General features: G+C 61.8%; 52 protein-coding genes and 2 pseudogenes (2 of these 54 cut by a window edge). 34 read left to right on the forward strand and 20 right to left on the reverse strand.

Features of this window, described 5'->3' with window-relative positions; translation table 11 throughout:
• Nucleotides 1-307, reverse strand: partial view of a TetR/AcrR family transcriptional regulator gene (locus R4P65_RS05045; protein WP_230815414.1) — the 5' portion only. Its footprint begins 311 nt before the window's first position; only the first 307 of its 618 coding nucleotides appear in the window; the start codon lies at nucleotides 305-307; the stop codon falls past the left edge of the window.
• 100 nt (nucleotides 308-407) lie between these two features.
• On the opposite strand from R4P65_RS05045, the gene R4P65_RS05050 reads away from it, so the two are divergent.
• The 13 genes from R4P65_RS05050 to R4P65_RS05110 all read left to right on the forward strand — a co-directional run bounded on the left by R4P65_RS05050 (nucleotide 408) and on the right by R4P65_RS05110 (nucleotide 19351).
• The gene (locus R4P65_RS05050; protein WP_317825677.1) at nucleotides 408-1322 is read left to right on the forward strand and encodes an SDR family NAD(P)-dependent oxidoreductase; all 915 of its coding nucleotides are present in this window, start codon (nucleotides 408-410) and stop codon (nucleotides 1320-1322) included.
• 49 nt (nucleotides 1323-1371) lie between these two features.
• Entirely contained in the window at nucleotides 1372-2973 is a 1602-nt protein-coding gene (locus R4P65_RS05055) for a PucR family transcriptional regulator (RefSeq protein WP_317825678.1), read from the forward strand.
• 145 nt (nucleotides 2974-3118) lie between these two features.
• Nucleotides 3119-4717: an ABC transporter substrate-binding protein gene (locus tag R4P65_RS05060; RefSeq protein WP_317825679.1), complete on the forward strand. Its 1599-nt coding sequence runs from the start codon at nucleotides 3119-3121 to the stop codon at nucleotides 4715-4717.
• 215 nt (nucleotides 4718-4932) lie between these two features.
• On the forward strand, nucleotides 4933-6531 hold the full coding sequence (locus R4P65_RS05065; RefSeq protein ID WP_317825680.1) for an ABC transporter substrate-binding protein: 1599 nt from the start codon (nucleotides 4933-4935) through the stop codon (nucleotides 6529-6531).
• A gap of 227 nt (nucleotides 6532-6758) precedes the next feature.
• A complete protein-coding gene (locus R4P65_RS05070) occupies nucleotides 6759-8360 on the forward strand; it encodes an ABC transporter substrate-binding protein (RefSeq protein ID WP_317825681.1) in 1602 nt (533 codons plus the stop codon).
• Nucleotides 8361-8425: 65 nt separating this feature from the next.
• Nucleotides 8426-9439, forward strand: coding sequence for an ABC transporter permease (locus R4P65_RS05075; protein WP_230815408.1), 1014 nt, complete (start codon nucleotides 8426-8428; stop codon nucleotides 9437-9439).
• A 1-nt stretch (nucleotide 9440) separates the two neighbouring features.
• On the forward strand, nucleotides 9441-11321 hold the full coding sequence (locus R4P65_RS05080) for a dipeptide/oligopeptide/nickel ABC transporter permease/ATP-binding protein (protein ID WP_317825682.1): 1881 nt from the start codon (nucleotides 9441-9443) through the stop codon (nucleotides 11319-11321).
• Complete coding sequence (locus R4P65_RS05085; protein WP_003940215.1) at nucleotides 11318-12109, forward strand: ABC transporter ATP-binding protein; 792 nt, start codon at nucleotides 11318-11320, stop codon at nucleotides 12107-12109. The genes R4P65_RS05080 and R4P65_RS05085 overlap by 4 nt, the downstream gene beginning before the upstream one ends.
• Nucleotides 12106-15465 carry a serine hydrolase gene (locus tag R4P65_RS05090; protein WP_317825683.1) on the forward strand — a complete coding sequence of 1120 codons (3360 nt, stop codon included), beginning with the start codon at nucleotides 12106-12108 and terminating at the stop codon, nucleotides 15463-15465. The genes R4P65_RS05085 and R4P65_RS05090 overlap by 4 nt, the downstream gene beginning before the upstream one ends.
• A complete protein-coding gene (locus R4P65_RS05095) occupies nucleotides 15462-16625 on the forward strand; it encodes a M20/M25/M40 family metallo-hydrolase (RefSeq protein ID WP_317825684.1) in 1164 nt (387 codons plus the stop codon). The genes R4P65_RS05090 and R4P65_RS05095 overlap by 4 nt, the downstream gene beginning before the upstream one ends.
• Complete coding sequence (locus R4P65_RS05100; protein ID WP_317825685.1) at nucleotides 16603-17424, forward strand: GNAT family N-acetyltransferase; 822 nt, start codon at nucleotides 16603-16605, stop codon at nucleotides 17422-17424. Before R4P65_RS05095 ends, R4P65_RS05100 begins: the two co-directional genes overlap by 23 nt.
• Complete coding sequence (gene menC / locus R4P65_RS05105) at nucleotides 17414-18547, forward strand: o-succinylbenzoate synthase (protein ID WP_214883164.1); 1134 nt, start codon at nucleotides 17414-17416, stop codon at nucleotides 18545-18547. Before R4P65_RS05100 ends, menC begins: the two co-directional genes overlap by 11 nt.
• Before the next feature lie 123 nt (nucleotides 18548-18670).
• Nucleotides 18671-19351, forward strand: a complete 681-nt coding sequence (locus R4P65_RS05110; RefSeq protein ID WP_230815402.1) for a 3'-5' exonuclease — start codon at nucleotides 18671-18673, stop codon at nucleotides 19349-19351.
• A 31-nt stretch (nucleotides 19352-19382) separates the two neighbouring features.
• Here the strand turns inward: R4P65_RS05110 and R4P65_RS05115 are convergent, their stop codons facing one another.
• Nucleotides 19383-20810 carry an amidase gene (locus tag R4P65_RS05115; RefSeq protein WP_317825686.1) on the reverse strand — a complete coding sequence of 476 codons (1428 nt, stop codon included), beginning with the start codon at nucleotides 20808-20810 and terminating at the stop codon, nucleotides 19383-19385.
• Between the two features lie 115 nt (nucleotides 20811-20925).
• On the reverse strand, nucleotides 20926-21792 hold the full coding sequence (locus R4P65_RS05120) for a response regulator transcription factor (protein WP_317825687.1): 867 nt from the start codon (nucleotides 21790-21792) through the stop codon (nucleotides 20926-20928).
• Between the two features lie 142 nt (nucleotides 21793-21934).
• Between R4P65_RS05120 and R4P65_RS05125 the strand changes: the two genes are divergently transcribed.
• Entirely contained in the window at nucleotides 21935-23539 is a 1605-nt protein-coding gene (locus tag R4P65_RS05125) for an acyl--CoA ligase family protein (RefSeq protein ID WP_317825688.1), read from the forward strand.
• Between the two features lie 15 nt (nucleotides 23540-23554).
• Here the strand turns inward: R4P65_RS05125 and R4P65_RS05130 are convergent, their stop codons facing one another.
• On the reverse strand, nucleotides 23555-24922 hold the full coding sequence (locus tag R4P65_RS05130; RefSeq protein ID WP_317825689.1) for a cytochrome P450: 1368 nt from the start codon (nucleotides 24920-24922) through the stop codon (nucleotides 23555-23557).
• A 90-nt stretch (nucleotides 24923-25012) separates the two neighbouring features.
• Here R4P65_RS05130 and R4P65_RS05135 point away from each other — a divergent pair, with 90 nt between their 5' ends.
• The 6 genes from R4P65_RS05135 to R4P65_RS05160 all read left to right on the forward strand — a co-directional run bounded on the left by R4P65_RS05135 (nucleotide 25013) and on the right by R4P65_RS05160 (nucleotide 30149).
• Nucleotides 25013-25633 (forward strand): TetR/AcrR family transcriptional regulator, encoded by a 621-nt coding sequence (locus R4P65_RS05135; protein ID WP_317825690.1) that lies wholly within the window; start codon nucleotides 25013-25015, stop codon nucleotides 25631-25633.
• Nucleotides 25634-25705: 72 nt separating this feature from the next.
• Nucleotides 25706-26398 (forward strand): TetR family transcriptional regulator, encoded by a 693-nt coding sequence (locus R4P65_RS05140; RefSeq protein WP_317825691.1) that lies wholly within the window; start codon nucleotides 25706-25708, stop codon nucleotides 26396-26398.
• Between the two features lie 159 nt (nucleotides 26399-26557).
• Nucleotides 26558-27715: an acyl-CoA dehydrogenase gene (locus R4P65_RS05145; RefSeq protein WP_003939784.1), complete on the forward strand. Its 1158-nt coding sequence runs from the start codon at nucleotides 26558-26560 to the stop codon at nucleotides 27713-27715.
• A 92-nt stretch (nucleotides 27716-27807) separates the two neighbouring features.
• Nucleotides 27808-28656: a 3-hydroxybutyryl-CoA dehydrogenase gene (locus tag R4P65_RS05150; RefSeq protein ID WP_317825692.1), complete on the forward strand. Its 849-nt coding sequence runs from the start codon at nucleotides 27808-27810 to the stop codon at nucleotides 28654-28656.
• Between the two features lie 164 nt (nucleotides 28657-28820).
• Nucleotides 28821-29732 carry an oxygenase MpaB family protein gene (locus R4P65_RS05155; protein WP_317825693.1) on the forward strand — a complete coding sequence of 304 codons (912 nt, stop codon included), beginning with the start codon at nucleotides 28821-28823 and terminating at the stop codon, nucleotides 29730-29732.
• Between the two features lie 24 nt (nucleotides 29733-29756).
• Nucleotides 29757-30149 (forward strand): RNA-binding S4 domain-containing protein, encoded by a 393-nt coding sequence (locus tag R4P65_RS05160; protein WP_317825694.1) that lies wholly within the window; start codon nucleotides 29757-29759, stop codon nucleotides 30147-30149.
• Nucleotides 30150-30167: 18 nt separating this feature from the next.
• On the opposite strand, the gene R4P65_RS05165 is transcribed toward R4P65_RS05160, so the two are convergent.
• Nucleotides 30168-30800 carry a GyrI-like domain-containing protein gene (locus tag R4P65_RS05165; protein ID WP_317825695.1) on the reverse strand — a complete coding sequence of 211 codons (633 nt, stop codon included), beginning with the start codon at nucleotides 30798-30800 and terminating at the stop codon, nucleotides 30168-30170.
• 120 nt (nucleotides 30801-30920) lie between these two features.
• Between R4P65_RS05165 and R4P65_RS05170 the strand changes: the two genes are divergently transcribed.
• Complete coding sequence (locus R4P65_RS05170) at nucleotides 30921-32105, forward strand: metallophosphoesterase (protein WP_317825696.1); 1185 nt, start codon at nucleotides 30921-30923, stop codon at nucleotides 32103-32105.
• 171 nt (nucleotides 32106-32276) lie between these two features.
• Here R4P65_RS05170 and R4P65_RS05175 read toward each other — a convergent pair whose 3' ends face one another.
• The 4 genes from R4P65_RS05175 to htpG form a co-directional block, all read right to left on the reverse strand.
• On the reverse strand, nucleotides 32277-33194 hold the full coding sequence (locus R4P65_RS05175; protein WP_317551968.1) for a diacylglycerol kinase: 918 nt from the start codon (nucleotides 33192-33194) through the stop codon (nucleotides 32277-32279).
• A complete protein-coding gene (locus tag R4P65_RS05180) occupies nucleotides 33191-34771 on the reverse strand; it encodes an FAD-binding oxidoreductase (protein WP_317826127.1) in 1581 nt (526 codons plus the stop codon). The genes R4P65_RS05175 and R4P65_RS05180 overlap by 4 nt, the downstream gene beginning before the upstream one ends.
• 91 nt (nucleotides 34772-34862) lie before the next feature.
• Complete coding sequence (locus tag R4P65_RS05185) at nucleotides 34863-35402, reverse strand: DinB family protein (protein WP_317825697.1); 540 nt, start codon at nucleotides 35400-35402, stop codon at nucleotides 34863-34865.
• Nucleotides 35403-35558: 156 nt separating this feature from the next.
• A complete protein-coding gene (gene htpG, locus R4P65_RS05190; protein WP_317825698.1) occupies nucleotides 35559-37487 on the reverse strand; it encodes a molecular chaperone HtpG in 1929 nt (642 codons plus the stop codon).
• Between htpG and R4P65_RS33100 the strand changes: the two are divergent.
• Nucleotides 37445-37726 (forward strand): annotated as a pseudogene (locus tag R4P65_RS33100) (ATP-binding protein); the annotation flags it as partial. The gene htpG and the pseudogene R4P65_RS33100 sit on opposite strands and share 43 nt — an antisense overlap.
• Before the next feature lie 48 nt (nucleotides 37727-37774).
• Here R4P65_RS33100 and R4P65_RS33105 read toward each other — a convergent pair.
• A pseudogene (locus R4P65_RS33105) lies at nucleotides 37775-37915 on the reverse strand (IS3 family transposase); the annotation flags it as partial.
• 175 nt (nucleotides 37916-38090) lie between these two features.
• Between R4P65_RS33105 and R4P65_RS05200 the strand changes: the two are divergent.
• The 7 genes from R4P65_RS05200 (at nucleotide 38091) to dacB (ending at nucleotide 46633) form a co-directional block, all read left to right on the forward strand.
• Complete coding sequence (locus tag R4P65_RS05200; RefSeq protein ID WP_317825699.1) at nucleotides 38091-39254, forward strand: UDP-N-acetylglucosamine--N-acetylmuramyl-(pentapeptide) pyrophosphoryl-undecaprenol N-acetylglucosamine transferase; 1164 nt, start codon at nucleotides 38091-38093, stop codon at nucleotides 39252-39254.
• Nucleotides 39251-40252: a GDP-mannose 4,6-dehydratase gene (locus R4P65_RS05205; RefSeq protein ID WP_230815389.1), complete on the forward strand. Its 1002-nt coding sequence runs from the start codon at nucleotides 39251-39253 to the stop codon at nucleotides 40250-40252. The genes R4P65_RS05200 and R4P65_RS05205 overlap by 4 nt, the downstream gene beginning before the upstream one ends.
• Before the next feature lie 57 nt (nucleotides 40253-40309).
• On the forward strand, nucleotides 40310-40975 hold the full coding sequence (locus R4P65_RS05210; protein ID WP_317825701.1) for a response regulator transcription factor: 666 nt from the start codon (nucleotides 40310-40312) through the stop codon (nucleotides 40973-40975).
• Nucleotides 40972-42312, forward strand: coding sequence for a HAMP domain-containing sensor histidine kinase (locus R4P65_RS05215; RefSeq protein WP_317825702.1), 1341 nt, complete (start codon nucleotides 40972-40974; stop codon nucleotides 42310-42312). The genes R4P65_RS05210 and R4P65_RS05215 overlap by 4 nt, the downstream gene beginning before the upstream one ends.
• Nucleotides 42313-42357: 45 nt before the next feature.
• Nucleotides 42358-44280 (forward strand): glycoside hydrolase, encoded by a 1923-nt coding sequence (locus tag R4P65_RS05220; RefSeq protein ID WP_317825703.1) that lies wholly within the window; start codon nucleotides 42358-42360, stop codon nucleotides 44278-44280.
• Entirely contained in the window at nucleotides 44277-45269 is a 993-nt protein-coding gene (locus R4P65_RS05225; RefSeq protein WP_317825704.1) for a phosphatase PAP2 family protein, read from the forward strand. The genes R4P65_RS05220 and R4P65_RS05225 overlap by 4 nt, the downstream gene beginning before the upstream one ends.
• 161 nt (nucleotides 45270-45430) lie before the next feature.
• The gene (dacB, locus tag R4P65_RS05230) at nucleotides 45431-46633 is read left to right on the forward strand and encodes a D-alanyl-D-alanine carboxypeptidase/D-alanyl-D-alanine-endopeptidase (RefSeq protein ID WP_317825705.1); all 1203 of its coding nucleotides are present in this window, start codon (nucleotides 45431-45433) and stop codon (nucleotides 46631-46633) included.
• 92 nt (nucleotides 46634-46725) lie between these two features.
• Here dacB and bla read toward each other — a convergent pair whose 3' ends face one another.
• The gene (gene bla, locus R4P65_RS05235; RefSeq protein WP_317825706.1) at nucleotides 46726-47631 is read right to left on the reverse strand and encodes a class A beta-lactamase; all 906 of its coding nucleotides are present in this window, start codon (nucleotides 47629-47631) and stop codon (nucleotides 46726-46728) included.
• Nucleotides 47632-47885: 254 nt separating this feature from the next.
• Here bla and R4P65_RS33110 point away from each other — a divergent pair, with 254 nt between their 5' ends.
• Complete coding sequence (locus tag R4P65_RS33110) at nucleotides 47886-48362, forward strand: helix-turn-helix domain-containing protein (RefSeq protein ID WP_411742512.1); 477 nt, start codon at nucleotides 47886-47888, stop codon at nucleotides 48360-48362.
• A gap of 6 nt (nucleotides 48363-48368) precedes the next feature.
• Here the strand turns inward: R4P65_RS33110 and R4P65_RS05240 are convergent, their stop codons facing one another.
• Genes R4P65_RS05240 through R4P65_RS05250 form a run of 3 tightly spaced genes read right to left on the reverse strand, consistent with a single transcriptional unit; the run spans nucleotide 48369 to nucleotide 51156 of the window.
• Nucleotides 48369-49484 (reverse strand): acyl-CoA dehydrogenase family protein, encoded by a 1116-nt coding sequence (locus R4P65_RS05240; protein ID WP_317825707.1) that lies wholly within the window; start codon nucleotides 49482-49484, stop codon nucleotides 48369-48371.
• Between the two features lie 9 nt (nucleotides 49485-49493).
• Nucleotides 49494-50666: an acyl-CoA dehydrogenase family protein gene (locus R4P65_RS05245; protein ID WP_317825708.1), complete on the reverse strand. Its 1173-nt coding sequence runs from the start codon at nucleotides 50664-50666 to the stop codon at nucleotides 49494-49496.
• A 28-nt stretch (nucleotides 50667-50694) separates the two neighbouring features.
• On the reverse strand, nucleotides 50695-51156 hold the full coding sequence (locus R4P65_RS05250; RefSeq protein WP_047271233.1) for a MaoC family dehydratase: 462 nt from the start codon (nucleotides 51154-51156) through the stop codon (nucleotides 50695-50697).
• Nucleotides 51157-51252: 96 nt separating this feature from the next.
• Between R4P65_RS05250 and R4P65_RS05255 the strand changes: the two genes are divergently transcribed.
• Complete coding sequence (locus tag R4P65_RS05255) at nucleotides 51253-51906, forward strand: TetR/AcrR family transcriptional regulator (RefSeq protein WP_317825709.1); 654 nt, start codon at nucleotides 51253-51255, stop codon at nucleotides 51904-51906.
• Between the two features lie 6 nt (nucleotides 51907-51912).
• On the opposite strand, the gene R4P65_RS05260 is transcribed toward R4P65_RS05255, so the two are convergent.
• The gene (locus R4P65_RS05260) at nucleotides 51913-52359 is read right to left on the reverse strand and encodes a MarR family winged helix-turn-helix transcriptional regulator (RefSeq protein ID WP_317825710.1); all 447 of its coding nucleotides are present in this window, start codon (nucleotides 52357-52359) and stop codon (nucleotides 51913-51915) included.
• Nucleotides 52360-52371: 12 nt separating this feature from the next.
• Complete coding sequence (locus R4P65_RS05265; RefSeq protein ID WP_317825711.1) at nucleotides 52372-52776, reverse strand: EVE domain-containing protein; 405 nt, start codon at nucleotides 52774-52776, stop codon at nucleotides 52372-52374.
• A 145-nt stretch (nucleotides 52777-52921) separates the two neighbouring features.
• Between R4P65_RS05265 and R4P65_RS05270 the strand changes: the two genes are divergently transcribed.
• A complete protein-coding gene (locus tag R4P65_RS05270; protein ID WP_264613330.1) occupies nucleotides 52922-53599 on the forward strand; it encodes a TetR/AcrR family transcriptional regulator in 678 nt (225 codons plus the stop codon).
• On the forward strand, nucleotides 53596-54516 hold the full coding sequence (locus tag R4P65_RS05275) for a TIGR01777 family oxidoreductase (protein ID WP_317825712.1): 921 nt from the start codon (nucleotides 53596-53598) through the stop codon (nucleotides 54514-54516). The genes R4P65_RS05270 and R4P65_RS05275 overlap by 4 nt, the downstream gene beginning before the upstream one ends.
• Here the strand turns inward: R4P65_RS05275 and R4P65_RS05280 are convergent.
• On the reverse strand, nucleotides 54474-55442 hold the full coding sequence (locus tag R4P65_RS05280; protein WP_230815372.1) for an NAD(P)/FAD-dependent oxidoreductase: 969 nt from the start codon (nucleotides 55440-55442) through the stop codon (nucleotides 54474-54476). The two genes, R4P65_RS05275 and R4P65_RS05280, sit on opposite strands and share 43 nt — an antisense overlap.
• A gap of 94 nt (nucleotides 55443-55536) precedes the next feature.
• On the opposite strand from R4P65_RS05280, the gene R4P65_RS05285 reads away from it, so the two are divergent.
• Nucleotides 55537-56046, forward strand: a complete 510-nt coding sequence (locus R4P65_RS05285) for a MarR family winged helix-turn-helix transcriptional regulator (RefSeq protein WP_230815369.1) — start codon at nucleotides 55537-55539, stop codon at nucleotides 56044-56046.
• Between the two features lie 6 nt (nucleotides 56047-56052).
• On the opposite strand, the gene R4P65_RS05290 is transcribed toward R4P65_RS05285, so the two are convergent.
• The 3 genes in view from R4P65_RS05290 to R4P65_RS05300 are tightly spaced (at most 59 nt apart) and all read right to left on the reverse strand, a layout consistent with a single transcriptional unit that may run on beyond the window.
• On the reverse strand, nucleotides 56053-56526 hold the full coding sequence (locus tag R4P65_RS05290) for a MerR family transcriptional regulator (RefSeq protein ID WP_317825713.1): 474 nt from the start codon (nucleotides 56524-56526) through the stop codon (nucleotides 56053-56055).
• Nucleotides 56527-56536: 10 nt separating this feature from the next.
• Nucleotides 56537-57397: an SDR family NAD(P)-dependent oxidoreductase gene (locus R4P65_RS05295; protein ID WP_317825714.1), complete on the reverse strand. Its 861-nt coding sequence runs from the start codon at nucleotides 57395-57397 to the stop codon at nucleotides 56537-56539.
• A gap of 59 nt (nucleotides 57398-57456) precedes the next feature.
• Nucleotides 57457-57671 carry the final stretch of an enoyl-CoA hydratase gene (locus tag R4P65_RS05300; RefSeq protein WP_317825715.1) on the reverse strand. It continues 568 nt past the right edge of the window, so the window shows 215 of its 783 coding nt (coding positions 569-783); the start codon falls outside the window, past its right edge — the gene reads right to left on this strand; its stop codon occupies nucleotides 57457-57459.

Consider the following 57671-nt stretch of genomic DNA (forward strand, 5'->3'; position numbering starts at 1 on the left):
GGTGATATCCGAGATGTGTCATGAGATTGACCAAGTGGGCGTGCGACATCGCTTCGAGACGCGCAAGGCCGCTGTCTGCGCCGTCCATCCGAGCCTCGACCTCGGCGCGGAGCAGGCTCATCCCGCGCTCGTAGATTGCCAGGTAGATGTCGAACTTCGAACGAAAGTGGTAGTAGACAAGACCTTTGGTGGCGCCGATTCGATCGGCCAGTAAATCTACAGTCGTGGCCGCGTAACCGTCTTCGGCAAAGGCGTCGGCGGCGCTGGTGATGATCGCGGATCGCACGTCCGGAAGATCACTACTCATTCGACTTCCACTCCCGTTCACACTGCCTGCCAGCCCTTGACTGTTTCCACGCTATCGCATAGTAATACTGAGTAGTATCCCAGATCAGAGAGGTTTTCCAATGTCGTTGGATTTTTCCGGCAAGGTAGCGATCATCACGGGCGCAGGCGGCGGACTCGGCCGTTCGCATGCACTGGCCCTCGCCGCTCGCGGTGCCCGCGTCGTCGTCAATGACATGGGTGGCTCGGTCAACGGCAGTGGCGGCGCCGACACCGCAGCAGCCAAGGTAGTGGCGGAAATCGTCGAGCTGGGCGGCGAAGCCATCGCGGACCACTGCGACATCACCGATGCCGACGCCGTTGCCGCCATGGTTGCGACAGCAGTCGCCAAGTGGGGCCGCGTGGACATCTTGATCAACAACGCCGGAATCCTGCGTGACAAGTCCTTCGTCAAGGCCGAGCTCGACGACTTCCGCAAAGTCATCGACGTGCATCTGATGGGTTCCGTCATCTGTTCCAAGGCGGTCTGGCCGCACATGGTCGAACAGAACTACGGACGCATCCTCATGACTACGTCGGCATCGGGAATCTACGGTAACTTCGGCCAGGCGAACTACGGCGCCGCGAAGTCCGGCGTCGTCGGCCTGATGAACGTTCTGTCCATCGAGGGCGAGCGCAAGGGCATCCGCGTCAACTCGCTGGCCCCGACCGCCGCGACCCGCATGACCGAGGATCTCCTCGACGAGAAGACTCTCGCTCTGCTTGCACCCGAATCGATTTCACCCGGCGCGCTGTTCATGGTCTCCGACGATGCGCCCACCAAGACCATCCTCAGCGCGGGTGCCGGCGTCTTCGCGATCGCTCGTATGGAGGAGTCGCAGGGTGTGCACATCCCCGAAAGCGCACTCTCCCCCGAGGTCGTTGCCGAGCGGTGGGCCGAGATCAGTGACATGACGAATTCCGTTCAGGTACCCGCGGCATTCGATCAGACCCGCCGGTTCGTCGAGAAGGCTGTAGCGGAGCAGCCGACCAACTGAGCGGGGCAACCCGCCAACTGATCGACCATGCTCCCCCTAAGGTGTGGTGGTGACCACACCCACGGGAGTATCGATCGTCGACATCGTCGACAGACTGGGAATGACGTTCCTCAGCGGTGGCGACACCGTCGACGGCGCCCGCACTGTCAGTCGCGTGACCCTGCATGAAGGGTCCGAAGCTACGCAGGACAGTGCGGGCGCCGTCGTACTCGGTGCAGGTCTCGCTGGTTCGGCCGATATCGCAACGGCGGTAAGAGAATACGGCTCGGCGGGCGCGGTAGCACTGATCGTCAAGGAACCCCTGGACTTCGACGGACTCGTCAAGCAGGCGGTGGCCGACACCGACGTCGCGCTCCTCGGAATGGTCAAGGATGCGAGCTGGCTCCAAAGCGCGTCGTTGATCAACGAGATCCTCGAATCCGGCAACAACAGGGACCGCACGACGGCCGCCGACGCCGACCTGTTCGATCTCGCCAACTCGATCGCTCAGGTGATGAACGGCCCCGTCACCATCGAGAACCAGTCGAGTCGGATCCTCGCGTTCTCGGCGGATCAAGCCTTCGGCGACGAAGCCCGCAAGCAGAGCGTCCTCGGACATCAAGTGCCGCAGCACTATTCCGACCGACTCAGGTCCATGGGGTACTTCAACAAGATCTACGGCTCGGCTCTTCCGGTCTTTCTACCGGGTATCGGGCCGGGCATCAGACCCCGAGTCGGCATGCGAATACATGCGGCATCTCAGATCCTCGGTTCGATCTGGGTGATCTTGGATGAAGAGCCGAACGAATTGCAGGTCAAAACGCTCGTCGAGGCTGCGGGTGTGGCCGCCATGAGTTTGCTTCGCGCCAAACTGGCCGCGGATTCGGCACGACGACTGAGGCTGGGTGAGGTGATCACACTACTCAGTGGCGGTACTTCGGCCAAGGAAGCGGCCGAGCGACTGGGCTACGGTCGTTCGAAGGCAACCGTGCTGGCGGCCGGCTTCCGTGGCGGCGCCGGCGCGTCGTTGGAGGCTGAAGCCGACGTCGATCAACTGGCCCTGACACTCAATACCTATCTCCACCAGGTATTTCCGCTGTCGGTGGCGGCAGCGATCGGCGGCACCGTCTACGCCGTCATCCCCCACACCCGGCACCAGACCGACGACGACTACGTGCGCCGGATCGCGTCGGAGTTCGCAGACCGTTCCCGTTCGGAGAAGTCGGTGGTCATCGGAATCGGCGCGACGGTGACCGACGTGATGACACTGGAGAAGTCACGCGACGAAGCCGACAGAGCGCTTCGCGTTCTGAGGTCGACGTGGAATTCCTCGGGCCGGACCGTCGCGCGTGCCGACGACGTGCAGATCAATTCCCTGCTTCTACGCCTCTCCGACGCCCTGGCCGACGAGAACGAGACGGCGTCAGGTCCGCTCGCCGTGCTACGCGAATACGACCGTACGCACGACATCAACCTCGTCGACACTCTCCGCGCCTGGCTCGACACGTTCGGCGACATTCCGGCGGCCGCCTCCTTGGTTCACATCCACGTCAACACGTTCCGGTACCGCCTCAAGAAGCTCGCCGGCATCGCTGGGATCGATCTCGACGACCCCGAGACCCGATTCAGCCTGATGCTCCAGCTTCGTCTCTTCTATCCGGCGGTGTCGTAACGATCTACCAAATCTCACGGAACCTTCGTAAATTCGGACGATGCTCTCCTTCTTTCGTTGGGTGAAGATTCATGCAATCGTCTTTTGCTCCCCACTCGATAGACCGCGCGTCGCTCGGGTCGGGACTACATCTTCCGGAGGCACCATGAAACAACGGTCCTACGCACTACTGGCTGCAGCAACCGGCACCGTTCTTGCCCTGACCGCGTGCTCGTCGGGCGACTCGTCGGGTTCGGGCGGTGGGGAGCCCCTCACCGACGGCACCTTCAAATTGGCTCTCGTAGCAGACCCGGGTGCACTGAATCCGCTGATGACCGCCGCCTCGCCGGCACACCAACTGGCACGTTTGAGCTACGACTATCTGCTCCATCCAGATCCCGATACCGGTGTCACCAAACCGTGGCTCGCCGAAAAATGGGAAGAGACAACCACTTCCGCATCCTTCACCATTCGCGACGGCGTCACCTGTACCGACGGTTCCGCCCTGACTGCTCAGACTGTCGCAGACAACGTCAACTTCATCACCAACGCCGCAAACAAATCCGCTCTCCGCGGTGTGTACGCACCGGCAACTGCGAGCGCCACCGCCGACTCGGCGACGCGGACCGTCATCGTCGCGACTCCGGAACCCTCGCCGTTCTTGCTTCTCAACCTGGCGCGAATACCGATCATGTGCGAGGCCGGATTGAAGGATCCGACGGCGGCAAACAAGACGACCTTCGGGTCGGGCATGTTCCAGATGACCGAAGCCGTGGCGAACGATCATTACTCGTACGTCCGGCGCGACGGGTACAACTGGGGGCCGGACGGCACTACCTCCGATACAGCCGGAGTACCCAAGAATGTCGTCGCATCCATCATCACGAACAACAGCACAGCGGCAAACCAGGTGTTGTCCGGTGATCTGAATGCCGCAGCGGTTTCCGGCCCCGATCAGGACCGCATGAACGCCGCGAACTTGGATACCGTCAAACAGCCTGCTCCAGCGGGCGAGATGTTCTTCAACCACAGTCCTGGCAATCCGACGAGCGATCCTGCCGTACGCAAGGCTCTGGTCCAGGCTCTCAATCTCGACGACCTCGCCGAGATCTTCACGGCCGGTCGCGGAACCCGATCGACCACGATGGTGTCCATCGAACCGCGGGCCTGCATCTACGACTCTGTCGCCGGAAACCTACCGGACTTCGATACCAGTGCGGCCGCAGCAACTCTCGAGTCTGCGGGCTGGAAGGTCGGCGCGGATGGTAAGCGCAGCAAGGACGGCACACCCCTCCGAATTCGGATGGTCTACGAGACGTTCGGTGACGCGACCGATGCTGCCGCCGACGTCGCGGTCAACGCGTGGAACGACCTGGGCGCCACCGTTGAACTCACCAGTGGAGACTCGAACAAGATTCTCGATGTAGCACTCAGCGGCAAGGACAACACGGCGTGGGATGTCGCGTGGGAGCCGATCAACGTCGCGCTGCCCAGCATGTTGGTCCCCTTCCTCTCCGGTCCGGTGCCCGCTGTGGGAATGAATTTTGCGTCGATCTCCAACCCGGCCTACGACGCAGCCGTCGTCAAAGCCTCCGGACTGACCGGCGAGGACGCTTGTGCCGCTTGGGCAGACGCTGAGTCCGAGATCATCAAAGCAAACTCGGCGGTACCTTTTGCCGACAAGATCACGACTCTCTACTTCAACAATGCAGGTCTTGCATTCGGCCGCAATTTCATCGGTTCGGCCCTTCGCCTGTACCAGTAGTGGTTCGACGTCCTGCCCGTTCGACAACTGTGCATTGACGCTCAGAGTCGACCGGGTAGGGCGACCGTAATTCACTACGAAGAGTCTCCGAACTTTCGTGAATCGCCACGATACGACTGAGGGGTCGTCGCGTTAGTGTCGTCCAATCGTCATTCGTTCCTTGCCCGCCGCATCTGTTTTCGACTTGGGCCAAGGATTCTGCCACCGGAGGCTCCATGAAAAAACGTACTTGCGTCGTGCTGGCAGTCGCCGGCTGCGCGACCCTCCTCTTGTCCGCTTGTTCTTCAGGCGGGTCGCCCGGAGGTAACAACGGCCAACCCGTCACGGACGGAACATTCCGGCTGGCACTGTTCGGTGATCCAGGAGCGCTGAATCCATTGATGACCACGTCCACCTACGCCCACAGTCTTGCGCGTCTCAGCTACGACTACCTGATTCACGTCGATCCCGAAACCGGGGACGCCGGGCCTTGGCTGGCCGAAAAGTGGTCAGAGACAACCACTTCAGTCGACTTCACAATTCGTGACGGTGTCACGTGCTCTGACGGATCCGCGCTGACGGCCCGCACCGTCGCAGACAGCATCAACTTCGTCACCGACGAGACCAACGGGTCCGCTCTCCGCGGGGTCTACGTGCCTGCAACAGCAACTGCCACTGATGATCTCGCGGCCCGGACGGTGACAGTCACTACCCCGGAACCGTCCCCGTTTCTGCTCCTCAACCTGGCCCGCCTGCCGATCATGTGTGAGGCGGGATTAACGGATGCGGCAGCGGCGAACAAAACCACCATCGGGTCCGGCATGTTCCAGATGACCGAGTCCGTCGCCAACGATCACTACACCTTCGCCCGGCGCGAGGGCTACAACTGGGGACCGGACGACACGACCTCGACCACGGCCGGTCTACCGGAAGCCGTCGTCGCGTCGATCGTCCCGAACATGAGCACCGCCGCAAACCAACTTCTTGCCGGCGATCTGAACGCGGCACAGGTGTCCGGCGCGGATCAGGACCGATTGAACTCTGCTCCGCTGGATACGATCAGGCAACCCTTTCCGTCCGGCGACATGTTCTTCAACCACATGCCGGGCAATCCGACAAGCGATCCGGCGGTTCGGAAGGCTCTCGTCCAGTCGCTGAATCTCGACGATCTCGCCGAGATCTACACCTCAGGACGTGGCACACGTTCGAGCACGATGGTGTCCGTCGAACCACGCGCATGTGTCTACGATTCGGTCACGGGCAACGTACCCGACTTCGATTCCAACGCAGCGGCAGCAACTCTCGAGTCTGCGGGCTGGAAGGTCGGCGCGGATGGTAAGCGCAGCAAGGACGGCGCGCCGTTGCGGATCCGACTGCTCTACGAGGCACTCGGTGACTCGTCCGACGCCTCGGCGGATCTCGCGCTCTCCGCATGGTCGAACCTGGGCGCAACCGTCGAACTGATCAGCGGCGACGCCAACAAGATTCTCGATGTCGCGCTGAGTGGCAAGGACAACTCCGCGTGGGACGTGGCGTGGGAAACAATCAACGTTGCAGTGCCGAGCATGCTCGTGCCCTTCTTCTCCGGCCCCGTTCCGGCCGACGGACTGAACTTCGCGTCCATCTCCAACCCGAACTACGACGCAGCGGTAGCCAAGGCGTCAGCAGTGACCGGCGACGCTGCGTGCTCCGCGTGGGCGGAGGCCGAGTCGGAGATCGTCAAGGCCAATTCGGCGATTCCGTTCGCCGACCAGATCACCACGCTGTACTTCTCCAATTCGGGGCTCGCCTTCGGACGCAACTATGTCGGCTCCGCTCTTCGGTTGTACGAGTAACCGTGCTGCAGCGACCGGGGAAATCGTTCTGTCTCGCCGGTCGCTGTCCGCATACGGACAGGTATTCACTGATCGCGCCGATTTTCGTGGGAGCGGACGAAAATCGACCCGATTTTCGTGAGGATCAACAGAGATGCGCGTCACGTCATGCGCCAAGATTTAGCAGTCAACACTCAATCGCGCCCTCACGTTTTTCGCTCGGGCCCCAGCTCCATCCCGGAGGCACCATGAAACACCGCTCCTATCCAACACTCGCGGCAGCCGCAGGGCTCACGCTCGTGTTGTCTGCTTGCGGCTCGGGAGGCACGTCCTCGGGCGCCAGTGGCGGTGAACCGGCCACGGACGGGACTTTCCGTTTCGCCTTGCAGGCTGATCCGGGCGCACTCAACCCGATCATGTCGGCCTCTCAGGCAACCGCCGAGTTGTCTCGATTGGCCTACGACTACCTGATCTACCAGGATTCCGATACCAGCGAAGTCGGACCGTGGTTGGCGGAGAAGTGGGAGGAGACTCCGACCTCTGCGTCCTTCACCATCCGCGAAGGTGTGACCTGCACCGACGGATCGACGCTGACTTCCCAGACCGTCGCGGACAACATCAACTTCGTGGCCAATCCGGACAACGGTTCACAGTTGCGCGGGTCCTCCGTTCCGACCGGTGCCACAGCAACCGCCGATCCGGCAGCGCGCACCGTCACCGTCACCACTCCGGCGCCGAGCCCGTTCCTGCTTCTCAACGTCGGTCGACTGCCGATCCTGTGCGAGGCCGGGCTGAAAGATCCGACAGCATCGAACAAGAAGTCTCTCGGCACCGGCATGTTCGAAGTCACCGAAGTCGCCGCCAACGACCACTACACGTTCGAGCGTCGTGAGGGTTACAACTGGGGCCCCGACGGCACCGCTTCCGATACCCCCGGCGTCCCCAAGACGGTCATCGCCGCCATGGCACCGAACGTGAGCACCGCCGCAAATCAGCTTCTCTCGGGTGAACTCAATGCAGCTCCGATCGGAGGGCCAGACAAGGACCGCGTCGCGGCAGCCAATCTGGACTCGGTTGGCCGGCCGGTGCCTGCAGGCCAGATGTACTTCAACCAGATCGCCAGCAACCCCACCAGTGATCCGGCAGTGCGCAAGGCGCTGATCCAAGCGGTCAATCTCGACGACCTCACTCAGGTCATCACCGCAGGAAACGGGGTCCGGGCCACCAGTCTCGTCGCCGTCGAACCGCGCGCCTGTGTCTACGACTCTGTCGCAGGCAACGTTCCGGACTTCGACCTCACAGCTGCAAAGGCAACACTGGACGGCGCTGGTTGGACTGCCGGCGCTGACGGCAAGCGAAGCAAGGATGGCAAGCCGCTCAATCTCCGCCTCGTGTACGACGGCACCGACGATCCGCGCAACGCGGCGGCCGAACTTGCTCAGTCGGCATGGTCCGAACTCGGCGCAAACGTCGAGGTGACCGGGGGTGACTCGAACAAGATCATCGACGTCATTCTGAGCGGCAAGGACAACTCTGCCTGGGACATCGCCTGGGTCCAGGTCAACTCCTCGCTGCCCAGCACCTTCACCGCGTACTTTGCCGGGCCGGTTCCCGCAGCAGGCAAGAATTTCGGATCGGTCAGCAACCCCGCCTACGAAGCAGCAGCCACCAAGGCTTCCGGTCTGACCGGTAGCGACGCTTGTGACGCTTGGGCCGACGCCGAGTCGGAGCTCACCAAGACGATCGCGGCCGTGCCCTTCGCCGATTCCGTCATGAATGTGTACTTCAACAAGGCCGGACTCTCATTCGGTAAGACGCTCACCGGTTCTGCGTTGCGTCTCTACCAGTAAGTCGTTTTCCCGCTCAGCATCTCTTCCCGCCCTGCATCTGTTCCCGCCCTCCGGAAAGACAGCCCATGAGTCAAACTATTGAAGCCGCGAAACCAGAAGCGGCGCCTCAGGCTCGAGCAAAGTGGCTCGAGTCCGACAGCTGGCCTGCATATCTTCTGCGTCGTTTCGGCACCTTCGTGATTTCACTCTGGGCGCTGGTGACTGCGGCGTTCCTGATGCTCCAACTGATTCCGGGAGACCCGGTTCGGTTGGCACTGGGAATGAACGCACCGGTCGAACTGGTCGAGACGACGAGGTCTCAGCTCGGTTACGACCTTCCCTTGTGGCAGCAGTACTTCCGATTCATCGGCGGTTTGCTGAGCGGGAATCCCGGTGACTCGATCACCTTGAGGACTCCGGTCTTCGAGGTGATCGCGTCCCGCCTACCGGCAACACTCGAACTGGCTGTACTCACAGTCGTCACGGTGTTGGTACTGGGCATTCCGATCGGCCTCATCTTCGCTGCACTGACCCGCAACGGTAGACGACGCGGAGTCGAGATCGGTTACACCGCAACGTCGGGAACCATCGCCGTGATCCCCGAGTTCATGTTCGGCACGGCATTGGTCTACCTCTTTGCCGTCACGTTCCCTGTTCTTCCCGTCGCCGGCCGCGGCGGACCGGAAAGCTACATCCTTCCGGTCGCGGCCATGTCGATCGGTGCCATCGCCTCGATGTCGCGCATCGTCCGTGCAGAGGCGCTCGGCGTGTTGGACATGGATTACATCCGCACGGCGCGCGCCAAGCGAATGACTGTGGCACGAATCTACTTCCGTCATGCAATGCCCAACCTCTTGACATCGACGCTGACGCTTGCCGGACTCCTCTTGGGTGCACTGATCGCCGGCACCGTGCTCATCGAGAGCATCTTCGCCTGGCCCGGCATGGGCATGGCGCTGGTCAAGTCCATCACCGAGAAGGACTACCCGCTCGCCCAGACACTGGTCGTGATCTACGGCGCCATCGTCCTTCTCATCAATTTCATCGTCGACGTGGTGCTCGCTCTCATCGACCCACGATCCACAATTCGGGAGAACTGAGTTGAGCACCTCACCTACGGCCCCCACTGCGGCCCCCAAGACGCCTCCGCGACGACACTGGATTGTCGGAACGTTCCGCACCCCACTGGGAATCCTGGCCCTCACCTTCCTGACCGCTCTGATCGCCCTCGTCATCTTCGGACCGATGATCTGGGGTGACGCCGCCGTCGCGGCCAACCCGAAGGCACTGTCTCAAGGACCGAGTTCCGAGCACATCTTCGGTACCGACGCGGGCGGGCGTGACGTCTTCGCGCGCACGATGACGGCCGCGAGGCTGTCGGTAGTCATGGCGCTCGGAGCCGTAGCACTCGGTGTGACACTTGGCCTGATCCTCGGTACGCTCCCGACGCTCGCTCCCCGGTGGGTCGGACGAATGGTCGTGGCATTCCTCAACTTCGCCATCGCGTTCCCCGGTCTCCTTCTGGCCATCTTCCTGTTGGTCGTTCTCGGACAGGGTGCTGGCAGCGCAGTGATCGCCATCGGTCTCGCCCTGGCCTCCCCGTTCGCGAGGTTGACGTACGCGCTGGCTTCGTCGGTCAACGGACGCGACTTCATCGACGCAGCACGCATCCTCGGAGTCACCAAGCCCGGGTTGTTGTTCCGCCACATTCTCCCCAACATCCGTGAACCACTCATCGTCAACGCCAGCATCGCCGTCGGCAGCGGTCTTGTGGTCTTTGCCGGACTCTCGTTCCTCGGCTTGGGCATTCAGCCACCCGCGTTCGACTGGGGCCGGATGCTCAACGAAGGTCTGTCGAAGATCTTCGTCAACCCGGCAACCGCACTTGCGCCCGGCGTCGCCGTCGTGCTCGCCGGCTTGACCTTCACGTTGCTCGGCGAGGCTATTGCCCGCGGCGCGGGAGTTCGCAGCCCGATCAGCAGTCGTCTGCCGAAGTGGAAGCCGATCAATGCACGTACAGCTCAGACGGATTCGACGCCCAGCGACGAAGACGCGGTACTGACCGTTCGCAACATGTCCGTCGCAGTTCCTGCCGGCGGCGACTGGCGCCGGCCGGTCGACAACATCAGCTTCACCGTTCACCGCGGCGAAACCGTCGGCATCGTCGGCGAATCGGGTTCCGGAAAGTCGCTGAGTTGCATGGCGATCGCGCAGCTCACCGATTACCCCACCGTGGTCGATGCCGGCCTCATCGAATTCGACGGCACCGTGTTGATGAAGGACGGCAATCGACCGGACAACGCGGCCTCACGCAAGGTTGCCCGTCAACTCGGCACACGCATGGCGATGGTGTTCCAGGATCCGATGTCGTCCATGAATCCGTCTCTCAAGGTCGGATACCAGGTCGCCGAGATCGGTTGGCTCCACGAAGGTATGAGCAAAGCCGACGCGAAGAAGGCGGCAGTCGAGCGACTGAACGCCGTCAAGATCCCCGACGCTCCCAGGCGTGCGAAGCAGTACCCCCACGAGTTCTCCGGTGGTATGCGTCAGCGCGCGATGATCGCCATGGGTCTGATGGGCAAGCCCGCTCTGATCATCGCTGACGAACCCACCACTGCGCTCGACGTGACCGTTCAGCGTGAGGTCCTCGGACTGCTGCACGAGGTTCGCGAAGAGACCGGCGCCGCAATCCTTCTCATCTCGCACGACATGGCCGTCATCACCGGCATGTGCACCCGCGTCCTGGTCATGTTCGCCGGAGAGATCGTCGAAGACATCGCAGTCGACGACCTGGTCGCCGGACGCGCACGACACCCCTACACCCGCGCGCTGATCGCCGCGGTCCCCACCATGACCACCGATCGTGACAAGCCGCTCGCCACCGTCGACGAAGCCTGGCAGGTGGAAAGTCTCGACGCCGAGGAGAGCACCGCCGACATCGAGTTGGAAGAACTGTTGGCTGTTGCAGAGGAGATCCGATGAGCAGGCTCGAATTCCGTGACGTCAACGTCCACCTCGGTAGCGGTTCGAAAAAATTCCACGCCGTCAAGAACATCAATCTCGACATCCCCTCCGGATCGGTGGTCGGTCTCGTCGGTGAATCGGGCTCCGGAAAGTCGACACTCGCGCGAGCAACTGTCGGCCTGGCCGAGCCCAGTTCCGGCCAGATCCTTCTCGACGGCGTGGACGTCGCTCACGCCCGCGGCGCGACGGCTCGTCTGCGCCACCGGATCCAGATGGTCTTCCAAGATCCGTACTCGTGCCTCGACCCGCGAATGACCATCGGCCAGTCACTCGCGGAAGCGCTGCGGTCCACCGAGCGTCGTGACAAAGCTCGCCGCAGCCGCGGTGACCGCGCGGCCGAGGTGGCTCGGCTCCTCACCACCGTCCAACTGCCGGTGGAGAAGGCGCACGAATACCCGTCGTCGTTGTCGGGTGGTCAGCGCCAACGTGTTGCTCTCGCGCGGGCATTGGCTGCTGCACCAGCGGTCCTGCTTGCCGACGAAATCACCTCTGCCCTCGACGTATCCGTACAGGGCGCCGTCCTGAATCTCTTGGTGGATCTGCAGAAGCAGCTGGGTCTGACGGTTCTGTTCGTCAGTCACAACCTGGCGGTGATCCGCTACGTCTGCGATCACGTCGCAGTCATGCTCGGCGGCGAGATCGTCGAACACGGACCGGTTCTCGACGTGATCGATTCGCCCAAGGAGCCGTACACGGCAAAGCTGTTGTCCGCGATCCCGACCTTCGGGGAGCCGATGTTCCAATGACAACGCCGACCACTCTCGACTCCCCCGCTGCCGTAGCCCGTGCCGAAGAACGTCGTTCGGCGAGAATCCAGGATTACGCGTCCGTGGTTACACCGACCAGCATCACCGTATCGGCGTCGGGACGCATTGCATACGTACGTACCGAAGCGAATCCGGCCGCGGATACCAACGAGCACTCGATCTGGTTGGCTTCCCCGCAACTACAGCTCACCGCGGGACCTGCCGACACCTCGCCGGCTTGGCATCCCGTATCCACGCTGTTGGTCTTCGTTCGGCCCGATTCCTCGGGCACACAGCAACTGTGGAAGGTCGATGCCACCGGCGGACCCGCCGTTCAGATGACCACCGCGGAACAACTCCCGCTCGGTGCTGGGGCACCGGTGTTCTCTCCCGACGGTGCTCGAATCGCCTTCAGTGCCCCGGTCGACCGCACTGCCGCCGGATCGTCACACCTCTTGGTGGCGAAACGCCTCAACTACAAGGTCGACGGATCCGGTGTCCGGGGCAGCGTTCGGGCGCACTTGTTCGAGTTCGATCTGGCCGCCGGCTCGCTTCGGCAACTGACGGACGGCGATTGGGACGCTTCGCATCCCGCGTACAGTCCCGACGGCACCGAACTTGCTTTCACCGCGACGATGGACGGCGACGCCGATCTGACGCGTGCGAGTTCCGCCTGGACCGTATCGCTGACGGATCTCGCTTCCGCTCCGCGGATGCTGGGGCACGCACGCGGCATCGTCGGACCACTTGCGTGGACACCTGCGGGCGACGCCGTCGTAGCAGTCGGTTGGCAAACGCCGATCATTCACAACAACGAACTTCTTGTCCTGCACCGCGACCAGCGAGTGGAAGATCGCAGTCTGACATCCGAACTCGACCGAAACGTCATGCCTGGCGGGACCGGTTATCCCGGTGGCGCACCGCGTTTCACCGCCGACGGCGCCATCGTCTTCTGCATCCGCAACCACGGCTCCACCGAACTGCACAAGGTCGATTTCGGATCAGGCTCCGTCTCACCACTTCTCACCGGAGAACAGACAGTGGTCTCCGGTCTTGCCCTGACGTCCGGGAAGGCCGTCGTCGCGCTGGCAACGGCGACGTCCTTCGGTGAGGTCGCCGTCATCGACCTCGAGACTCGCGCAGTCGAAACCGTCACCGAATTGAACACGGAACTGACAACCGCCGTCGCGTTTCCAGTCGCCTCCGAGCGTTGGTTCGACATCAGCGACGGCACCCGTGTTCAGGGTTGGATCCTGCGTGACCCGAACGTCACGGGCGCCGGTCCGCTGGTTCTGGACGTCCACGGCGGACCACACAATGCCTGGACCGGTACGCCCACCCCGATGCACGCGTACCACGCGGAACTGGTTGCGCTCGGATACACGGTCTTGATGATCAATCCGCGAGGAAGCGACGGCTACGGCAACGAGTTCTTCGACGGTGTGCGTGACGGTTGGGGTGAGGCGGATCGCGCCGACCTGCTCGAACCGGTCGAAACCCTTGTCGCCGAAGGGATGGCCGATCCGAAGCAACTGGTGCTCACGGGCTACAGCTACGGCGGTTTCATGACGTGCGCCCTGACGTCCGTCACCGATCGGTTTGCCGTCGCAGTCGCCGGCGGCCTTGTCTGCGACATTGCGAACACGGCGGGCCCGTCGGACGAGGGCATCTTGCTGCAGACGGTCGAATTCGACCCGCAGTCATCTCGGGTGCAGGAACTTTCGCCGCTGGGGCGAGTCTCCCAGGTGACGACACCGACCCTGATACTTCACGGCGGTAGCGACGTCCGCTGCCCGGTCAACCAGGCAGAACAGTGGTTCGGTGGACTGCGTTTGGCCGGCACCCCGACCGAACTGGTGGTCTTCCCGGACGCGTCGCATGCCTTTGTATTGACGGGTCGGCCCTCCCACCGTCTGGATTACAGCACTCGCCTCGTCGACTGGATCGAACGTCATCTCTCGCCTACGCCGACACTGACCACGGTCGATCCCGACTACTGGCAGTACCGACTCGACACCCTGAGCGCGAAGTACGGGGTTCCCGGTGCCTCGCTGGGAATTCTGACCACTACCCGCAGCGGTTTCGACCGCACCGTGGTCACGTCCGGTGTCGTCAGTACCCGCACCGGTGTCGCGGCCACTCCCGACACGTTGTTCCAGATGGGTTCGATCAGCAAAGTCTGGACGGCCACCCTGATCATGCAACTCGTCGAAGAAGGGCTGCTGGACCTCGACTCGCCTGTCCGGAACATACTGCCGGACTTCGCAGTTGCCGACACGATAGCCACCGAAACGGTCACGACACGCCACCTGTTGACTCATACCAGTGGCATCGACGGTGACGTCTTCATCGACGGCGGACGCGGCGACGACTGCGTCGAGCGATACGTCGCAGCCCTGTCATCGACGGTGCAACTCTTCGCCCCCGGCACCGATTGGTCCTACTGCAACACCGGCTTCGTCATCGCCGGACGAATCATCGAGGTTCTCCGAGGTAAGAGTTGGGACGCAGTTCTGCGCGAGCGGATCATCGAGCCGCTCGGCCTGACCAAAACCACGACTCTGCCCGAGGAGACGGCACTGCACCGCGCCGCGGTCGGACACGTCGGCGGCGCCGACAATCTCGAGCAGACACCACAATTCCTCATCCCTCGTTCGATGGGCCCCGCTGGCCTCATCAACAGCACAGCCGAAGATCTACTCCTGTTCGCGCAAGATTCGATGCGCGAGAATCCGGTGCTGCTTCAGCGTTCCACTCACCTGGCGATGCTCGAGGAACGCCGCCAGATCAGTGACGTGTCGTCTGCAGACGTGATGGGAACTACGTGGCTGCTGCACAATTGGGGCGGGGTACTGGCGCACGGCCACAACGGCGGAACTCTCGGCCAGCAGTCGTTCTTGCGGGTGGTCCCGTCGTGCGGCATAGCGGTAGTCCTGATGGCCAACGGCGGAGCGATGGACGCTCTCTCGGGCGATCTTCTGGCTGAAGTGTTCGGTTCCATCAGCGGCGTCGCCGTGACACCGGCATTCTCACCTGGTGACCCCCACACCCGCAACACGTCCTCGCCCGAGGAACTCGATGCGCTGTGCGGTCTGTACCGCGATGCTGCCGCCGATTTCGTCCTGGAACGGACCGGCAGTTCCCTGACCGCCCGCCGCACCGATCACATCGATCCTTCGCTCAACGCCGAAACGGCAGAGTCCGTCTCTCTCAGCTTGATCGAAGTTCACCCTGGAGTATTCGCGACCCAACTACCTCAAGCAGCGGGTTGGATCCGGATCACTTTCTCCGACAACGGGAGTACACAATTGTTACACGTCGGAAGCCGCGCATATCCGCGAGTGAACAACCGATGACCGTTCTCCGCGATATGGCCGAGCGCCAACTTCCTCAAATCCTCGAGGACGCCATCGCTCTCATCGAAGTCGAGTCGCCGTCCCACGATCTCGAAGCTGTTGCCCGTAGCGCGAAATGGACATCAGACCTTGTCCACGAACGACTCGGCGTTACACCGGAGTCGATAGTGAGCGAAGGCCGAACCCATCTGCTGACCCGTTTCGGCAGCTCACCGACGCGGCTGATGCTGCTCGGTCACCACGACACCGTGTGGCCGATCGGCACCCTGACGCGCCTGCCCGCAGCCGTCACCGACGGAGCACTTCGAGGTCCGGGTGGCCTCGACATGAAACTTGGTGTCGTTCAGGCAATCCACGCCCTCGCCATCGTCCGAGAGTTGCACGGAGATGATGCACTCGACGGAATCACACTCCTCGTGACCGGTGACGAGGAAATCGGTTCACCCACGTCGCGGTCCCTCATCGAGGAACTTGCTGCGGGCGCGGTGCTCGTCCTCGAGGCCGGCGGCGACGGCGGTGAACTCAAGACCGTCCGCAAGGGAGTGTCGCTGTATCGGATCCATGTTGCCGGCCGCGCTGCGCATGCCGGGTTGGAACCGGAAAAGGGCATCAACTCGGCAGTCGAACTGGCTCGTCTCGTGATCGCGATCAACGACTTGTCCTCTCCCGCGCAGGCAACCACCGTCACGCCGACCGTCATTTCGGCCGGAACCACCACCAACACGGTTCCGGCAGAAGCATTTGTCGACGTGGACGTGCGCGCAACCAGCGCAGCCGAGCAGGAGCGGGTCGATTCGAATATCCGAGCCCTGCAGGCAATCCACCCCGAAGCCGTAGTAACGGTCTCGGGTGGTGTCAACCGGCCTCCCCTCGAAGCAGCGATGTCCGCACCGTTGCTTGCCTTGGCGGAACGTGTTGCGCTCGAGCATGATCTGACTCCTCCCGTCGGCCTCGCCGTCGGCGGAGCCTCGGACGGAAACTTCACTGCCGGCATCGGCATCCCCACCCTCGACGGCCTCGGTGGCGTCGGCGGCGGTGCACACGCCGAGACCGAGCATGCGCTCGTGTCCGCTATCGCCCCGCGAACGGCGTTGGTTGCGGGCCTTATTCGTTCGATCACGTCTGAAGGGGGCCCTCGTGTCGAAAAGCAAAGCGGTTGAGTTTCGAGAACTGGTCGACAATCGCGAAATAGCCGATCTATCCGCCGTTTTCGATGAGATCTGGGCCACCAGTCCCGGACCGGCTCATTTCGGCACGGCGATGTTGGTTGCGCTTCATCACGGTGGTCACTACGTGGTGGGAGCCTTTTCCGAAGGCGAAATGATCGGTGGTTGTGTCGGATTCTTCGTCGAGCCTCTCGGCGAGGTTCTACACTCACACATCGCCGGAGTACTACCGGGACACGCAGGCAAGGGAATCGGCCGCGCCCTCAAGCATCATCAGCGAGACTGGTGCATCGAGCGCGGTGTCAGGACGATCCGGTGGACCTTCGATCCACTGGTCGCACGAAATGCATATTTCAACATTCAGCGTCTCGGTGCCGCACCGACCGAATACAATCCGGATTTCTACGGGTCGATGGCAGACGGCATCAACGCAGGCGACGCCAGCGATCGAATGCTCGTAAGTTGGGATCTCGATGTCGATGAATCTCCGAGTTCTGCTGTGGCCGTGAATGATACATTCAAGGTGCTTCGACCCACCGAAGACGGTACGCCTCGAATGCTCCCGATCCCACCCGACTGCATCGATATCGCAGTCGGAATACCCAGAGACATAGAGCATCTGAGAACAGTCGACCGCGCCTCTGCCTTTGCCTGGCGACACGCGCTTCGCGAGTACCTCGAACCACTGATCGCCTCGAAAGAATGGCAATCGACCGGCTTCGACCCCAGCGGCTATTACATGTTCACGAAAATCTGCGAGACAACCGGAGAAGAGCAAGTCCATGCACATTGAGTCCGTCGAATTGCGCGAACTGCGCATCCCTCTCGTCTCCCCCTTCACCACGTCATTCAGCACCCAGCTCGAGCGCAACACCCTCGTCTTGAAGGTGAGCGGCACCACCGACGGCCCCAACGGTCCGGTGGAGACTGTCGGCTGGGGCGAGTGCGGCTCGCTGAGCGATCCGTACTACAACTCCGAATACACAGCTGGTGCGCGGGCGATGCTTCGCGAGTATCTCGTTCCGACGCTACGTAAGTCGCAGTCGGATCAACCGCTCACCGCCGAGACTGTCGGCAGCGTACTTCACCACATCGTGGGTCACCAGATGTCGAAGTCGGCTATCGAAATGGCAATTCTCGATGCTGAACTGCGCGCTCGCGGACAGTCGTTCGCTCGGTACCTCGGTGCCACTCGCACGCGGGTTCCGTCCGGTGTATCCGTCGGTATTCAGGACAGCATTCCGCAGTTGCTCGAGACCGTTGGCAATTACCTGTCGCAGGGTTACGTGCGAATCAAGCTGAAGATCAAGCCGGGCTGGGACATCGAACCTGTCGCAGCAGTGCGCAAGGAGTTCGGCTACGACGTCCCCTTGCAGGTCGACGCGAATGCCGCGTACACACTTGTCGACGCGCAGCTGCTGCGTCGCCTGGACGAATTTGCACTGCTCCTCATCGAACAGCCGCTGGCCGAGGACGATTTGGTGCAGCACGCCAAGCTTGCCCAGTCCCTCTCGACTCCGATCTGCCTCGACGAGTCGGTCGAGTCGGCCAAGGATGCGGCGGACGCCATCACGCTCGGCGCCGCTTCGGTCATCAACATCAAGCCGAGCCGTGTCGGTGGATACCTGGAAGCCAAGCGAATCCACGATCTTGCCTCGGCGCACGGTATTGCTGTGTGGTGCGGCGGAATGCTCGAGACCGGAATCGGCCGCGCCGCCAACGCAGCTCTCGCGGCGTTGGACGGTTTCACGCTTCCGGGTGACATCTCGGCGTCCGATCGCTTCTACAAGGAAGACATCACCGAACCGTTTGTCATCGAGGACGGCCACATCGCCGTGCCCCAGGGACCGGGCTTCGGTGTGACTCCGCGTGAGGACGTCATGGAGCGCTTCACCGTCGGAACCGAAATTCTGTAGTTTTCCACTGCGTCAGCTGCAGTCACCTCCGCCTTCACCCGGCGGAGGTGACTGTTTGTCGTTTGTGTCGGTAGGGCGGTGCATAGTGATTCGGACATGATGTACCGCACCGAAAGGCCCCCGATGAGTAGCTGGTCCGATCGCCCGATCTGCGCGTTCGACCTCGAAACCACGGGACGAGATCCGTCGACCGCTCGTATCGTCAGTGCTTGCGTCGCGGTGATCGACGGTTCGAGTGTCGAAACACGCACGTGGCTACTCGATCCCGGCGTCGACATCCCCGCCGGCGCCTCGGCCATTCACGGCATCAGCACCGAGTTCGCGGCGCAACACGGCCAGAACTACTCCGAGGGCTACGAAGAGATCCGTGAGGCTCTGCACAATTCCTGGGCGCGCGATCACGCTGTCGTGGCGTTCAACGCGTCCTATGATCTGACGGTCATGCATGCCGAGGGTCTGCGCATCGGCAAGCCCGCCTTCGTTCCGGGGTTGGTCATCGATCCGTACGTGATCGATCGCGCCATGGACACCTTCCGCAAGGGAAAACGAACGCTCGCGGCCGTGTGCGAGCACTACGGGATTTCCCTCGAGTCGGCCCACGAGGCTGAGGCCGATGCCAAAGCAGCGGCAGCGTTGGCCCGCGAGCTGGCCGTGCGGTTCCCTGACATCTTGGGGCTCGATCTCATGGTCGATCAGGCCGATTGGCACGCCGAGCGCCAGCGTGATTTCGCCCAGTATCTTCTCAGCCAGGGGAGAGACGTGGCAGATGTGAACGGCCAGTGGCCGATTCGCATCATCGCCTGACGCCCTCCCCGGCTCGAACAACCGAGAGCGACTACACCGGGACCGGCGGCCACACCGGCGCAATGGACCACGGACGGGCCGTTTCGAGCTGCGAGGCCACCTGTATCAGCAAATCTTCACGGCCGAACGCGCCGACCAACTGCACGCCGACGGGCACACCGGCCGAGTCGTGCCCCATCGGCAAGGAAATCGCAGGCTGACCGGAACTGTTGAACGGACTGGTCAAACCGCTGTATCCGGCCGAGTGTTCCCAGATCGACATGGGATTTGCCGTATCGAGCAGACCGAGCGGAGCTGCCGGCCGAGCCATCGTCGGTGTCAGCAACAGGTCGTGATCGACAAAGAACGCACCGATCACCTGGGCTGCCCGCTCGAGTTCCTGCAACGCTGTGACGACGTTCGTCGCAGTTTCGGACTTCGCGCGGTCGTAGATCATCCGGGCCATCGGCTCGAGGTCGTCGTCGCGGATTGCGCGGTTCAGGACCTCGAGTCGTTCGTCGACCTCGATCGTCATCGGAACACCCATCAACACGGAGAGGCCGGCAGTAAGCGCATGGAGCGGAAAGTTCGGGGTACCCTCGGTGACATCGTGACCGAGTTCTTCGAGCAAGCCGGCGACACTGGTTGTGACGGCCGCACACTCCGGATCAACCGGAGTGCCGTCCGGCAGCACGTTGCTCAGACCAATCCGCAACCGCCCGGGATCCGCACCCACTTCCTCGACGTACGGCCGCTTCGGCGCCAGGATCACGTAAGGATCGCCCACAGTCGGTCCGGCGGAGAGATCGAGAAGCAGCGCAGTGTCGCGGACACTTCGGGTGAGCGCGTGATGAACACTCATCGGCGACGAGAAGAGCGTGCGCGCCGGTGCCGTCGGAGTGCGTCCGCGGCTTGGCTTGAGGCCTACCAAGCCGCAGGCAGACGCGGGAATACGGATCGATCCACCACCGTCGCTGGCATGTCCGCCTGGCACGATCCCGACGGCAACAGCTACAGCGGTGCCACCCGAAGATCCACCGGGCGAACGATCAAGTGCATACGGGTTGCGGGTGGGCCCGAACAGCGCAGGTTCGGTACTCGCGTTCTTGCCGAACTCCGGGGTGTTCGTCTTGCCGATGACAACCAGACCAGCCTGACGGTAGCGCTCGACGAGCGTCGAATCTTTTTCTGCCACAGCGTCGGCGAACAATCGAGATCCATTGGTGCTCGGCAATCCTGCGACGTCCATGCCGAGGTCTTTGATCACGAACGGGACGCCATGCAGTGGACCTTCCGGCAGGCCGCCTGATACCTCGTTCCGCGCTTCCTCGCGCCGCTCACTGATCACTGCGTTGACTGCAGGGTTGCGCTCGTCGAGCCTCTCCAGGCTGAACTCGAGGACTTCCTTGGCGGAGACGCCGCCGCTCTTGATTGCTTCGGCCAGACCGGTCATGTCGTTGTTGTCGAACAAATCCTGCATCGATGCCCTCATCACTCGTGTAGAACTCTGCCGGTAGTGAGGTCCGTCATATCAACCGGGACGGCGACGCAGTTCCGAAATTCCGCTTGGCGGGACCGATCAGAGAATCAAGCCCTCACAGAATCAAACCCTGCCGCCGCGCTTCCACGACCGCTTCGTGACGACTGCGGACGTCGAGTTTTCCCATCAGATTCCGCATGTACGTCTTTATCGTTTCGACGCTCAGGGACAACCTCTCGGCGATCTCGGCATTCCGTAGTCCGAGAGCGACGTACCCCATCACCTCCCGCTCGCGTGGCGACAGGCCAACGACGTTCGCTGCTGCAGTGTTCGCGGAGGGAATAGGTGAGGCCAATGCCCGAAGCTTTGCCTCGACGGCGTGGACCTGCGCGCTGAGAGTCGTGTCCTCGAGGTTCGCCGCGATCTCGCCGAGTGCCAGTACGCTCTCGGTCAATCCCTCGGATATCTGGGCGTCGCGGTTCGAACCATGTTCCACGGCAGCGGTATCGAGCATCGCCACGCGCCGATCCACTTCGTCGCGGATCTCGAATTCGCGGGCCAACGCGTACGACGATCGCATCATCGTCTCGGCGATCACGTCGCCGATCGGCAGGTTGGCACGCAGTCCTCCGTATATCGCTCCGCGAGTAACCCCGCGTACGACGATCGGGACTGCCATCAAGGATTCGATCGCTTCGGCGCCCACTTCGTAGTCGTAGTCGTGAGTGATGTGCGACGAGTTCGCGTAGTCCTGGACCGCGCCCGGTCGTTGTTCTGCGATCGCCCGGCCACCGAGTCCGCATTCGGCGTCGATCTGCAGGTTTCGCAGGATGTTGCTGCGAGTGCCGACGTGGCCGGTGATGGTGAGCGACCGGTCGCTGACACAACCGCCGAACAGAACCGGCAACTCGGTCCGTGGATGTAGTCGACGCAGCTCGGCGCGCAACGCGTCGTCGTCGCTCGGCCTCAATACCCTGCTCACACGCACCTCCCGGCATCCCACATACCCAATTCAGAGGGTAGCGGCACCTGTGGCTGAGCAATAGCGTGCATCCAGACCATTTGTAGCGCCGATCACAATTACTGTGATCCGGCCGTCCCACGTCGCCCCTCCGGAGGAACCCGTGTCTGTACCGACAGCACTCGCAGCCAACAACACCCCGCTAAGTCCGCTGCGCTTTCTCGAACGCAGCGCTGCGGTGTTCCCCGATCGCACCGCCGTCGTTCACGGCGACCGGACCTACTCGTACCGAGAGTTCGGAGACGAGGTCGCATCGCTGGCCCGCGTACTTCGTGAACGCATTCAGCCCGGTGACCGCGTTGCATATCTGGCTCCGAACGTTCCCGAGATGCTGTTCGCGCATTTTGCCGTCCCACTCGCCGGCGGAGTCCTGATCGCCCTGAACTCACGCCTCGCTGGTCCCGAACTCGAGTACATTCTCGATCACTCGGGAACCACGATCCTGTTCGTCGACTCCGAATTCGTCGGTTCGGTCACCTCGTCCAAGACAAACGTGGCGAGCCTGCGCGAGATCATCGAGATCCCGGACTCCACCGTCCCGTATCCGGACGTTCCCGCCGGAATCGTCACCGGGCAATACGCCGATCTGATTGCCGAAGGCGAAGCACTCGCCGACCAGCAACTGCACTGGGGCGTCGACGACGAGCAGCAGTGCATCGCGATCAACTACACTTCGGGCACCACCGGAAAGCCCAAGGGCGTCATGTACTCCCACCGCGGGGCATACCTGAACTCGCTCGGCGAGACCTTCCACAACGGGTTCGACGGATCGACGAAGTACCTGTGGACACTTCCGATGTTCCACTGCAACGGGTGGTGCACACCGTGGGCCGTCACTCAGGCTGCGGGCACACACATCTGCCTGCGTGCGGTCCGCGCCGACGCGATCTGGGACGCCATCGACAATCTGGGCGTGACGCATCTGTGCGGCGCCCCCACCGTCTGCTCGACCATCGCCGATGCCGAGCAGGCCCACAAGGTCGACGCCCTGCGCATCACCACCGCCGGCGCTCCCCCGTCGCCGACGATCATCGGAAAGCTCGAAGACATCGGCGTCACCGTCGTCCACGTGTACGGGCTCACCGAGGTCTACGGGCCGTACACGATCTGCGAGTACCAGGAAGCCTGGGACGACAAGCCTCAGTCCGAGCGCGCCGCACTTCTCTCCCGCCAGGGAGTCGGCATGGTGCAGGCTGAGAATGCTCGCGTTGTCGATGCCGAGATGAACGACGTTCCCGCTGATGGCCGGACGATGGGTGAGATCGTGCTCCGCGGCAACAACGTGATGCTGGGGTACTACCGCGACGAGGCCGCGACTGCCGAAGCGTTTGCCGGTGGCTGGTTCCATTCCGGGGATCTCGGCGTCATGCATTCCGACGGCTACATCCAGCTCAAGGACCGCGCGAAGGACATCATCATCTCGGGCGGCGAGAACATCTCCACCGTCGAGGTGGAGCAGGCGATCATGAGCCACCCCGCCGTGATCGACGTGGCAGTCGTCGGCGTTCCGGACGAGAAGTGGGGCGAGCGTCCGAAAGCATTCGTGGTGCTGGGCAAAGGGTTACAGGCTTCCGCAGAAGACATCGTGGAGCACACCCGCACCTTGCTGGCCGGGTACAAGATTCCCCGCGACATCGTCTTCCCCCTCGACCTTCCTCGCACCCCGACCGGCAAGGTCCTCAAGTTCGAACTGCGGGCGTCGAAGTAGCTCGGCCGTAGAAGCTCAGCGCACCGGAGTGGAACGCCGACGCAGATCGACAGGTTGACCGTCGGAGGGGAACGGTAAGGACGTGAAGTCGAGCGGGGCGACGTAATCGGCGTCGACGTTCCAGTCGAAGCGCAGGAGGAGGTGATGCATGATTGCTTTGATCTCGGCGCCGGCGAAGTGCATTCCGAGACATTTGTGCACTCCACCGCCGAACGGCTCCCACGCGTATCGATGAACCTTGTCTTCGCGTCGATTCTCGGCGAAGCGCTCGGGATCGAAACGCTCGGGATCAGGCCAGTACTGCGACATGTGGTGTGTGAAATGAGGGGCGACGGCGGCATACGTTCCAGCCGGTACGAAGCGACCCCGCACTTGGGTGTCGCGGACCGCTCGCCGCGCCATGACCGGTACGGGAGAGACGAGTCGGAGGCATTCCTTCATCACCAGATCAAGACTGCTCAGCCCGTCGAGATCTGCATAACTCGGCATCGAGGTCCCCAGAGCAAGCGATTCTGTCCGGCACTTGTCCTGCCACGTTGGGTGCTGACCCAGGTATTGCATCATCGTGGAAAGGGTGATGGTCGAGGTATCGTGTGCGGCCATCAGGAGGAAGATCATGTGGTCGATCACTTCGTCGTCACTGAAGCGTTGTCCCGCTTCGGATTCGATGTGACAGAGCACGGAGAACAGGTCATCGGTTTCGAGATCTCGACGCGCCGGCAGGTAACGGCGGAAGAAGTCTTCCAGGACCCGGCGGCCGTCGAGCCCTCGCTTCCATCGCGTCCCCGGCACGCGGTAGCGAACCAGAGACGTTGCTGCCTGGACACAATCGACGAAAGCCTTCTTCACCGAAGATATTTCGCTCTCGGTGCTTCCTTCCGCCCCGCCCATGAAAATGTCGGTGGCGAGATCGAGGGTCAGTGTCTTCAGCGCCGTATAGGCACGGAATCCGTCAGCGGGAGACCATGCGTCGAGCGCCGAGTCGATTGCCGGGTTGAGAACGTCGACAGACTTCTCGAGTCGTGATCGAGTGAACGCCTGCTGCATGATTCGACGGTGTCGTAGATGTTCTTCGGAATCGAGCAGCATCAACCCACCGTGAAAGAAGGGGCCGATCAGCACCGACCAGCCGTCGCTGTTGACGAAAGCCCGATCTTTGTTCTGCAGCACCTCCTGACACGCGTCAGGCCCGAGTACAGCGATCCATCGCCGACCGACCATGGAGAACCAGGACACCTCGCCGAATCGATCCCAGTTCTCCTGCATCAGAGCGAGTGGATCGCGAATGTATGCCAGCGCATGCCCGACCAGGGGCAGCCCGGAACGACCCGAAATCGGGTGCAGCGGCGAGTTCATCGGGGGACGAGCCAGGATCTTGGGCACTGCGACCTCTACTCTCGCTCAATCTGACAGTGGCTCCTGTCAGATTGACAGTAGTCTGCGTCACACTGATGCCTCTGTCAATATCGACCTATGACTCCTCCTACCTCGCGTCGATATGCCGGCCTGAGCGGCGATCAGCGCTCGGCACTGCGGCGCGAGAGCTTGCTCGAGGCAGGGATGGAAATATTCGCGGCCGCAGGCAATCGCGGCGCCACGATGACCGCTATCTGCGCTCAGGCAAAGTTGACGGAACGATACTTTTACGAAAGTTTCTCCAGCAGAGACGAATTGCTGGAAAAGATCCTGGACAGGATTGCCGACGAAGTCCGCGACGCCGGCCTGGCCGCACTGCGAGCGAGCGACGGGACGCTCGAGCAGCGCGTACGAGATGCCATCGCGTCGTTTGTCACCATCCTCACCGACGATCCCCGCAAGGGCCGTGTAGCAATGATCGAATCCGCTGCATACGAACCCCTTCGTACACACCGACGTGCAGTACTGCACGGCTTCGCTCAGATGGTCGCGGACGAAGCCACACGAATGTACGGCGACCGAGCGTGGCCACCTCGTCAAGGTCAGATCAACGGACTGCTCTTTGTAGGCGGCCTCGCCGAGCTGGTCACCGCTTGGTTGAACGAGGAGATCGCTATCTCCCCCAAGGAGATCGTCGAGGCGGCAACCTACCAATTCACATCCACCGCACACCGTTGAGACAGGACTGCCCGGCACCTCGATCCTGCCCGTCACACCGGGATGGTCCCCACAGGCGCAATACTTGTCCCCATGAGTGAACGCGCAGACTTGCCCGGAACTGACCCCGCACACTTTCGGGTGCACGTCGCGTCTCAAGCGATTCGATTGTTCTCGGAGAACGGGTACGAAGCCACCACAGTCGAGCAGATCGCCGCTGCCGCCGGCGTCTCGCGTCGGACGTTCTTCCGACAGTTCCGATCCAAGGAAGACGTGATCTTCGCCGATCACGAATCCCTCCTCGAACACGTAGCCGAGTTCCTGGCGTCCGAATCCGCCGACCCCTGGGCGTCCGTGTGCGAGGCAGCCGGACTCGTCTTCGATTTCTTCCGACGCAACCGTGACCTGTCGATGCGGCGATACCGCGTCGTACAGCATGTCCCGGCTCTACGCGACCGCGAGCTGGTCACCGGATTCCGCTACGAGCGCCTCTTCGTCGACTACTTGCGCAGCGCTGTTCCCCGCGAACCCGTCCTCGAGGTTGTCGGTTTTGCCGCAGCTGTCACCGCGTGCCACAACTACCTCTTGCGAAGCATGATCAAGGGCGACGAGGACGCCACAGCCGAAGCGCTGAGCCAGGCGCTTCTCGACGTTCGGCGGACGTACGGCGTGGCCCCCGGGTCCAAGACCAGCACGCCAGAATCGAAGTCTGTGCTGGTAGTAGCGTTCACCCCGGGCACTCCCGCCGAGGAGATCAGCAGAAAGATCCACGAACAACTCGGCTGACACTCTTCGTGCACCGAAACTTCACACGCCCATCCCTTGACCTGGCACTCAGTGCCGTGTTTGACTGGGGTCATTGGCACCGGTCTGTCCGCGAATCTCGCTGGTAACGCCGGAGCCACACCGACCGCCTTCAAGCCACCTTCACCAAGGAGCGTTCCCATGGCAGGAAACCCGGATTTCAATCTCTTCGCACTGAACGAAGAGCACGACGAACTGCGGGCCGCTATCCGCGGACTCTCCGAGAAGGAAATCGCGCCGTACGCCAAGGACGTCGACGAGAACGCACGGTTCCCCGAGGAAGCTCTCACCGCCCTCAACGCGTCGGGCTTCAACGCCATCCACGTCCCCGAGGCTTACGACGGCCAGGGCGCCGATTCCGTCGCCACCTGCATCGTCATCGAGGAAGTTGCCCGCGTCTGCGGTTCCTCCTCGCTGATCCCCGCCGTGAACAAGCTCGGCACCATGGGCCTGATCCTCAAGGGTTCCGAAGAGCTCAAGTCCAAGGTTCTCCCGGACCTCGTCAACGGCGGAATGGCGTCGTACGCACTGTCCGAGCGTGAAGCCGGATCCGACGCTGCCTCGATGCGTACCCGCGCAAAGGCTGACGGCGACGACTGGATCCTCAACGGCTCCAAGTGCTGGATCACCAACGGCGGCAAGTCCACCTGGTACACCGTCATGGCTGTCACCGATCCCGACAAGGGTGCCAACGGCATCTCCTCCTTCATGGTCCACAAGGACGACGAGGGCTTTGTCGTCGGACCGAAGGAAAAGAAGCTCGGTATCAAGGGCTCCCCCACCGCCGAGCTGTACTTCGAGAACTGCCGCATCCCCGGCGACCGCATCATCGGCGAACCTGGCACCGGCTTCAAGACGGCTCTCGAGACCCTCGACCACACGCGTCCCACCATCGGCGCACAGGCCGTCGGCCTGGCCCAGGGCGCACTCGACGCCGCACTGGCATACACCAAGGACCGTAAGCAGTTCGGCAAGTCCATCAGCGACTTCCAGGCTGTTCAGTTCATGCTCGCCGACATGGCGATGAAGGTCGAAGCCGCACGTCTGATGGTCTACACCTCCGCTGCCCGCGCCGAGCGCGGCGAGAAGAACCTCGGCTTCATCTCCGCTGCCGCCAAGTGCTTCGCTTCGGACGTTGCCATGGAGGTCACCACCGACGCCGTGCAACTGTTCGGTGGCGCCGGCTACACCACCGACTTCCCGGTCGAGCGCATGATGCGCGACGCCAAGATCACGCAGATCTACGAAGGCACCAATCAGATTCAGCGCGTCGTGATGTCGCGTGCGCTACTGAAGTAGGGCCTCCGGCCCCGTGCGCGGTTAAGCAGTCCATAGACTCCTTAACCGCGCACGGGGGCTTGCCCCCTGTCTGAAGAATCTTGAGGAGAATCGTGGAACTTGTAGGCGTAATCGGCGGCGGCACCATGGGTGCCGGTATTGCCGAAGTTTGTGCAAAAGCCGGTAGCTCGGTACTGGTGCTCGAAACCAAAGAAGAATTTGCGGCCGCCGCTCGCGAGCGGATCGCCAAGTCGATCAACCGCGGCGTAGCCAAGGGCAAGATCACCCAGGAAGACGCCGACGCCGCCATCGCACGCGTTCGCGTCACCCTGGACATCGAAGAGTTCGCCGATCGCGATCTGGTGATCGAGGCGGCTCCCGAGATCGAAGCTCTCAAGTACGAGATCTTCGGAAAGCTCGACAAGATCGTCAAGCCTGCAGGCATTCTGGCGACCAACACCTCGTCGATCCCCGTCATCAAGATCGCCAAGGCCACCTCGCGCCCCGGCCAGGTTGTGGGCGTTCACTTCTTCAACCCCGTGCCGGTCATGCCGCTCGTGGAGATCGTGGTAAGCCTCACGACGTCCGAAGAGACCGTCCTCGCCGTCACCGACTACGCAAAGAACACCCTGCGTAAGAAGACGGTTCGCGCGGGCGACCGTTCGGGCTTCATCGTCAACGCTCTGCTCATCCCGTACCTGTGCCAGGCCGTCCGGATGCTCGAATCCGGTTACGCCACAGCAGAAGATATCGACGAGGCAATGAAGGGTGGCTGCGGCTACCCGATGGGCCCACTGACGCTCCTCGACACCGTCGGTCTCGACATCGCTCTCGCAGCGGCGGAATCTCTGTACGCGGAATTCGCAGAACCGCACTACGCTCCGCCCGCACTGCTTCGCCGCATGGTCGACGCCGGTCGCCTCGGCAAGAAGACCGGTCACGGCTTCTACGAATACGCCTGAGTCCGACCGCTTCACTCTTCCGGCCCCTCACCTGTTGCAGGTGAGGGGCCGGAGTTGTTCTCGGGCAGATCTTGCCGAATCCATTGACAAATTCGCGTGGTGCAGCAAAAGTCATCGTGTGACAACAGCCGTTGTCACACGAGCGCAGACGGAGGGCCAACCAAATGAGCAGCGATGCGGACACCGGCACTCGTCGGCCGATGCCCGGGGAAGTACCGAAGCCCCGGGAACTACAGGAGCCTCGGAAACTACGAGCCGATCCGATCGGCCCCGGTTCCCTGACGTGGACGCACTTCGGCGACATTCGCGGCCTACTGTATCTCGGACGCGCAGGCACGCTGCAGAACATGCACCCCGCGGTAAGTGGAGCACTGCAAGATCATTCGAACTTCTTCGACAACCCGCTCGACCGCCTGTTCCGCTCACTGCCTCCCATCTACGGCGTCGTGTACGACCGGACCGAAGAGGGCACAGGCGCAGTAGTCCGCAACTTCCACACCGAACTCAAAGGGATCGACGAAACCGGTGGGCGATACCACGCTCTGGCACCCGACACCTTCTGGTGGACACACGTCACGTTCTTCGAGGTGATTCTCGATTTCAACGAGCGATTCGCGTACAAGAAGTTCACACCGGAGCAGAAGGACCAGCTTGTCCGTGAGGCCGTAACCTGGTGGCGCTGTTACGGCCTCTCCGATCGACCGGCTTTCGACGACTACGCCAGCTTCCGCACGTATTGGGAAGACATGCTCGACAACCATCTGATCAACACCCACACCACAAAATGGTCGACGCGCATCGCCGAACACGACATCGCACCGGCTCCGAAGGTTCCGACGTGGCTGTGGCGTCTCACCTCACGCCCCACGATGGCCGTGGCGGACTGGATCAGCAAGGCACTGATGCCGGAGAAGGCGCGCGAAACCCTCGGATGGGAATGGACGCCGCGCGACGAACGAATGTACTTCTGGTTCGCCCGCTTCCTGACACTGACCGATCGGTTCTGGCATCTACTTCCCCGACGTCTGCAGTACGCACCGCGCGCATACTCGGGTATCCGCACACAGGATCTTTGAGTCTGCATCGGTAGGCTGGAGAGCGTGCCAGCCCAACTTCCCTCCGACGCGATCAGTGTCCGCGTGGACAGCTGGACGTGGGCCGTTCGACTATTCAAGACACGCTCGCAGGCGGCGACCGCATGCCGATCAGGACATGTTCGGGTCAACGGAACGTCGGCAAAAGCGGCTCAGCAGGTGAAAGCCGGCGACGAGGTACGGGTGCGTGTATCCGGCATCGAGCGCATCGTCGTAGTAGTCAAGCCGATCACGAAACGAGTCAGCGCCGTACTGGCCGCCGATTGCCTGCAGGATAATTCACCACCCCCACCGCCTCCCGAACTGATCGCGTCCATCCCGCGACGTGATCGCGGCGCCGGCAGACCGACCAAGCGTGAGCGACGCGACCTCGAGAATTTGCGCGGCCTCGAGCCCTAATCACCACCTCGAACGCAGTCACGACCTCGAAACAGGCTGACGCAGAACCGTCTTCAGTTTCTCGGGCGGCGTCCGGCGAGCGTCGCTGAGGTAGATCTCGTGATGATCGCCGTTGAAGCTCAGGCCGTTCGACGGGATGAACGTGTTGTGAAGCCGGTCCAGGGTGGGAGCTTCGTCGTCGTACGAGCCGACGTGAAGAATCTGGGCGGACAGGCCTTCCTCCAACTCGAGAAACCTGACCTTGTCGAGAGCGGCAATGTCCTTCTTGGCCCGGACTGCCTTGGCCCGGACTGCGTCAATCGACGCAGACAGTTCGGTCTCCGTGATCCACTCCGGTTGCGAGATCATCATCGTCCAATCCCACGACGCCTTGTCCCGCGTCACGAACACCTCGGGGTCATCTGCCCGCCACAACCCTTCCAGCGGGCCAACGACGAAGTCGCGATCCAGTTCCTTCTTGCTCGCGAATTTGGTCGCGTAGGACACCGAATACAGCGATTCGAGCGCCTCGGAGTACTCGGAGGCAGTGTTGGGATCGCCGTGACCGTCGACGGCGAAGTAGCCGAAGCGCGGGACAGTCACGAAGGCAAAATCGCGACGGCCGGGCGAATAGAGATCCTTGTAGGCCTTTTTGACGTCGTACTTCTCCATGTGCCACCCACCTGAGCTCGGACCAAGTTCAACATCAGGAAACTAGCCGAAGACACCGACAAGCGAATAGCGGACCGGCGTCCACTTGTTAATAGAAAGTGGACCTTTACTCTGGACGGAGTGACTACACCCCAGGCGACCGACGTCGTCCAAGCTCCGCACCGCAGCCCGTTGCGGATCGTAGCCATTTCCGCGATTGTCGCGTCGATCTTGGCCCTACTGTTCGTGTACCCCTGGTGGAGTTTGTTCATCCGGCCGGACTGGCCGACGGCTGTCACAGTGTTCGGCACCGTTCTGTTTGCCGCCCTCCTGATCACCCTGCCTGCCTCGATGGTGATCAGCCATGGCCACACCGATCGTGATCCCATTCGCATGGTCGGCGATGCGCTCCTCGGAATCGTCTGGGTCGTGTTCGTGTGGACGCTGCTCGGCGAAGTCCTGCGACTCGGACTCCTCTTCGGGGGCGTGGAGGATCCGCTTCGGTCGAGAATTGTCGCCGTTGCGGCGCTGATCATCTCGGCCGTTCTGCTGGTCTGGGGCTATCGGGAAGCCCTGCGGCTGCCACGGGTCAAGCACGTCGACGTCACCATCCCTCGCCTCGGTGCGGGGATGGACAAGCTTCGGGTAGTCGCAATTACCGACACCCATTTCGGGCCGATCAATCGCGAGAAGTGGTCCGCGCGCGTCATCGCGGCAGTCAACGAACTCGATGCCGACATCGTGGCCCACGTCGGTGACATTGCCGACGGAACGGTGGAGCAGCGCCTCGGCCAAACCACCCCACTCGCGTCGGTGGAAGCCAGACTCGCTCGTGTCTACGTCACCGGCAATCACGAGTACTTCCACGAGGCTCAGGAGTGGCTCGACTACATGACCTCGATCGGCTGGGATGCCCTGCACAACCGGCACCTCGTCGTCGCCAAGGGCGGTGACAACCTGGTCATCGCCGGAGTCGACGACGCCACCGCTCTGGGATCGAAACTCGACGGGCACGGCGCGAACTTCGATATGGCCCTTGCCGGCACCGACCCCGAATTGCCGATCCTGATGCTCGCCCATCAACCGAAGCAGGTAACCCAGTCCGCTTCCGCGGGAGTGGATCTGCAGCTCGCCGGTCATACACACGGCGGACAGATCTGGCCTTTCAACCTTCTGGTCAAACTCGATCAACCGTCGGTGCACGGGCTCACCCGTCACGGCGACCGCACGCAGTTGTACACAAGCAACGGGACCGGGTTCTGGGGTCCACCATTCCGAGTGTTCGCACCGAGCGAGATCACCGTCCTGACGCTGCACAGCGCCTGAACTGCTCAGACCTTCACGCCGGCCGACTGCGAACATGTCGGCAGCAGGAGGATGTCGGTGATGAGCTGCCATCGATCCGACGTCCACGCAGTGCGGCGGTGCACCGACTTCGTCGATTCGTTCATCCGAGAAGTCTGACACCACCGCTACCGCGTGACCGGCAGAACCGACTCAGATTCGCGTGTGCGTCAAGATGTTGAGCGCAGTGGGAACTGCCTCGATCGTGATCGGCAACGGCCCCACCCGATCGCCGTCCGCGTAAGCGATGATGCCCTCGGAGACCAACCGGACCTTCTTCGATCGGTACGTCTGCACCGCATCCAAGGAAATGTGAGTTCCCTTGTACACCCGCGGAAACAGGCGCACCAGACGAAGCCTCGAACCATGCCCGACGACGGTCAGATCCAACAACCCGTCCGACTTCGACGCGCCTGGAGTGATGAGCATGCCGCCGCCGTACGAGCGGCCGTTGCCCACAGCCACGAGCGTCGCGTCCACCGTGATGACCTCGTCGTCGAGTTCGATCCGGTACGGCAACGGCTTCATCTTCGCCAACTCGGCGAGCATTGCAAGGTTGTAGCGCATCGGCCCTTTGGGCCAGGACATCCGATTGGCCCGCTCGCTGACCAGCGAGTCGAATCCGCTGGCGATGATGGTTCCCGACCAGACGACGGAACCGTCGGCCAGCGTGATCTTCGCCAGATCTGACTGCTGCACGACACCATCTGCGATCACATCGGCTGCTGCTTCGGGATCGCCTGTGGGAATACCGAACTCACGGGCGTGATCGTTGCCGGTGCCTGCCGGGATGAGCCCGATGGGCGTATCAGTCAACGCGGCGGCCTGCAGTCCGATACTGATGGCACCGTCGCCGCCGACAACCACGAGTGCGTCGGTACCCTCCTCGATCGCACGACGCGCCAACTTCTTGGCGTCGTCGGCGTCCGTTCCGATGATCTCGGTGACGGCAACTCCCCGAGCACGCAGCCGCGCAACACCTTTGCGTCCTGCCGCAGGCGCGTGACCATGTCCCGCCATCGGATTGATCAGGACGGTAACCTTCTCGATCTGACTGCGGGTTTCGGTCACGGAATCAGCTTTCCAGGATTGAGGATGCCGGCAGGGTCCACTGCATTCTTTACCGCGCGAAGGATGTTCGCGCCCAATTCACCGATCTCGTCCTTCATCCACGGGCGGTGATCAGCGCCGACGGCGTGGTGATGGGTGATCGTGCCACCGGCCGCGATGATCGCATCGCCCGCGGCAGTCTTCGCCTTGTGCCACTGAGCGATCGGATCCTCGGTCTGCGCGCTGACCACGGTGAAGTACAACGAAGCGCCGGTCTTGTACGTGTGCGAAATGTGGCACATCACGAGCGGCTGAGTACCCTGCTCGACGAGAGCCTTCGTCAGTGCATCGGTGACCGAGGTGCGCAGATTCGCGAGGTTACCCCAGGTGGTTGCCGTCTCGAGGGTTTCGCACAGAGCTCCGACGTCGAGCAAGGCGTCACGCAGATACGGTGCATCGAATCGTCCATGTTCCCAACTGTTTCCGGGCTCTTCGCCGAGCGACATTCCGCCGTGTGCGGTGAGAATCGCGCGGGCCTCTGCCATCCGCTCAGCGGTGTGCGAAGCTGTGCCCTCGTAGGTGGTGATGCCGAGGCACCCACCGGTGAAGGCGTTCTCGCCGATCTTGTCGGTGGTCGCCAGATTCACGCCACTCTCGGCCTCGTCGGACAACCGCAGTACGGTCGGAGCCGATCCTTCCTGGACAAGCTCACGCAATGCTGCTGCGCCGGTGGCAAAGTCGGGGAAGCTCCATCCCTCGCGCACGGTGGTCTCGGGCAGGCGGTGAACCCGCACACGCACGTGCGTGATGACGCCGAAGGTGCCCTCGGAGCCGACAAAGAGCTCACCCAGGTCGGGGCCGGCGGCGGATGCCGGCGCGCGCCCGGTCTCGACCACACCACTCGGGGTGACGACGGTGAGGCCCTGGACCATGTCCTCGAAGCGTCCGTATCCAGCCGACGCCTGTCCCGACGATCGGGTAGCGGCAAACCCGCCCAGAGTGGCGAACAGGAAGCTCTGCGGAAAGTGCCCGACCGAGAAGCCGTACTCACGCAGTAGCTCCTCGGCGCGTGGGCCGGTGGTTCCGCCGCCGAACGTCGCGATGCCCGACTCCTCATCCAACCCGACGAGTTGATCGAACCGACGCAGATCGAGAGAAAGAACTGCGTCGAACCCGGCGCGGATGGGATCGAGCCCGCCGACGACGCTGGTGCCACCACCGAACGGGACCACTGCGATCCGGTTGGCAGAGCAGTATCGGAGAACCTGCTCGACCTCTGCGTCCGCCCCTGGAGTGACGATTGCGTCGGGGGCATCCTGCGGCTCGGCGCTACGACGGCGAAGCAGATCCGGGGTGCTCTTACCTCCCGCTCGAAGGATTCGATCCGAATCCTCGGTGCTGACGTACTCGGCCCCGACGAGCTCTGCCAACGCCTTGACGTGCGACTGCGCCAGGGAGGACGGCATCACCTGAACGTCTTCGATGGCGAGACGCGATCGAGTCGGTGCGGAGACGCCGAGAAATCCGGTCAACAAGGATGTGACTGCGTCCGACAGTTCACGCTTCTTGGCCGGATCGCCCCAGGCGTCCCACTGCATCGGCGGTTGCAAGGCAGACTTTTCGGTGCTCATAGACACTAGTGTTACATATTTATGTGATGTGTAAACATCAAGTCCGTCAACCCGACGATCAACCCATCGTCTTGGATCCGTCGATGGCTTCACGAAGCATGTCTGCATGGCCCGCATGCTGGGCCGTCTCGGCGATGATATGCAGCAACGCGCGCCGCGCTGACCAGCGAGCCCCTGCCTCGAACCACGGCGCCGACGGCAGTGGATGCGAGATGTCGAGACTGTCCAGCGAGACCACCAACTCGTCGGTCCGGGCCGCGATCCGCTCGTACTCGGAAACGATGCTTGCCAAGGTTTCGCCCTCGCCCATGGCGAATTCGTTCGCCCGTTCCTGTTGCATCTCTTCCGACCACTGGGTCGGGTCGAAGTCCCCACCAAGTCCGGCCGGCCCTTCCAGGATGAAGTCGACCCATCCCTTCTCCGCCTGACCCACATGCTTGATCAATCCACCGAGGCACAGTTCGCTGACGGTCGGCCTCGAAGCAGCCTGCTCGTCGGTGAGATCCTTGACGGTGAAGAGAAGGAATTCACGATGCCGACGCAGGCTCTGGAGGAAATCCGCGCGCTCGCCGGTGACGGTGGTGGTCGGTGCGTTCATGATGTTTTTCCTTCGCTCGTCGGTTCGTGCCCTGTGAGAACTACGTTAGAAGGCATTGCGGACAGAAACGGTCCTCAATAGAAGGCGTTCAAGAAAAAACTCCCGGCACCCACCGATGAAGGTGGATGCCGGGAGTTCGAACGAGCTACGACGAGATCAGACTGTGCGAGCCAAACGATCGGCCAGCAGACGCGTGAAGTGCGCCGGGTCGCTCAGCTCGCCGCCCTCGGCAAGCAACGCCATACCGTAGAGAAGCTGAGCGGTTTCCTTCAGGTTCTCTGCATTGTCGTTGGCGGCCTGAGCCTCCCGCAGACCCGAGACCAGCGGGTGTGCCGGGTTGAGCTCGAGGATGCGCTTGCTGTGCGGAACAGGCTGACCCGAAGCCTTGTACATCTTCTCGAGTGTCGGCGACATACTGAACGCGTCGCCGACGATGCAGGCAGCCGACGTGGTCAGGCGCGTCGAGAGACGCGTTTCCTTGATGTCGTCGGACAGGGTTTCGGTCAGCCACGTCAGCAGCGCGCCGAATTCCTTTTCCTTCTCTTCGCGCTCGGCCTCGGCCGCCTTCTTCTCGTCCTCGGTGTCCAGGTCGACCTCGCCCTTGGCGATCGACTGGAAGGTCTTACCGTCGAAGTCCGAGACAGCGTCGACCCACATCTCGTCCACGGGGTCGGTGAGTACGAGAACCTCGAGGCCCTTGGCTTTGAAAGCCTCCATGTGCGGGGAGCTTTCGATGAGGTGACGAGATTCGCCGGTCATGAAGTAGATCTGTTCCTGACCGTCCTTCATACGCTCCACGTACTCGGCGAGAGTGGTCACGCCCTCTTCACTGTTGGTCGAGGCGAAGGACGAGACGTCGAGCAGCGTCTTACGGTTGTCGGCATCGGCCATCAGGCCTTCCTTGAGCGCACGTCCGAACTCGGTCCAGAAGGTCGAGTACTTCTCCGGCTCGTTCGCCTTCATGTCCTTGATGGTCGAGAGGACCTTCTTGGTCAGACGACGACGGATGGCAGCGATCTGCCGATCCTGCTGCAGAATTTCACGAGAGACGTTGAGCGAGAGGTCTTGTGCGTCGACCACACCCTTTACGAATCGCAGGTAATCCGGCACCAATTCTTCGCAGTCGTCCATGATGAAGACGCGCTTGACGTAGAGATGGATGCCGGCCTTGCGCTCACGCATGAAGAGATCGAACGGCGCCGTCGACGGAATGAACAGCAGCGCTTGGTATTCGAAAGTACCTTCGGCCTTCATCGGGATGATCTCGAGAGGCTCGTCCCAGGCGTGGCTGACGTGCTTGTAGAACTCCTTGTACTCGTCCTCGGACACCTCGTCCTTCGAACGAGTCCACAGAGCCTTCATCGAGTTGATCGTCTCGGTCTCGATAGTGACCTCGGGCTCCTCGCCCTCGGCCGGCGTCGACGTACGAGCGACATCCATACGGATAGGCCACGCGATGAAGTCGGAGTACTTCTTGACCAGTTCCTTGATCTTCCATTCCGACGTGTAGTCGTGCAGGCCGTTCTCGGAATCCTCGGGCATCAGGTGCAGGGTCACGGAGCTACCCTGCGGTGCCTCGTTCACATGCTCGAGCGTGTACGTGCCCTCGCCGGTCGATTCCCAGCGCGTCGCGTGATCTTCACCGGCGCGGCGGGTCAGCAGCGTGACCTTGTCCGCAACCATGAACGTGGAGTAGAAGCCGATGCCGAACTGACCGATCAGTTCTTCGGATGCCGCTGCATCCTTGGCTTCCTTGAGCTTGCGACGGACCTCGGCGGTGCCGGACTTGGCGAGCGTGCCGATCAGGTCGACGACCTCGTCACGCGACATGCCGATGCCGTTGTCGCGGATGGTCAGGGTGCGTGCTGCCTTGTCGATGTCGATCTCGATATGCAGATCGGAGACGTCGACGTTGAGGTCTTTGTCCTGGTAAGACTCGAGGCGGAGCTTGTCCAGCGCGTCCGAAGCGTTGGAGATCAACTCACGAAGGAAGCTGTCCTTGTTCGTATAGATTGAATGAACCATCAGATCCAGCAGCTGACGTGTTTCTGCTTGGAACTCGAGCTGCTCGGTATGCGCGGTCACTTCGATCCCTTTCTCTTCTCGGACTGATCACAGGGATTTTACTCGACCTCGAATACCAGGGGTCGGCCCCCGCACGGACAAGGGGAGGGCACGCGAACCTGTTTGTCCAGCTGGTCTCGAGTCGCTACGAGCATGCCTCACTTGTTCTGACCTCGAATCTGCCGGTCGTCCGGTGGGGTGACGCGTTCGGCGATCGGGCAGTCGCTGCCACGATGATCGACCGAATCGTCCATCACACAGAGGTATTGACGTTGAAGGGTTTTGACGTTGAAGGGGTGAGTTACCGACTCAGAAACACCGGGATCGAATGTGAGTCGGACGATCTCGGCCCTTTCGGCGGTGAGTTTGCTGGTCTTCTCGCCAGGCTTCTTGCCGTCGAGGACGCCGGCGTCGCGTAGTTTGCGCCCTTCGCTGATCGGCGAGGAGTAAGGGTTGATCCCGACAGTGTCCTTGACCGGAACCATGCTGGAAATTGTCATCGTCGGGTTGATCCGAATCTTGGCCTGCAGGCGGGGTTACTGTGAACCGCTGGACTCAACTAACCCTGACACACAGAGCGTCGGCGCTAACAGAGTTCTAATCTCGCTCACGCACAGTGCTGGTATGACAAACGAACCGCGATCGACTCTGCGAGTCGCCATCGGAGCGGGTGGCACCGGTGGACATATTTATCCGGGACTCGCTGTAGCCGAGGCCTTGTGTCAGATTCCCGATGCCGATGTCGAGATCGACTTCTTCGGCGCGAAAGGCCGACTGGAAGAAAGACTTGTGCCCGCGGCCGGCTACCGACTCCACACCGCCGAGATCGAAGGCCTTACCGGTGTGCGCGGTAGTGCAAGAGCAGCGACACGACTCGCACGGTCCGGCATTCAGTGTGCCAGAACGATTCGTGAACTCGATATAGACGTCGTGTTCGGTACCGGCGGGTATCCCAGTCTGCCGATCGTGCTGGGTGCGCACCTCGCCGGTATACCGACGTTGATCCACGAATCCAATGCCGTGGCAGGACGGGCAAACCGACTGTGCGCGAACTTGTCTTCCCGGGTCGCAGTAGCATTTTCCGAGACTGCTCCGGCATTCAAGCGCACTGAGGTTCGGGTAGTCGGAACCCCGCTGATGAGGGAGATCGCCAGCCTCGACAAGCATGCGCTCCGTGATCAGGCACGTGCCAGTTTCGGTGCGGCGGCAGGACAGGCCCTCGTCATCGTCTGCGGCGGCAGCCTCGGATCTCGCCGAATGACCGATACCGCACTGTCACTGGCGCGCGAGTGGCGCGGCCGCAACAACATCCGCCTGGTTGTCAAGGCTGGGCCCGAGTACTTCACCGAGGCCTCCGCCGCTGTCGAGGACCTCGACAACGTGCTGGTGTTGCCGTACTTGGACCGGATGGATTTGGTATATGCGGGCGCCGATGTCTTTGTCGGAAGATCCGGAGCGATCACCGTCGCCGAGATTTCGCATGTAGAGGTGCCCAGCGTCCTCGTGCCTTACCCGCACGCGATCGGTGACCATCAACGACACAATGCCCAGGCTCTCGTAACTCGCGGCGGCGCCCGAATGCTGGGAGCCGCGGATCTGACCACGGCAAACCTCGCGAGCGCGATTGACGACCTTCTCGGAGATTCCGCTGAACGTGCGAAGGCTACAACCGATCTCACTCCGGGACTGAATGATTCCGCACGAACAGTAGCGAACTGGCTACGGCAGCTCGCCACCCGCAAACACGCGACGCCCGAAAACGTCAATACGAGTGAAGGAATCAAATGAGTGAAATTGTGCAAGTCAATGGATTCTGGTTCGGACGAAAGGTCTTGGTCACCGGCGGCGAAGGCTTCATCGGCAGCTCCCTGGTTGAGCAGTTGCTCATGCAAGGTGCGCACGTACGAGTTCTCGCGCACTACAAGCCGTACGCATCGGCCGGCTTTCTTTCGGATCACCTTCCCGATATCGAGATGATCGCCGGAGATGTCCGTGACAATGGACAAGTCCTCGATGCGGCAGAGGGGATCGACACCATCTTCCACCTCGCGGCACTGATCGGAATCCCATACAGCTACCAGGCTCCGCAAACGTATCTGGAGACGAATGTCCTTGGTACCCAGAATATTGTGGATGCTGCGCGCCGTCACGGCGCGCGGAGGGTGGTGCATACGTCAACCAGCGAGGTCTACGGAACTGCTCGGGAAGTACCTATATCCGAAACGCACCCGTTGCAACCCCAGTCTCCCTACTCCGCATCCAAAATTGCGGCGGACATGGTCGCGTTGTCCTATTTTCACTCGTTCGATACGCCGGTCTCGATCTGCCGACCGTTCAACACGTTCGGCCCGCGGCAATCGACACGCGCCGTGATTCCTGCGATCCTGCACCAGTTGCATTCCGGAGCAGGCGAGATCGCTGTCGGCGCGCTGACCCCGACTCGGGACTTCACCTACGTCGACGATACTGCCCGGGGCTTCATGGAGATCGCGGAATCCGAACGTACGCTTGGATTGACCTTGAATCTCGGCACCGGCCAGGAGATTTCGATCCGCGACCTGATTGACATGTTGATCGAGATCACGGGGTCTTCCGCATCTGTCACAACCGAAGACTCACGTCATCGTCCAGCAGGCAGCGAGGTTCACCGCCTGGTGTCCGACAACAGTCGAGTGCGGGAGTTGACGGACTGGATCCCACAGGTCTCCCTGAAAGCAGGACTCACGCACACCTCGGAGTGGATCAAAGCTCATCCGATCACCGATCCTCGCCGCTACCGCGTGTGATGCGAGACGTCGCACGGGTTGTATCCGTATCGGACTCACGTCAGGCACGATAAGTAGATGATCCTAGTCGTCGATGATGATCCGTCGGTCCGCGAAGCGGTAGTGACAACTCTCGAATCCGACGGGTACGAGGTGCAGGCGGTTTCCGACGGTTCGAACGCTCTTGCCGCGGTCTCTGAGCATTCGTTCGATGCGATGGTGCTCGACGTCATGATGCCGGGAATCGACGGTCTCTCCGTATGTCGAATCTTGCGTGAGCAGGGCAATCGAATCCCCATCCTGGTTCTGACGGCACGCTCGGAGGTAGGCGATCGGATTGCGGGGCTCGATGCGGGGGCGGACGACTACCTGCCGAAGCCCTTTGACATCGACGAACTCGGCGCGCGGGTACGCGCCCTGCTGCGGCGGGCAGCGCCACCGGAACCCGAGGTGCAGTTCGGGGATCTTTCTCTCGACCCGCAGACACGGCGCGGCGTCCGATCCGGCCGGAGCATGGACTTCACTGCCACCGAGTTCGCGCTGCTGGATCTTCTCATCGCGAACTCCGGCCAGACGCTCACCCGTGAGGTGATCAGCGATCGGGTGTGGGGCCAAGATTTCGGACCTCAGTCGAATTCCATTGCCGTATATATTAATTACCTGCGCACGAAACTAGAGGCGGGCGGCGAGTCACGCATTATTCATACGGTTCGTGGGATCGGATACCGGCTGGAGTTGCCGTGACGCGTACGCGATTGGCCATCCGAACGAGAATGGCCATCACCACGTCGATTGCCGTGGCCGCGGTAGTGCTACTTTGCGCGGTGGGGGCGTACTGGATCTCGTCACGGGAGGTGTACCGAAGCCTCGACATCGGTCTCATCCGGGAGGCGACGGCGATCCAATTACGGATCGCCGGTGGCCAGGAGTTGGGCAGTGGCGCCGAATGCGCCTATCTTTCCTCGCCAGCTTGCTTCGAGGTCCTCGATGCGACAGGCGAACCGAGTGCTACAGACGAACCCGCCACTATCCTGCCGAAGCTCCCTGCACTCGATGCCGTCCTCGACGGCGAGTCAGGGCCTTTCCTCACGAACATCGACCTCGCGGGTCTACCCGGACGGATGTATGTGACACCGCTCGAGGACGGTGGTGCGCTCCTTGTCGGAGTCCGTGCCGATCAGCAACACCGGGCGCTCAACCGGATTGCGTGGTTGTTAGCGCTGTTGTGCGGTATCGGCATCATCATCAGCGCCATCCTCGGCTACATAGTCGCCCGCTACACGCTGCGTCCCGTTGCCAGGCTGTCCCGCGAGGCCGAAACTGTTGCGAAGGAGCGGGATCCGAGCCGAAAGATCACCGTCGAGGGATCGGATGAGCTTGCCAGGCTCGGGGAATCGATCAACACCATGCTTGGTGCACTCGATGACTCCGTCCAATCGCAGAAACGGTTGGTCTCCGACGCGTCGCACGAGTTGCGGACCCCACTGACGGGGATCATCGCGAACGCGGAACTTCTGGCCCGAAGCGGCACGCTGACGGACGAACAGCAGAAGAGGGTACGGTCTGCGCTCGCTCGCAGTACCGCGGATATGCGAACCTTGATCGACGACATCGTAGATCTCGCACGGGGTACCGAGCCGGACATCGAGAGGGAGGACGTCGCGTTCGAGCGCGTCGTCGAGCAGGTAGTCGAGGCGGCACGTGCCCATTGGCCGAAGATTGATTTCCACTGCACGACAAATCCACACACGGTAGGCGGTAACGATGTGCGGCTCGCGAAGATGGTGTCGAATCTGGTTGACAACGCGGCAAAGTTCACTCCACCGGGTGGGACGGTGAACGTGAGCCTGGCAGGCGGTGTTCTCACCGTTTCGGACAACGGACCCGGCATAGATGAAGCGGATTTGCCTCGGATCTTCGAACGCTTCTATCGGTCACCCCGTAGTCGGGGCACCTCCGGCTCCGGACTGGGACTGGCTATGGCCCAACAGATCGCGCATGCCCACGGCGCCTCGATCAGCGTGGGCAACAACCCCGACGGTGGAGCGGTGTTCGCCGTGCGCCTGCCGGCCCGAGAGTAAGTCACTCTGATCTTGTTCTAATGTTCAGCGCTTACTTTTCGAACTATGAGAACACAGGCATTGACTTCTATCGCTGTGGGCACCGTGTTGGTCACGCTTGCCTCCACGGGGTGTACCGCGAGTGCGGCGGACCCCGCGGTGAGGGTCGATGGAAGCACCATCACGGTGCAGATCGAGGGCGGCGAGGCCAGGATCGATGTCAACGACCTACGCGTGGACAGCGACGTCGAACTGTCAGCCGCCGCTGCGACAGACCTCGGAGTTCCCGGCAAGGTGTCAGTCGAGAACAACAGTGCCCATTGGTCATACCCCGACCGCGGCCTCGACCTGACAGCGGGATCCCACGCCGGCCGCCTGGTGATCGACCTGACCAGTTCGCGGGATCAGTCCGTGGCGTGGCCGGTCACCGGGGCCGGTGCGCGAGATCTGCAGCTGCCCCAAGGCGAGGGGCTGAGTATCCCGGTCGACGACGCATTCTGGAACAACCCCGATATCGGATTGGTCGGGGACGAGGGGCAACGATTGCAGGACCTGACGATGCCGTTCTGGGGGTTCAGCGCGGGCGCTGTAGGGGCGAGCTATCTGGTGCCGACAGACTTGGGTACCTCCCTGAACTTCACCTCGGTTGAAGGCCAGCTGCGCAGCACTGCAGCCCACGAGTTCAGCCAGGAGAAAGGCACCGACATTTACACGGTTGCCTTGTCAGTCACCGACGGATCGCCGGTGGCCCCTGCACTGGATTACCGCAGTCTGCTCGAGGAACAGGGCGGACTGCGCACTCTGCAGCAGAAGATCGCGGAGAACCCGGACACAGCCAAGCTGATCGGCGCCTTTCACGCCTATCTGTGGGGAGATGCGCGTACTCCCGAAGCGATACGCCAACTCCATGACCTCGGCATCACCAAGATGTGGCTCGGCTACGACTCCGATGATCAGCCGATGACCCGCGAGGCCGTCGACACCGCCACGAACTACGGCTTTCTCGTCGGGCCGTACGACACCTTCGCCAACGCGCAGGACCCGTCCGGCGAGGTCGACAATCCCTCGTCTTCGTGGCCCGACGGGATTTGGCCCGGCGCCTGCGTCATTGACAAAATGGGCGACGTGGAAGGCGGATTCAGCGGCCGTGGCTGTTACCTGAGCTCAGAGGCATTGGCCGCCGACCCGGAGCTTGTTGCCTCTCGCGTCGCCGCAAAGGTGGGCAACGGCGCGAACAGCTACTTCCTGGACGTCGATGCCACCGGTGAGGTATTCGACGACTACAGCCCGGGCCACCGGATGACCCAGTCCGAGGACCGGCAGAACCGCATCGACCGGATGAAGGTGATCGGCAAGGATCTGGTGTTGGGATCGGAGACAGCCGGGTCGTGGGCCAACAGCGTTGTGTCCTTCAGTCACGGATCCAGCACTCCGGTGATGAACGGCCTCTGGAAAGCGGAACGAGACAAGGCGAACTGGGGTGCGTACTGGGGGAAGAACGGCCCGGCCTTCTTCTTCAAACCCGTCGAGCTTTCATCAGAGCTGAAAACCGGCATGTTCGATCCAAAATACCGTGTGCCGCTGTACGAGACGGTGCTGCACGATTCGGTAGTCAGTACGGATCGATGGGAGTTGTCCTTCAACAAGCTGCCGACCGAGCAAACCGATCGCGCGTTGTTGGCAATGCTGTACAACACGCCACTGAACTACACCCTGAACGCACAAACCATCGCGGAGGAAGGTCCGAGGATGGCGACCATGCAGAAGTTCTTCGCCACCCTGCAAGAAGCGGCTGGAACTGAGCCCATGACGGACTTTCAGTGGTTGTCCGACGACAGAATGGTGCAGCAAACCATCTTCGGCGAGGGAAAGCTGTTGGTGACAGCCAACTTTGACGACAGCACCTTCCATGACCCCGACGTTGGCGATATCGGCCCGGGCTGCGTCAGTGCATCCATCGACGCCGCGAGCACGACGCTGTGTCCGTGACCGATTCCGCCCCGATGACGCCCGCCGTACGCAACAGACCACGGTGGACGGTGATTGTCGTCGGCATGTCATTCGCCGCAGGTGCGGCCGCCGTATTCCTTCTCATTGTTGGTACCGCCGGCGGTCAACGACTCGACCGGGAAGTATTTCAGGCTGCGAAGTCGGCGCAGGACGGCGTATCGGTGCCCGACGTCCTGCGGCTGGACATCATGACCAATCCGCTCATGTGGATCTCTGTCGCAGCCGCGATCCTGTTGGCAGGGCATGTGATTCGTCAGCCGCTCGCTGCTGTGACGACGCTTGCAGTTCCCGTCGTGTGCATAGTGGCGGCGAGAACGCTTCGTCTCGAAGTTCTCGAGCGGCCTCAACTCGATCAGGATGTCCCCTGGCCGACGGCGAACACGTTTCCGAGCGGTCATGTCGCCGGCGCAATGGGTATTGCCCTCAGCCTGCTCCTGATCGCACCGTCGTGGATGCGCCTGGTCGGAGTCGTGCCCTGCGCGGCGTGGGTGGCGCTGGTCAGCCGCGACATCATGGGCGAGGGATGGCACCGCCTCAGCGATGTTGCGGGATCCGTATTGCTCGCAGCCGCAATCGTCAGCCTCTTCGCTGCCGTCTTCGTAGTGGGTGATCGCCGAATACGGGGGTTCATTTTGGTGTCCACGCTGGTGGGTGGGCCGGTAGCGACGACGGTGATCGTTCTGGCCCTCGATCCACGACCATACGGTGTGCTCACCGGTGTACTCGCGGCAACGGTGGCGGTTCCAATGACTGTCTTCGTCTGCGCGATATCGCAATCTCCGAACTGCTCGCGTCACGGAGAGCGCCGGATAAGCCGCTTTCGAGTCTTCCACGCCCATTGCTTAGAGTTGTCAGCCAGGGCGACAACACACGTCAGATCAATGACCACCACAAACAGATCGGCGACCCGCAAGAAATGCGGCAATGAGGTTGCCATCGAAAGTCGAAGAAATGACACAGAACAATGACGAACAGACGGTCTGGATCCCTTCTCGTATACGCAGCAGCAACGACAATGGCGGCGGTCTTCAGTGCCGGGTGCGGTCAACACGACCTCGACACCACTCCCGCCCATCCCCCGACCGCGACGGCCCCACAACTGATTACGCCGCACCCGAAAATCACGCCAGTGCCAGCGGACGCCCCCTCACCCAGCCCTGAAATGCTCGCGGCGGTGCTCCAACCCGCACTCGACAACCCCGACCTCGGAAGTTTGACAGGTCACGTCACCGACGCCCAGACCGGCGCAACACTGTGGCAACAACAGACCGACACCCCGCAAGTGCCTGGTTCCATAGTCAAAGTTCTCACGACGGCCGCCGCACTACTGACACTGCCGGCCGACCACCGAACCACAACCACGGTCGTCCAAGGCGCCACCCCCGGCCAACTGGTGCTCGTCGGCGGTGGCGACCCAACACTGACCGCGAAACCTACCGGCACGCAAGGCTATTACACCGACGCCCCACATCTCGACGACCTGATCAGCCAGATACACCGTTCCGGTATACACGTCAGCAGCCTCATCGTGGACAACACAATTTTTGCAGGCCCGACAATCGCCCCCGGATGGGACACCGCCGACATCGCCGGCGGCAGTATCGCCCCCATCGAATCGGTCATGCTCGACGGCGGCCGCACAGACCCCTTGGCGGACTACTCCCCGCGCACCCACACCCCAGCGCTGGACACCGGCCGAGCCCTCGCCGAACAACTCGGACTGGACCCGGCATCCGTCAGCGAAGGCACCGCGCCTTCTGCCACACCAGCAGCTCCCGTAGTGGCCTCGGTTCAATCAGCCCCGCTGAGCACACGCTTACGCGACCTGATGGTGCACTCCGACGACGTACTCGCCGAGACCGTGGGGTTCGAAATTGCACTCGCCCGTGGGTTACCCGCAACTTTCGACGGAGCGGTCAACGCCATCACTCACACACTGCAAGAGAGCGGATTCGACACCACCCGCGCACAATTGCGAGATGCAAGCGGACTATCGACCGACGACCGCATCTCGGCACACCTCATCGATCAGGTGCTCACCGCGGCAGCAGGGCCCGACACCCCGGAACTTCGCCCACTGCTCGACACACTCCCCGTCGCCGCAGCGACAGGCACCTTGGCAGATCGATTCAACCCGCCCTCCCCGGCAGCAGGGTGGGTACGCGCGAAAACTGGCTCCCTCTCCGGTGTCAGTTCGCTCGCAGGAATCGTCGTCGACAACGACCAGCGAGTCCTGACATTCACGCTCATGTCCAACGGAACCGCACCCGAGGCAGCAAGACCCGCCCTCGATGCCGTTGCAACAGCGCTACGCGGTTGCGGGTGCCGATAAACCCCGAGACCTCGGGATCGTTCATACAACGTACGGCAAGACACATGCCCACTCAGCTCGCATCGTGGCGACGACGTTGTTCGTCTACGACGTCAGGTGAGCGCTGAGACGACGAGACGTGTGGTGTCGGCGATGATCGCTTTGTCCGCGGTGTCGTCTCTATCCGAGCGTGTCGTCAGGACAGAAATCGTCACCGCATCTGAAGTATCCGTCCACACGACACCGACATCGTTGCTGGTTCCGTAGTCACCGCTGCCAGTCTTGTCGGCGACGGTCCATCCTTGTGGAACACCTGCCCGTATCTGCTCCGCACCAGTGGTATTGCCTCGAAGCCAACCCGCGAGCACCTCACGCTTGCCCGGCGTCAGCGCATCGCCGAGGACAAGACGCTCATAGTCCGTACCGATCGCCCGCGGGGACGTCGTGTCACGACCATCGCCTGGAATGGCGGTGTTGAGCTCGGGTTCGATCCGATCCAGCCGAGTCACATCATCGCCGATACTGCGAATGTACGCATTGACTGCAGAAGGTCCGCCAAGCATCTGCAGCAGGAGGTTGGCAGCGGTATTGTCACTGTATTGCACTGCTGCGGAGCATAATTCACCAACCGTCATCCCGGTATCGAGCTTTTGCTCCGCAATCGGGGCGTATGACTGCAGATCAGCGGCAGTGTAGTGGACTACTGTATCGAGATAACTCAATGGATACTTACCCAATACAGCTGCGACAGCGAGGGTTTTGAACGTGGAGCAGAACGCGAACCGCTCGTCCGCGCGATACTCCACCACCCTCCCAGTGTTCGAACTACTCGCATACACACCCAGCCTCGCATCGTATCGGCCTTCGAGTTCGACCAGAAGATCACTCGGATCTCCCCCGACAACCTTCGACGGCCCGGCATCTGCATTCTGATTACTCTTCGCCGAACATCCCACGACCGGAATCAACACCGCCGAAACCAAAAACACACGCCGCGTGACTGCACCACCCTCAACCATCACTGTCAACAGCCCTTCACAAACCTACTGGCGAAATCCCAAAATCCATTCCACACAACAACCTACGTGAGGCGAAGAACGCTCGCCGACGCACGTTTCCCGTGTCTGAGCTCAGCGCGATGACCACCCCTCGGCAAAGATACGGGCTGCCTCCCGCCAAACTCACGATTCGGCCGGGGAACGACGCAGTCGAATTGCATCGTGAAAGCGCACCAAAAATCACCAGGGACCAGTGCAGGTACCGACGAGGCGGGATGAGCCGTCCTGTTCCTAGTGGAGGCCGATGCGCCCTGGAACATCATTCATACCCACCCGTGCCGTACGGCCCTGACGCATTCGGCAACATCGGAACAGCGTCAGCATCGTTGAACATGCCACCGAATTCTTTCCGCTACAGGCTCAGACAACTACGACGAACTACAGACTGTGACCTCGAAGTCCCAGATACCCGCTTTCGGCTGATGTTGCATCTTCGACTTCTCTGCCTGAAGAAACCGACATCAAGAACTTCTTCCCGCCTCGTCGTGCAGCGTGCACAGGTACAGCAAAAGCTCGAACGCTACTCGTCAAATCCACACCGGCCGGGCTTCTTTCAGGATCCGCACTCCACGCGAGAACCCTTACGGCAACGGCGGCAGTACGTGTCCGGCGACATCGGTACTGACTCGATGTCTGTCACCCCAGTTACATGCGTAGAATCCACCAACCGGCCTTTCTGTCCCAGACGGTAGGCCCGTTCATCGATACTTCGAGACGCCGCCCGCCAGCACCCGAAGGTGATCGTCCGAGGCACCCAAAGTGTGTTCGATGGCCACCAGCCGCGAGACGTAGTGCCCGACCGGATACTCGGCTGTCATTCCGATACCACCGTGCATCTGAATCGCTTCCTGTCCGATCTGATGCGCGGCGCGACCGACAGTCAGCTTCGCGCGCGACGCGATGGTCGGATCGATCACGCCGTCGGCGATGGACATGGAGGCGTACAGACTCATGCTGCTCGCCAGCTCGAGCGCCACGTACATGTCGGCAGCCCGATGCGTCAAAGTCTGGAACTTCGCGAGCGGAACGCCGAACTGCTTGCGCTGCTTCAGGTAATCCGTCGTCAGTCGCAGCGCTTCGGTCATGATCCCGATCGCCTCGGCGCACAGAGCTGCCTGCGCCCGAACCTCTGCTTCGACGATCGCCTCCGTGACATCGCCGCCCTCACCAAGTTGTTCGGCCGCGGCATCGGTGAACGTGAACTGCGCACCGCGACGGCCGTCGTGAGTTGCGTATGTGCTCCGTGAGACACCCGCGCATTCCGCATCTACCAGAAAGAGCCCGGTGCCCCCGTCTGGAAGTGCGGCGCTGACGATCACGACGTGCGCGCTGTCGCCCTGCAGCACCGGGTTCTTGACGCCGGTGATAGTCCACCCCGATCCCGACTGCGTCGCCGTGGTCGTGACGGTGGCGACCGGCCAGCGCGTGCCGGGTTCCGTATGCGCAAAGGCCGACAGAGTGGTCCCGTCGCTGAGCGCCGGCAGGAGCCGCGCCCGCTGGTCTGCCGAACCGACAGCCGCGATCAAACCGCCGGGGATCAGAACACCACCCAAGTACGGCTCGGGTGCAAGCGCTCGGCCCAGTTCGGTCATCACGACCATGGTCTCGACCGGTCCAGCGCCCATTCCGCCGTCAGACTCCGCGAACGGCAGGCCGAGCAGCCCAAGCTCCGCGAACTGCTTCCACACCGCGGCATTCCATCCCTCGTCAGTAGCCGAGGTCGCGTTGCGCTTCTCCGCGTCGTAGCTGCGGTTGAGCAATTCACGCGTCGTGTCGCGAAGCATCGTCTGCTCGTCGTCGAGTTCGAAATTCATGTCAGATGCTCACAATCCGAGAATCGAGGAGGCAATGATGGAGCGCTGCACCTCACTTGATCCGCTGTAGATGGAAACCTTCCGGTAGTTCAGGTAGCGCGGCGCCGCTTGCTGCGCCCACTCCGGCGAGTCGATCTCGGCCGTATTCACCGGCAACGAGTCCGGACCCGCAACATCCATCAGCAATTCCGTTGCTGCCTGCTGCAATTCGGAGCCGCGGAGCTTGAGCAGCGAGGACGCCGGGTTCGGCTTGCCGTCTGCCGAACTCGCCACAACTCGCAGTTGAGTCAGATCCAGCGCAAGCAAATCGTTTTCCAGCTCAGCCAACCGAGCCGCGAACAACGGATCATCGAGGAGGGTGCCGGTTCCGACGCGAACCTCCCGCGCCTTCTCTTTTGCCGTGGCGACAAGAGTTTTGGAGAACCCGACCCGCGTGACGCCCGTGCGTTCGTTGCCGAGCAGGAACTTGGCGTAGTCCCAGCCTTTGTTCTCTTCGCCGACAAGATTCTCCGCCGGCACGCGGACGTTGTCGAAGAACACCTCGTTGACCTCGACGCTGCCGTCGATCAGTTTGATGGGGCGAACCGTGATGCCGGGAGTTGCCAGATCGATGAGCAAGAACGAAATTCCGGCCTGCCGCTTCTGAGCACTGGCATCTGTACGAACCAGACAGAAGATCCACTCGGCGTGCTGCGCGAGAGTAGTCCACGTCTTCTGACCGTTGACGATGTAGTCTGCGCCGTCACGAACAGCGGCCGTCTTGAGTGAAGCGAGATCCGAACCGGCTTCGGGTTCCGAAAAACCCTGGCACCACCAGATATCGGCGTTGGCCGTAGCGGGGAGAAATCTCTCCTTCTGCTCCTGCGAACCGAAGGCAGCGATAACGGGCCCAACCATGCTCACGTTGAACGGCAACGGGTTGGGTACCGACGCCAACTGCATTTCCTCGGAATAGATGTGGCGCTGAACCGGAGTCCAGTCCTTGCCGCCCCATTCGACCGGCCAGTGTGGAACCGCCAACCCGTGTGCGTTCAGAATCTGTTGGCCCGCAACGATGTCCTCACGAGTCAGCTTTCCGAATCCGGCTGCACGTGCTCGAAGTTCGGGCGAGAATTCGGTGGTGAAGAACTTTTGCATCTCCTCGCGGAACGCAACTTCCTCAGTGGTCAGTTCGAGATTCATCTGGAGTCTGCTTTCTTCTTGCAGGATTTCAGAACAAGATTCGCGCGACGGTCTGCGCAACGACGGCAGGTTTGCCCACGCCTTCGATCTCGACGGTGTTGGTGATCTGACTCTGTAGTGAACCGTTCGGCAATTCTTCGATTGCGGAGAGCACTGCGGTATTTCGAACCTTGGCCCCGACGGGCACCGGACTCGGGAATCGAACCTTGTCGGACCCGTAGTTGACGACCATTTTCGCGCCGTCGATGCGATACACGGACTTCGACAGAAGCGGCAGGAGTGAGAGCGTCAGATACCCGTGCGCAATCGGTCCACCGAAAGGTGATTCGCGCCTGGCTCTTTCGTCGTCGACATGAATCCACTGATGGTCACCGGTCGCGTCGGCGAATTGATGGACCATCTCGCGGGTGACCTCGACCCACTCGCTCGAACCCAGCGTTTCACCGACTGCCCCCAGGAGATCGGACTTGTTCTCGAACACCCGTGTCATCTGATCCTCCACGTTCCCGAACACTGTTAGGTTAATTCGATAATAAACTCACGGTGTAAGGTTGTCCAGTACTCTCAGACGAAAGGGTTCTGTGCGATGGCGCGACCGCGGGTTCCACTACTGAGTAAGCCGATCATCAGGGACACCGCCCTGAAACTGGTGGACGAGCACGGTTTGACCGACTTCTCGATGCGCAAACTCGCCACCGTTCTCGGTGTACAGGCACCGTCGCTGTACAGCCACTACGCCAACAAGGACGAGCTACTCGACGACGTCGCGAACGTCATCATGGAGTCCGTCGACGTGACCGGCTTCGACTCCGACGATTGGCGCGGCGCGCTGCGCACGTGGGCGCGGTCCTACCACGCTGCCCTGGGCAAGCATCCCAACATCGTTCCCTATCTGGCCTACGGCCCGAGCGTCAGGCCCATCGCCCTCGATCGCGCGAACGCCATCCACGGCGGCCTGGTGCGCGCCGGATGGCCGCAGCGCACGGCAACGCTGATCGGCGCTTCCGTCAAGTACGTGGTCATGGGCGCTGCGACGGCAACGTTCTCCGGCGGATTCGTGGACGATCCCGCCGTCTATGCCGAGCGTTACCCGCACCTCACGCGAGCACACCTGTTGCGTGAGCGTGCCGCCGAGATCGACGGCGCCAGCTTCGAACTCGCACTGGAATCCCTACTGGACGGATTGGAAGCCAAATATGCACTGCTGCAGAGAACTACAGAGCACTCTCCTCGAAACTAAGGGCTGTTACCGTCGATCAAGCACGCCGAGCATCGCAACGAAGGCCGCCTGACGATCCCCGAGAGCGGCAAAGAATTCCCGATCCGATGATTCCACCGCACGATTAGCCTTGCCGGCCAGGGCCGCACCCGACTGGGTCACCACCACTGAGCGTGCCCGAGCATCGGTCGGGTGTGGACGTCGTTCCACAAAACCTTTGGATTCAAGGGTCCGTATTACCTGTGACGTCATCATCGGGTCGGTGCGCGCATACTCGGCAAGATCGCGTTGAGTTATCGGCGTCTCCGCATCCAGCCAGGTCAGTGCGGCAAGCAGAACGAACTGCACGTGAGTCAGGTCGAAAGGCCGCAGCGCCGCGCGAATCGAGGCCTGCCACGCGTTGGTGACACGCCACAACATCAGCCCCGGACTGTCGCCAGCATCCTCGAAGTCGGTTTCCAGTTTCTTCGCCACAGCGTCAGTGTGTCATCTCGTAGTCGAGCGCAGAATCTCGACGTCGTTGCCATCCAACGGAATCAAGCCTCGGCGCAGTTGATACCCCCAGTTCGGTCTCGAGGTCAATGCCAATCGACTCCGTACGTCGCCGAGAGGAACGGGCGTGAACTGCTCGTATCGCACTCGACGCCGAAACGGCTTGAAGCACCCCTCGTCCGCCTGCCAGATCTCACCCTCTTCGATCACACCGAGGGCTGTGAACTCGCGCAACGGATCTCGATCACCAATGGACTCGACCGGCGAATAGTAGACAAGCACATCGCCCGCATTCATCCGTGCCAATCCGGCTCTCTTTCCGTGCCCGATCTGTGCAATGCCGAGATCCACGGCGCGACGCACATGTTCGGCAGAGACAACCCCTAACCAGGCGTTCATCGCCGACCCCCGGGCGAACCGATCGCAAGTTCAATCATTCATTTAGTATGCGCGCTTATTATCTCCCTCGCAACAAATTGAGTCTTGAACGTGTTCAACTTCAGGGCGTATGCTGAACTTGAACACGTTCAAAGAAGGGGAGCCCATGAGCAGTCGCGGGATCGAAACCAGGGAAAAGCTGGTGGAAACAGCATTGCGGCTCTTCCGCGACGAGGGCTTCGCAGCGACGACCATGCGCAAGATCGCGACTGAGGCAGGTGTCTCCCTTGGGAATGCCTACTACTACTTCGCCAGCAAGGACGAACTGGTTCACGAGCTGTATCTCGTCATCCAACGTGATCACCGAGAGCGTGCGCTCCCACTCCTGCGCAAAGGTGGCTCACTCGCGGAAAATCTCGCGATCGTTCTGCACACCGGACTCGATGTCATGGGGCCCTATCACGGGTTCGGTAGCGCGTTTCTGCACGTTGCCCTGCCCACCGCATCGCCGTCCAGCCCGTTCTCGGCCGAGTCGAGTGATGCGAGATCGATGGCCGTCGAATTGATGCGCGAAGCACTGGCGGCGTCCAAGCAGAAGACGCCGGCGTCATTGGAGACCCAGCTCCCCACACTCTTGTGGCTCAGCTATCTGGGCGTGACGCTGCATTGGGTCACCGACTCGTCTCCGGGGCAAACGCGCACTCGTTCCCTGGTCGACGGCCTGGTCCCGATCATCGCGAAAACACTCGCCCTCGCCCGGCTACCGGTGGCCCGCGGCCTGGTCGGTGACGTCGCCGCCCTGATGACCAAAGTCGTTTCTCCAGAGGGGAACACAAAATCATGAAGACTGTCGTTGTATCCGGTGCGTCGGGCTACATAGGGCAATCTCTCGTTCGAGCGCTCGAACCCAACGGGGTGGACGTACGAACGATCGGCCGGGGAGGAACGAGCGATGCCACCTGGTCCGACGAGCAAGGTGTCGCCGACGTACTCAGCGGCGCGGATCTGCTGATCAACCTCGCCGGACGCTCTGTGAGCTGCCGATACAACAAGCGCAATGCCGACGAAATCTTCTCCTCCCGCGTGGAAACGACCGCACTGTTGGGTCGCGCACTGGCCCGTACGCCGCAGCCACCTTCGCTCTGGGCGAATGCCAGTACCGGCACGATCTACCGAGACGCGAGGGATCGACCGATGGACGAGAAGAACGGAGAACTGGGTAAGGGATTCTCCGTCGCTGTCGCGCGAGCGTGGGAGCACGAATTGTTCTCCGCCTCAACCCCGGTTCGCAAAGTAGCGCTACGAATGTCGATCGTTCTCGGAGCCGGCGGCGGAGCAATCAACCCTTTCGTCAACCTGGCCCGAACAGGCTTCGGCGGACGAATGGGCGACGGACGACAAATGTTCAGTTGGATACACATTTCCGACGTCGTTCGCTCGATCATCCACATCTACGAGCATCCGGAGATCTCAGGCCCCGTCAATATCGCATCCCCGTGCCCTGTGACCAATGACGAGATGATGCGACAGGTGCGCGCAGCGTTGGGTCGACGGTACGGTGCGCCCACGCCCGGTTGGATGCTGAAATTCGGGGCTCGGATCATCCGCACCGAGGCCGAGTTGGTACTCAAGAGCCGCTGGGTGGCGCCAGGGGTGCTCGCGGACAACAACTTCCGCTATCAGTTTCCGACAGTGGAATCGGCGTTGGAACAGATCGCTCAGGAGACCCCGCGAGGGTTGCTTCCAGTGACACTCGGCTGAAGTTCGGTCGCGATCGCGACCGCTCGCACGATATCTTGTTCCAGTAGATAGTGATTGACCGCAATCGCAGCCTTCGAGCCAGCAGCGGCGGCAGTGATCATCTGCGCGGGCGAGTCCGACACATTCCCGGCGGCCCATACACCAGGCGCGCTGGTACTTCCCGCAGGATCGGTTACCACCCAACCATTTTCGTCAGCTTCACATCCCAGGTCAGTCAGCAAAGCGTCGCGTGGAACAAACCGTGGACCGACAAACACCACACTCCGCGGAACAACCTGACCGGAGGCCAGCTCGACGCCGTCCAATCGACCGTCTGCCACCGAGACCCCGGCCACGTCGCCTTCGACGATGCGAATCCCCCTGACAGTCAGCCGCTCCCGCTCGGCGCCGGTCAGCTCGATGCGATTCGGAAAGAAGACGACATCGTCCGACCATTGGCGCACCAACGATGCCTGATGAATGGTGAACGGCCGGTTGTCACCCCCGAGTACACCGATCGGCGTATCACGAACCTCGTACCCGTGACAGTAGGGACAATGCAGAACGTCGACTCCCCACCGATCCTGCAGCCCAGCGATGTTCGGCAGCTCGTCACGTAGCCCCGTGGCCACCAGAACAGTCCGTGCCTCCAGCGACGCAGACACGTCGGTTTGCACAAGAAATCCACCGTCATCCGTCCGCTCGATTCCGATTGCGGTGCCAGTCGTCATCTCGCCGCCGTACTCGAGAACCTCCTTGCGGCCGGCCGCAAGTAGTTGCGCAGGGCTGTCCCCATCCCGCGCCAGGTACCCGTGCAGGTGCTCGGAGACACCATTGCGCGGGCTACCTGCATCAATGATCATCACTCGCCGCCGAGCCCGAGCCAGAACAAGCGCGGCACTCAACCCCGCCGCACCGCCACCGACAATCACCACGTCGAACCTCATGCGCTCCCCCAGTCCGCAGATCGTCCCACCCGAGACGGTGGGCTATTCTGACAATCTAGCAAATTTGTTTACCGGTTAACAAAATTGAGGAATCGTGAACGAACCAACACTCCGCTCCCGTACCTGCAACCTCTGGGCCGAAAACAATCCCGACCTCGACACCTCGCCCATGGAAGTGGTCGCGCAACTCAAACGGATTACGGCCCTTCTCGAACTTGCAGTCGAACCGGTGTACCGATCCGCGGACCTCAGCGTGTCGGAAGTGGAACTGCTTGTGCCACTTCGATACGCCGAGGAACCGGTCACGGCGATTCGTCTCGCTGAACGCCTCGGCATGTCCCGAGCCGGAGTAAGCAAGGCACTCGCCCGACTCGAGAAGCGAGGACTCGTCTCCCGCACGAGCAACCCCGAAGACAAGCGATCTGCACTGATCACGATGACGGCTAGGGGAAAAAGTGTCGTCGACGAAGTCTTTCCTCGCGAACTCGCCGCTCACGGTGAATTGTTCACCGAACTCGGACGGGACCGAGGAAGGGTCCTTGCCGCGCTCGAGCAACTGGCAGTATCCATGGAAAGTGGGCTGAATCGAATGCAGAGTACGTAATCGGGGCTACTCCTGCTCCCCGGTCCGCCCGCCGTACGTCGCAATCTTGTACTCCGTCGCAGCCAAAGACAACGTGAGCTCCTTGATCTGCCGACGAACGGTGTCCCGGTGCTCGAGCAGCATGTCGAGCCTCTCCGGAACTGTCCCTTCACCGGCGTCGACCAGTTCGACGTAGTGCTGCAAGTCGCGAATCGCCATGCCCGAGATACGCATGCGGGTCAGAAACACCAACCTGCGAACAGTTTCCGGGCCGTACACACGATGTCCGCTCGAGTCACGATCGACCGTGACCAGGCCGATCTTCTCGTAATAGCGCAGGGTATGTGCCGAGACATCCAGTAGGTCCGACACTTCGGCGATCGACATCGGATCTTCGACGTCCCCTGCATCGACGAGCCGGTGAATGACCTCGATCGACATGGGCCCGTCCACTTCCCCAAGGGCCTCGAGCGCCTTACGCATCAAGTCTTCGGTAGCCATGACTCCCAGCCTAGAACGGGCGGACAGGTCCGGCAGCATCCGCGAAATCGGCGCTGCGAGCGAGGTCGGCCCAGACGGATACCTCGGCGAGATTCTTCCGATACGACGCGGACACCCGCTCCACGGCTTCCTTTCCGAGTGGCAGACGAAGTGGCACGTTCTCACTGTGTACCAGCGCATTGATGATTGCCGCTGCCTTCTCCGGATCGCCCTCCTGAACACCGTCTGCCGCCGCCATGTCCCGCAGAACAGGATCGAGCAAATCACGGTAGTCCGAGGATGATTCGGCGAAGCTCAGAACGCCAGGTGTGTTGAATGCTGTACGGAATCGGCTGGGCTCGACGATCATGACCCGGATGCCGAACTGCCCGACCTCACCGGCAAGGGCCTCCGACCAGCCTTCAAGCGCGAATTTGGACGCCGAATACGCCCCCACGCCGGGAAACGACATGCGGCCGCCTTGACTGCTCATCTGCACGATCGTTCCACTGCCTTGCGCTCGCATCGACGGGAGGACGGCGCGCACCAACGCGGCGGGTCCGATCAGGTGCAGTTCCATGAGATCCCGCAACGCCGAATCGTCCACCATCTCCGCCGCGCCGACCATCCCGCGACCGGCATTGTTGACCAGCACGTCGACACGACCGAAATGCTCGAGCGCATGTTCGACGACGCTGGGTGCCGCCGCGGTGTCGCGGACGTCGAACGTCACCGCCGAGAACCGATCCGGATTCGCCGACGCAATATCTGCAACGGACTCGGGACGACGAATTGCAGCGACTACCGCGTCCCCCGATCGAAGTGCAGACACTGCAAGCTCGCGGCCGAAACCCTGAGAAACTCCAGTGATGATCCAGGTTTTTGTTGTCATGGTCGGCAACGCTAGGGGTTAGAGCGCGCTCCAACGCAAGCCTTGGTTCTACAGCCGAGCTACACGCCGGCCCAAACCGGTCGCTCGCCGCGAAGGAAACCGTCGACACCGGCTTTGAAGTCGTCACTGCTGTAGATCATGCGCATCAGATCATCGTTGTCGGTGATCGATCGGGTCCTGATGCGGCGCAGGGACTCTCGAATCGTCCACACGGTCATCGGGGCAGCCGCAAGGAGTTCCCGCGATACCTGGGCAGTCAGGCTCGCGAACTCGG

Source organism: Rhodococcus sp. IEGM 1318 (assembly GCF_033142465.1).
Classification (GTDB): Bacteria; Actinomycetota; Actinomycetes; order Mycobacteriales; family Mycobacteriaceae; genus Rhodococcus_F; species Rhodococcus_F qingshengii_B.

What these genes read in the sequence shown, in the direction of transcription:
- R4P65_RS05050 (WP_317825677.1), top strand. Translation starts at nt 408, where the DNA reads ATGTCGTTGGATTTTTCCGGCAAGGTAGCGATCATCACGGGCGCAGGC.
- R4P65_RS05060 (WP_317825679.1), top strand. Translation starts at nt 3,119, where the DNA reads ATGAAACAACGGTCCTACGCACTACTGGCTGCAGCAACCGGCACCGTT.
- R4P65_RS05245 (WP_317825708.1), bottom strand. Translation starts at nt 50,666, where the DNA reads ATGAATCTCGAACTGACCACTGAGGAAGTTGCGTTCCGCGAGGAGATG.
- R4P65_RS05115 (WP_317825686.1), bottom strand. Translation starts at nt 20,810, where the DNA reads ATGCAGGATTTGTTCGACAACAACGACATGACCGGTCTGGCCGAAGCA.
- R4P65_RS05185 (WP_317825697.1), bottom strand. Translation starts at nt 35,402, where the DNA reads ATGAACGCACCGACCACCACCGTCACCGGCGAGCGCGCGGATTTCCTC.
- R4P65_RS05065 (WP_317825680.1), top strand. Translation starts at nt 4,933, where the DNA reads ATGAAAAAACGTACTTGCGTCGTGCTGGCAGTCGCCGGCTGCGCGACC.
- R4P65_RS05140 (WP_317825691.1), top strand. Translation starts at nt 25,706, where the DNA reads ATGAGTGAACGCGCAGACTTGCCCGGAACTGACCCCGCACACTTTCGG.
- R4P65_RS05075 (WP_230815408.1), top strand. Translation starts at nt 8,426, where the DNA reads ATGAGTCAAACTATTGAAGCCGCGAAACCAGAAGCGGCGCCTCAGGCT.
- R4P65_RS05240 (WP_317825707.1), bottom strand. Translation starts at nt 49,484, where the DNA reads ATGAATTTCGAACTCGACGACGAGCAGACGATGCTTCGCGACACGACG.
- R4P65_RS05165 (WP_317825695.1), bottom strand. Translation starts at nt 30,800, where the DNA reads ATGGAGAAGTACGACGTCAAAAAGGCCTACAAGGATCTCTATTCGCCC.
- R4P65_RS05155 (WP_317825693.1), top strand. Translation starts at nt 28,821, where the DNA reads ATGAGCAGCGATGCGGACACCGGCACTCGTCGGCCGATGCCCGGGGAA.
- R4P65_RS05250 (WP_047271233.1), bottom strand. Translation starts at nt 51,156, where the DNA reads ATGACACGGGTGTTCGAGAACAAGTCCGATCTCCTGGGGGCAGTCGGT.
- R4P65_RS05275 (WP_317825712.1), top strand. Translation starts at nt 53,596, where the DNA reads ATGAAGACTGTCGTTGTATCCGGTGCGTCGGGCTACATAGGGCAATCT.
- R4P65_RS05085 (WP_003940215.1), top strand. Translation starts at nt 11,318, where the DNA reads ATGAGCAGGCTCGAATTCCGTGACGTCAACGTCCACCTCGGTAGCGGT.
- R4P65_RS05180 (WP_317826127.1), bottom strand. Translation starts at nt 34,771, where the DNA reads ATGCAGTGGGACGCCTGGGGCGATCCGGCCAAGAAGCGTGAACTGTCG.
- R4P65_RS05290 (WP_317825713.1), bottom strand. Translation starts at nt 56,526, where the DNA reads ATGGCTACCGAAGACTTGATGCGTAAGGCGCTCGAGGCCCTTGGGGAA.
- R4P65_RS05265 (WP_317825711.1), bottom strand. Translation starts at nt 52,776, where the DNA reads ATGAACGCCTGGTTAGGGGTTGTCTCTGCCGAACATGTGCGTCGCGCC.
- R4P65_RS05095 (WP_317825684.1), top strand. Translation starts at nt 15,462, where the DNA reads ATGACCGTTCTCCGCGATATGGCCGAGCGCCAACTTCCTCAAATCCTC.
- R4P65_RS05135 (WP_317825690.1), top strand. Translation starts at nt 25,013, where the DNA reads ATGACTCCTCCTACCTCGCGTCGATATGCCGGCCTGAGCGGCGATCAG.
- R4P65_RS05270 (WP_264613330.1), top strand. Translation starts at nt 52,922, where the DNA reads ATGAGCAGTCGCGGGATCGAAACCAGGGAAAAGCTGGTGGAAACAGCA.
- R4P65_RS05280 (WP_230815372.1), bottom strand. Translation starts at nt 55,442, where the DNA reads ATGAGGTTCGACGTGGTGATTGTCGGTGGCGGTGCGGCGGGGTTGAGT.
- R4P65_RS05200 (WP_317825699.1), top strand. Translation starts at nt 38,091, where the DNA reads ATGACAAACGAACCGCGATCGACTCTGCGAGTCGCCATCGGAGCGGGT.
- R4P65_RS05295 (WP_317825714.1), bottom strand. Translation starts at nt 57,397, where the DNA reads ATGACAACAAAAACCTGGATCATCACTGGAGTTTCTCAGGGTTTCGGC.
- R4P65_RS33110 (WP_411742512.1), top strand. Translation starts at nt 47,886, where the DNA reads ATGAGCCGTCCTGTTCCTAGTGGAGGCCGATGCGCCCTGGAACATCAT.
- R4P65_RS05255 (WP_317825709.1), top strand. Translation starts at nt 51,253, where the DNA reads ATGGCGCGACCGCGGGTTCCACTACTGAGTAAGCCGATCATCAGGGAC.
- R4P65_RS05070 (WP_317825681.1), top strand. Translation starts at nt 6,759, where the DNA reads ATGAAACACCGCTCCTATCCAACACTCGCGGCAGCCGCAGGGCTCACG.
- R4P65_RS05145 (WP_003939784.1), top strand. Translation starts at nt 26,558, where the DNA reads ATGGCAGGAAACCCGGATTTCAATCTCTTCGCACTGAACGAAGAGCAC.
- R4P65_RS05205 (WP_230815389.1), top strand. Translation starts at nt 39,251, where the DNA reads ATGAGTGAAATTGTGCAAGTCAATGGATTCTGGTTCGGACGAAAGGTC.
- R4P65_RS05110 (WP_230815402.1), top strand. Translation starts at nt 18,671, where the DNA reads ATGAGTAGCTGGTCCGATCGCCCGATCTGCGCGTTCGACCTCGAAACC.
- R4P65_RS05210 (WP_317825701.1), top strand. Translation starts at nt 40,310, where the DNA reads ATGATCCTAGTCGTCGATGATGATCCGTCGGTCCGCGAAGCGGTAGTG.
- bla (WP_317825706.1), bottom strand. Translation starts at nt 47,631, where the DNA reads ATGGTTGAGGGTGGTGCAGTCACGCGGCGTGTGTTTTTGGTTTCGGCG.
- R4P65_RS05090 (WP_317825683.1), top strand. Translation starts at nt 12,106, where the DNA reads ATGACAACGCCGACCACTCTCGACTCCCCCGCTGCCGTAGCCCGTGCC.
- menC (WP_214883164.1), top strand. Translation starts at nt 17,414, where the DNA reads ATGCACATTGAGTCCGTCGAATTGCGCGAACTGCGCATCCCTCTCGTC.
- R4P65_RS05220 (WP_317825703.1), top strand. Translation starts at nt 42,358, where the DNA reads ATGAGAACACAGGCATTGACTTCTATCGCTGTGGGCACCGTGTTGGTC.